46 protein-coding genes and 2 pseudogenes (1 of these 48 only partly in view) are annotated in these 56,492 nt (G+C 58.1%); 33 read left to right on the plus strand and 15 right to left on the minus strand.

The features are described 5' to 3' along the window. The 10 genes from P5540_09000 to P5540_09045 all read right to left on the minus strand — a co-directional run. Window positions 1-374, minus strand: the beginning of a protein-coding gene (locus P5540_09000) for an alpha-glucosidase/alpha-galactosidase (GenBank protein HRT64954.1). Its footprint begins 1,102 nt before the window's first position; the window shows 374 of its 1,476 coding nt (coding positions 1-374); its start codon is at window positions 372-374; its stop codon lies beyond the left edge, outside the window. A gap of 72 nt (window positions 375-446) precedes the next feature. Next, on the minus strand, window positions 447-1,664 hold the full coding sequence (locus tag P5540_09005; protein HRT64955.1) for a DegT/DnrJ/EryC1/StrS family aminotransferase: 1,218 nt from the start codon (window positions 1,662-1,664) through the stop codon (window positions 447-449). 87 nt (window positions 1,665-1,751) lie between these two features. Next, on the minus strand, window positions 1,752-4,547 hold the full coding sequence (locus P5540_09010; protein HRT64956.1) for a PAS domain S-box protein: 2,796 nt from the start codon (window positions 4,545-4,547) through the stop codon (window positions 1,752-1,754). Between the two features lie 9 nt (window positions 4,548-4,556). Continuing rightward, window positions 4,557-5,483, minus strand: coding sequence for a PmoA family protein (locus P5540_09015; protein ID HRT64957.1), 927 nt, complete (start codon window positions 5,481-5,483; stop codon window positions 4,557-4,559). A gap of 59 nt (window positions 5,484-5,542) precedes the next feature. Beyond that, complete coding sequence (locus P5540_09020) at window positions 5,543-6,358, minus strand: M55 family metallopeptidase (GenBank protein ID HRT64958.1); 816 nt, start codon at window positions 6,356-6,358, stop codon at window positions 5,543-5,545. Between the two features lie 95 nt (window positions 6,359-6,453). After that, window positions 6,454-7,761: a hypothetical protein gene (locus P5540_09025; GenBank protein ID HRT64959.1), complete on the minus strand. Its 1,308-nt coding sequence runs from the start codon at window positions 7,759-7,761 to the stop codon at window positions 6,454-6,456. 64 nt (window positions 7,762-7,825) lie between these two features. Next, a complete protein-coding gene (locus P5540_09030; protein HRT64960.1) occupies window positions 7,826-8,941 on the minus strand; it encodes a hypothetical protein in 1,116 nt (371 codons plus the stop codon). Between the two features lie 128 nt (window positions 8,942-9,069). Then, window positions 9,070-10,494, minus strand: a complete 1,425-nt coding sequence (gene proS, locus P5540_09035; protein ID HRT64961.1) for a proline--tRNA ligase — start codon at window positions 10,492-10,494, stop codon at window positions 9,070-9,072. Window positions 10,495-10,634: 140 nt separating this feature from the next. Then, on the minus strand, window positions 10,635-11,825 hold the full coding sequence (locus tag P5540_09040; protein ID HRT64962.1) for a DegT/DnrJ/EryC1/StrS family aminotransferase: 1,191 nt from the start codon (window positions 11,823-11,825) through the stop codon (window positions 10,635-10,637). A gap of 70 nt (window positions 11,826-11,895) precedes the next feature. Next, entirely contained in the window at window positions 11,896-15,984 is a 4,089-nt protein-coding gene (locus tag P5540_09045; protein HRT64963.1) for a sulfatase-like hydrolase/transferase, read from the minus strand. Between the two features lie 385 nt (window positions 15,985-16,369). Between P5540_09045 and P5540_09050 the strand changes: the two genes are divergently transcribed. The 12 genes and pseudogenes from P5540_09050 to P5540_09105 all read left to right on the plus strand — a co-directional run bounded on the left by P5540_09050 (window position 16,370) and on the right by P5540_09105 (window position 30,175). Further along, window positions 16,370-17,548, plus strand: a complete 1,179-nt coding sequence (locus tag P5540_09050; GenBank protein HRT64964.1) for an SGNH/GDSL hydrolase family protein — start codon at window positions 16,370-16,372, stop codon at window positions 17,546-17,548. Between the two features lie 50 nt (window positions 17,549-17,598). Continuing rightward, window positions 17,599-19,455 carry a LamG domain-containing protein gene (locus P5540_09055; GenBank protein ID HRT64965.1) on the plus strand — a complete coding sequence of 619 codons (1,857 nt, stop codon included), beginning with the start codon at window positions 17,599-17,601 and terminating at the stop codon, window positions 19,453-19,455. 505 nt (window positions 19,456-19,960) lie between these two features. After that, window positions 19,961-20,341: a response regulator gene (locus P5540_09060; protein ID HRT64966.1), complete on the plus strand. Its 381-nt coding sequence runs from the start codon at window positions 19,961-19,963 to the stop codon at window positions 20,339-20,341. Window positions 20,342-20,345: 4 nt separating this feature from the next. Further along, entirely contained in the window at window positions 20,346-20,864 is a 519-nt protein-coding gene (locus tag P5540_09065) for an NAD(P)H-dependent oxidoreductase subunit E (protein ID HRT64967.1), read from the plus strand. Further along, a complete protein-coding gene (locus tag P5540_09070) occupies window positions 20,861-22,081 on the plus strand; it encodes an NADH-ubiquinone oxidoreductase-F iron-sulfur binding region domain-containing protein (GenBank protein HRT64968.1) in 1,221 nt (406 codons plus the stop codon). Before P5540_09065 ends, P5540_09070 begins: the two co-directional genes overlap by 4 nt. Next, a complete protein-coding gene (locus P5540_09075; protein ID HRT64969.1) occupies window positions 22,078-24,021 on the plus strand; it encodes an NADH-dependent [FeFe] hydrogenase, group A6 in 1,944 nt (647 codons plus the stop codon). The genes P5540_09070 and P5540_09075 overlap by 4 nt, the downstream gene beginning before the upstream one ends. 162 nt (window positions 24,022-24,183) lie before the next feature. Further along, window positions 24,184-24,531, plus strand: a complete 348-nt coding sequence (locus P5540_09080; protein HRT64970.1) for a hypothetical protein — start codon at window positions 24,184-24,186, stop codon at window positions 24,529-24,531. Beyond that, window positions 24,528-24,956 (plus strand): annotated as a pseudogene (locus P5540_09085) (ATP-binding protein). Before P5540_09080 ends, P5540_09085 begins: the two are co-directional and overlap by 4 nt. Before the next feature lie 9 nt (window positions 24,957-24,965). Further along, window positions 24,966-26,108, plus strand: a complete 1,143-nt coding sequence (locus P5540_09090) for a (Fe-S)-binding protein (GenBank protein ID HRT64971.1) — start codon at window positions 24,966-24,968, stop codon at window positions 26,106-26,108. Between the two features lie 48 nt (window positions 26,109-26,156). Beyond that, a complete protein-coding gene (locus P5540_09095; GenBank protein ID HRT64972.1) occupies window positions 26,157-28,208 on the plus strand; it encodes a [Fe-Fe] hydrogenase large subunit C-terminal domain-containing protein in 2,052 nt (683 codons plus the stop codon). Beyond that, window positions 28,195-28,614, plus strand: coding sequence for a response regulator (locus tag P5540_09100; GenBank protein HRT64973.1), 420 nt, complete (start codon window positions 28,195-28,197; stop codon window positions 28,612-28,614). Before P5540_09095 ends, P5540_09100 begins: the two co-directional genes overlap by 14 nt. Window positions 28,615-28,681: 67 nt before the next feature. Further along, a complete protein-coding gene (locus P5540_09105) occupies window positions 28,682-30,175 on the plus strand; it encodes an ATP-binding protein (GenBank protein HRT64974.1) in 1,494 nt (497 codons plus the stop codon). A gap of 59 nt (window positions 30,176-30,234) precedes the next feature. Here P5540_09105 and P5540_09110 read toward each other — a convergent pair whose 3' ends face one another. Further along, window positions 30,235-31,749: a twin-arginine translocation signal domain-containing protein gene (locus P5540_09110; GenBank protein ID HRT64975.1), complete on the minus strand. Its 1,515-nt coding sequence runs from the start codon at window positions 31,747-31,749 to the stop codon at window positions 30,235-30,237. A 142-nt stretch (window positions 31,750-31,891) separates the two neighbouring features. Between P5540_09110 and P5540_09115 the strand changes: the two genes are divergently transcribed. Next, entirely contained in the window at window positions 31,892-33,346 is a 1,455-nt protein-coding gene (locus P5540_09115; protein HRT64976.1) for an oligosaccharide flippase family protein, read from the plus strand. A gap of 27 nt (window positions 33,347-33,373) precedes the next feature. Here the strand turns inward: P5540_09115 and P5540_09120 are convergent, their stop codons facing one another. Continuing rightward, window positions 33,374-34,660, minus strand: coding sequence for a hypothetical protein (locus P5540_09120; GenBank protein ID HRT64977.1), 1,287 nt, complete (start codon window positions 34,658-34,660; stop codon window positions 33,374-33,376). Window positions 34,661-34,765: 105 nt separating this feature from the next. Here P5540_09120 and P5540_09125 point away from each other — a divergent pair, with 105 nt between their 5' ends. Together P5540_09125 and P5540_09130 are read left to right on the plus strand one after the other, a co-directional pair. Next, window positions 34,766-35,875 (plus strand): glycosyltransferase family 1 protein, encoded by a 1,110-nt coding sequence (locus tag P5540_09125; protein HRT64978.1) that lies wholly within the window; start codon window positions 34,766-34,768, stop codon window positions 35,873-35,875. Next, the gene (locus tag P5540_09130; protein HRT64979.1) at window positions 35,872-37,212 is read left to right on the plus strand and encodes an FAD-dependent oxidoreductase; all 1,341 of its coding nucleotides are present in this window, start codon (window positions 35,872-35,874) and stop codon (window positions 37,210-37,212) included. Before P5540_09125 ends, P5540_09130 begins: the two co-directional genes overlap by 4 nt. A 123-nt stretch (window positions 37,213-37,335) precedes the next feature. Here the strand turns inward: P5540_09130 and P5540_09135 are convergent, their stop codons facing one another. Further along, a complete protein-coding gene (locus tag P5540_09135; protein HRT64980.1) occupies window positions 37,336-38,382 on the minus strand; it encodes a glycoside hydrolase family 99-like domain-containing protein in 1,047 nt (348 codons plus the stop codon). A gap of 100 nt (window positions 38,383-38,482) precedes the next feature. Between P5540_09135 and P5540_09140 the strand changes: the two genes are divergently transcribed. The 16 genes and pseudogenes from P5540_09140 (at window position 38,483) to P5540_09215 (ending at window position 51,774) form a co-directional block, all read left to right on the plus strand. Further along, on the plus strand, window positions 38,483-39,775 hold the full coding sequence (locus P5540_09140; GenBank protein HRT64981.1) for a Gfo/Idh/MocA family oxidoreductase: 1,293 nt from the start codon (window positions 38,483-38,485) through the stop codon (window positions 39,773-39,775). Window positions 39,776-39,859: 84 nt separating this feature from the next. After that, entirely contained in the window at window positions 39,860-40,855 is a 996-nt protein-coding gene (gene gmd, locus P5540_09145; protein HRT64982.1) for a GDP-mannose 4,6-dehydratase, read from the plus strand. Further along, a complete protein-coding gene (locus P5540_09150) occupies window positions 40,852-41,790 on the plus strand; it encodes a GDP-mannose 4,6-dehydratase (protein ID HRT64983.1) in 939 nt (312 codons plus the stop codon). Before gmd ends, P5540_09150 begins: the two co-directional genes overlap by 4 nt. 106 nt (window positions 41,791-41,896) lie before the next feature. After that, window positions 41,897-43,021, plus strand: a complete 1,125-nt coding sequence (locus P5540_09155; protein HRT64984.1) for a glycosyltransferase family 9 protein — start codon at window positions 41,897-41,899, stop codon at window positions 43,019-43,021. A 71-nt stretch (window positions 43,022-43,092) separates the two neighbouring features. Beyond that, window positions 43,093-43,284: a hypothetical protein gene (locus P5540_09160; GenBank protein ID HRT64985.1), complete on the plus strand. Its 192-nt coding sequence runs from the start codon at window positions 43,093-43,095 to the stop codon at window positions 43,282-43,284. Then, window positions 43,281-43,658, plus strand: a complete 378-nt coding sequence (locus tag P5540_09165; GenBank protein HRT64986.1) for a LysR family transcriptional regulator — start codon at window positions 43,281-43,283, stop codon at window positions 43,656-43,658. The genes P5540_09160 and P5540_09165 overlap by 4 nt, the downstream gene beginning before the upstream one ends. Next, window positions 43,655-44,605 carry a tungstate ABC transporter substrate-binding protein WtpA gene (wtpA, locus tag P5540_09170; protein ID HRT64987.1) on the plus strand — a complete coding sequence of 317 codons (951 nt, stop codon included), beginning with the start codon at window positions 43,655-43,657 and terminating at the stop codon, window positions 44,603-44,605. Before P5540_09165 ends, wtpA begins: the two co-directional genes overlap by 4 nt. Beyond that, the gene (locus P5540_09175; GenBank protein HRT64988.1) at window positions 44,602-45,411 is read left to right on the plus strand and encodes an ABC transporter permease; all 810 of its coding nucleotides are present in this window, start codon (window positions 44,602-44,604) and stop codon (window positions 45,409-45,411) included. The genes wtpA and P5540_09175 overlap by 4 nt, the downstream gene beginning before the upstream one ends. Further along, a complete protein-coding gene (locus tag P5540_09180; protein ID HRT64989.1) occupies window positions 45,398-46,453 on the plus strand; it encodes an ABC transporter ATP-binding protein in 1,056 nt (351 codons plus the stop codon). The genes P5540_09175 and P5540_09180 overlap by 14 nt, the downstream gene beginning before the upstream one ends. A gap of 1 nt (window position 46,454) precedes the next feature. Beyond that, entirely contained in the window at window positions 46,455-47,057 is a 603-nt protein-coding gene (locus P5540_09185) for a hypothetical protein (protein ID HRT64990.1), read from the plus strand. Continuing rightward, a complete protein-coding gene (locus P5540_09190) occupies window positions 47,054-48,229 on the plus strand; it encodes a molybdopterin molybdotransferase MoeA (protein ID HRT64991.1) in 1,176 nt (391 codons plus the stop codon). The genes P5540_09185 and P5540_09190 overlap by 4 nt, the downstream gene beginning before the upstream one ends. Next, window positions 48,213-49,010, plus strand: a complete 798-nt coding sequence (locus tag P5540_09195) for a radical SAM protein (GenBank protein ID HRT64992.1) — start codon at window positions 48,213-48,215, stop codon at window positions 49,008-49,010. Before P5540_09190 ends, P5540_09195 begins: the two co-directional genes overlap by 17 nt. Window positions 49,011-49,015: 5 nt before the next feature. Beyond that, on the plus strand, window positions 49,016-49,474 hold the full coding sequence (gene moaC / locus P5540_09200; GenBank protein HRT64993.1) for a cyclic pyranopterin monophosphate synthase MoaC: 459 nt from the start codon (window positions 49,016-49,018) through the stop codon (window positions 49,472-49,474). 305 nt (window positions 49,475-49,779) lie between these two features. Then, window positions 49,780-49,908 (plus strand): annotated as a pseudogene (locus tag P5540_09205) (DUF1559 domain-containing protein). 273 nt (window positions 49,909-50,181) lie between these two features. Beyond that, window positions 50,182-50,607: a hypothetical protein gene (locus P5540_09210; protein ID HRT64994.1), complete on the plus strand. Its 426-nt coding sequence runs from the start codon at window positions 50,182-50,184 to the stop codon at window positions 50,605-50,607. A gap of 309 nt (window positions 50,608-50,916) precedes the next feature. Further along, complete coding sequence (locus P5540_09215; protein ID HRT64995.1) at window positions 50,917-51,774, plus strand: response regulator; 858 nt, start codon at window positions 50,917-50,919, stop codon at window positions 51,772-51,774. 23 nt (window positions 51,775-51,797) lie between these two features. On the opposite strand, the gene P5540_09220 is transcribed toward P5540_09215, so the two are convergent. Then, window positions 51,798-53,270 (minus strand): pectate lyase, encoded by a 1,473-nt coding sequence (locus tag P5540_09220; protein ID HRT64996.1) that lies wholly within the window; start codon window positions 53,268-53,270, stop codon window positions 51,798-51,800. 262 nt (window positions 53,271-53,532) lie between these two features. On the opposite strand from P5540_09220, the gene P5540_09225 reads away from it, so the two are divergent. Both P5540_09225 and P5540_09230 read left to right on the plus strand, forming a co-directional pair. After that, a complete protein-coding gene (locus P5540_09225; protein ID HRT64997.1) occupies window positions 53,533-53,706 on the plus strand; it encodes a hypothetical protein in 174 nt (57 codons plus the stop codon). A 258-nt stretch (window positions 53,707-53,964) separates the two neighbouring features. Beyond that, the gene (locus tag P5540_09230; protein HRT64998.1) at window positions 53,965-55,527 is read left to right on the plus strand and encodes a metallophosphoesterase; all 1,563 of its coding nucleotides are present in this window, start codon (window positions 53,965-53,967) and stop codon (window positions 55,525-55,527) included. A gap of 2 nt (window positions 55,528-55,529) precedes the next feature. Here P5540_09230 and P5540_09235 read toward each other — a convergent pair. After that, window positions 55,530-56,492, minus strand: a 963-nt coding sequence (locus P5540_09235) for a hypothetical protein (protein ID HRT64999.1), incomplete at its 5' end; no start/stop codon positions are given.

Genomic DNA, 56,492 nt, shown 5'->3' on the forward strand with positions numbered 1-56,492 from the left:
GGTATGCCGCGTTGGGCGTACATGATGCCGCCCGCGCAAAGCGTGTCGCCCACGCATTGGTCTATGCCGTATTTCAGCGGAATTTCGATATCGCGCTTGAATGCATCGAGACCGCCGACCCGCACCACGGAAAAAACGTAGTCCGCGCCTTCAAGGGCCTTGCGACGGTTGGTGGTGGCAATGAGTTTCGCCGGACTTTTATTGGCGGCGATGTCGCGCCGCACCAGTTGCGCCACCATGTCAAGATTGCGTTTGTTGATGTCCGTGAACGCAAATGCCGTATCGGCAAGATCGGGCACACTCAAAATATCCTGTACCAGTTTGCGGGTGAAACCGATGCTGCCGGCTCCGATCATCGTGACTTTGATGGACATGTAGAAATGTTCCTATGCAAGGTTATGTTTGGGACAGTGGACGATATGGACTTTATAGACAGCGCGTCGCCTTCATCCTTCCTCCTTCAATTCCTTTGCATGCGCCTTGATCTTCTTGAAGATAGCGACGATATCTTGCATGTCGTCTTCGGCGCCGAGAAGTAATTGGTGGACGAACCACATGCCGCTGCGGTAACAGAGATCCTCCGCAACGGGGCAATAATCCCGGCTGTAATCGTGCAGATGCGCATAACGGGCCATGACCGGCTGTTTGTACAGCGGCATCCCGTATCCCGCGCCAATAGGCAATCCCTCTGCCTCCGCAGCGGCCACGAATTTCTCCCGGGTACAGCCGAACGCGTCCGGATCGATTCGTACACAATAAAGGTGGTAACCGCGCCGCGTAATGCGCGGATCGCCCGGCTGCACCGTAATGCCCTCGATGTCACGCAGCCCCTCGTCCAAAATTGCGGCGTTTTGCTCGCGGAGAAGCGTCTGTTTCTCAAGCCGGGTGAGTTGGGCGCTTAGAATGGCCGCGGCGAATTCCGTCATCCGCGCATTGGTGCCAAGCAACGAATGGGCGTACCATTGCGCCCCCTTGAGGCGCCCGCAGTTCGTGATGGCCCTGCAACGTTCGGCAAGATCTTCGCCGTCTGTGAGGATGGCGCCGCCTTCGGCTGCGGTTATGTTTTTCGAATTTTGAAAACTGAACACGCCGGCGTTGCCAAGCGCGCCGGTTCCCTTTCCCTTCCACTTGGAACCCCACGAATGGCAGGCGTCCTCCATGACAATCAGGCCATGCCGGGCGGCGATTTCGTTGAGGCGGTCCATGTCGGCGATGCGTCCGGCGAAATGGACCGGCACGACAGCCTTCGTGCGCGGTGTGATGGCCGCTTCGACCGCATCCGGCGAAAGGCACCAGGACTCGTCAACATCCGCGAAGATGGGCGTCGCGCCGACGCGCAGCACCGAACTGGCGGTGGCCACAAAGGTATAGGGCGGCACAATGACTTCGTCGCCCGGTCCGATGCCCATGGCTTGAAAACAAATTTCGGCGGCGGCGGTGCCGCTCGAACATGTAACGCAATATGCGGCGTCCTGAAAGGCGGCATAGTCCGTCTCAAATTGTTTCACGCGTTCCCCAAACCACCATTTGCCGCTTTCCAACACCTCGTTGACGGCCCGGCGTTCGGTATCATCGAAAATAGGCCAAGTCGGCCATGCGCGCCCCGGATCCCGTACAGGCCGCCCCCCCAGCAATGCCAATTTGCCACTCGTGTTCGTAGACATTCCAATACACTCCTTGCCACTTGTTTCGACCGCGGAATTTATGCCCGCGAATTCGTTTTCCGTAATCTTCACACCGCCGCGGCCGCCTCACACCGATACAACACGGGCGACGGCGTCCAACAGATCCTCGACGCGGTACGGTTTATGCAAAAAACCCGCCAAACCTTTGCCCGCAAAGCGCTCCGTGGCGTCCTGTTCATTATATCCGCTCGACAGAATGACCGGCACGGAGGCATTGATGCGCCGCATTTCCGAAAAGGCTTCAAGCCCATCCATGTTGGGCATGGTCAAGTCGAGCACGACCGCCCGTAAATCCTTTTCACGATTCCTGAACAGGGCAACCCCTTCGACGCCGTCGCATGCCGTAATGACCTCGAACCCCTTGCCGCCAAGCGCATCCGCGGCCAAATCGCGGACAATCGCCTCGTCGTCAACCACCAGAATAAGCCCTTCGCCCTTCCATGCCCGATTGGAAACAATCGGCGCCGCCCAACATTCTTCAGGAGCCTCCGCGGCGGGAAACAGGACTTTGAATGAACTGCCTTTTCCAGGCTCGGAATAGACTTTCACGGCGCCCCGGTGCCCGCGCACAATCCCCAGCAACGCGGCCAATCCAAGCCCACGGCCGGCGAATTTGGTCGTAAAAAACGGGTCAAAAAGCCGCGCACGGATCTCCGGCGTCATGCCGCAGCCGGTATCGGACACTTCCAGAAAGGCATACCGGCCTTCGGGAAGCGCCTCGTCAAGGTAGGTTTCGGCCAAATAGGCACGGTCGCATTCAATGCAGCCCGTGGCGATCGTGATCGTACCCTGTCGATCGCCGATCGCCTCCGACGCGTTGATTATCAGGTTCATGACGATCTGGCGAATTTGTGTGGCATCGGCCTCGATGCAGGGTGTGTCGGCGGCAAAATGGCAACGCAGGGAACATTTCTTTGAGACGGACACTTCGAGCAGGTGCATCATTTCCTCGACCAGTTCCGAAAGATGGATTCGCTCGACGACAAAGCGTCCCTTGCCGCTGTAGGCGAGGAGTTGCCTGGTTAGATCCGCCGCCCGACGCGCGGCTATCTCGACCTGCTGGATGTTGGCCCGGGCGGGGGAAACCGGAGAAAGGGTCATCAACGCCAAACTGGCATGTCCCAGGATGCCGGTCAGCAGGTTGTTGAAGTCGTGGGCAATTCCCCCCGCCAGCACGCCAAGGCTTTCCAGTTTCTGCGTCTGCTGAATTTGCAGGTTGAGGCGCTCGCGTTCCTCGCGAATGCGTTTGATCTCGGTAATATCGCGCACGGAAACGAGCACAAGCATCTGTTCGCCAAGTTTTATCGTGCGACTGTTTACTTCCGTTGGGAAAATTTCGCCGTTTTTTCGCTTGCCTTGGGCTTCGATGAAGAATCCGCCCTTCAGGAGGTTTTCATCCTCAAAAGCCGGCAGGCGTTGGGCAAGATCCGCGGGCACCAGATCGGCGACCGACAGTCGTAGCATTTCCTCACGCGACCAGCCGTACATTTCACAGGCGGCCGTGTTACAGTCGAGAACGCGCCCATCCAGTTCCTCGAGGAAAATGGCCGTGGGAAACACATCGAACAGGGTGCGGTATTTCCACTCGCTTTGAAAAAGGGCCTCGTCGGATTGCCGCTGCCGAACCAGCCGCCACATTCCGTCCATCAGCAGCGACAATTGCCGCACGTCCGATTCGTCGTAATCCGTCGCCTTGTTGCCCACTCCCGCCACCAGCACAATCCGGTTTCCCTCGAAGACGGGAACGTTCATGTGGCGGTTGAGGTGAACATGTCCTTCCGGAAGCCCCTTTTTCCACGGGTTCGGCGCGGCATAATCGTTGGTGATGATGGGTTTCCGCTGACGGACCGCCTCGCCCCACAATCCCGTTTGTTCCACCGGGTATATCAGCGGTTTATCCGATATGAGGCATTCCTCCATAGCTTCGCGCGACCATGCGTACATGGTAAGAACGGATTCATCCTCATTGAGAAACGCCAGATAACCGACCGTGCTGCCGGCAAGGCGGATGGCCTCTTCCAGCGCAAAACTCGACAATTCCTGGAGTGATGCTCCGGCCATCTGGCCAAGTCGGTAAAGTGCTTCAAGTCGTTGCTCGTCAAGACGCAGGGCATCCTCGACACGCCGATGTTCGGTGATGTCGCGCCCAATGCCGACGATCCCCACGACACGCCCCTGTTCGTCTCGAATGGGCGCCTTGGTCGTGGAAAACCAGCGCGGATTGCCCACACTATCGAGTACCGGCTCCTCGATGGCTGTAATCGGCTCGCCCGTCAACATGACGTGATTTTCGTCCGCGAAATAACGAGCCGCCAATTCGGGCGGGTGGAAATCGAAATCGGTCTTGCCCAGAAGTTGCGAGACGTCCTCGTGCCCAAGCATGAGACGGGCCAACGCCTTGTTGCCCGCGATAAAACGACTCTTTTCATCCTTGAAAAAAATAAGATCGGGCATCGCGTCCATGAGCACCTGAAGAAGCCCGCTTTGGCGCGACAATGCATCCTTCGCGCACTGGGCGTCCGTGACGTCCCTCAGCATGCCTTCGACCACCCTCGTCCGCATCGCCGCATCCTCGACGACAAAGACGTCATGCACTACCCGGCGCCGGTTGCCCTTGCAGGTCGTAAATTCATATTCCCTGCCGCGAATCTCGCCGATGGAAGCCAGATCCCCGTGCAAAGCGGCCGCTTCCGGTCCCATCAGGTCCTGAATATTTTTCCCCGTAATTTCCTTCGGATCAAGGTCGAGATCCAGAATACGCGCCAAGGCGGGGTTTGCCAGCAGCACCACCCCATCGTCGTACCGGTAGCGATAAACGCCCTCGCCGGTAAATTCCAAAACACGGTGCAAGAGGTCCTGCATGGGCTTCCCCTATCGTTCCACAGTGGCCGTGTAATCCCGAAAAGACCGCTCGACTTCGCCCTTTTCGGCGTCGCCCGCGTGAATGTATAAACGGTACCGAAGTTGAAACGATTCGCCCGGTTTCAGCACATGTTCCTGCTCGTGCGGCCACGACGCGCCAAGGAACGCGTAATGGCGAAAAATCCAGCCGGGAAATGGATAACCGGGATTGGACGGATGCTCGAAGATGGCCACCCCGGCGCCGCCCTCTTTGGCCCACGACACATCCGCCCACGGCGTGTCGAATTGCAGCGCGTCTTCCGGGCAGACACCCTTGGCCGTGGTAAAAACAAAGGGCTTGTTCTTGGCGTCGGGGCGGAAACAGAATCCGCCATACCCTTTGTTTTTCGCGCCCAGAAACGTGACCGAATCCCCCGAAACGTTCGTGAGGCGAATATCGAAATCGAGCGGGCGGCCGGTTTCGCCGGACGGAAACGCCGTGATGCGCACCTCTTCCCGGACGACGGCCTTTTCGGGATCGGCATCGAACGCCCATCGGTTGCGGACCGCCATGACGGCCCTATCCGTGCCGGTTTCACGCGCGAGCCATTCCTCGTGGCGCTGCCGCACATTGCCCAGCGCCCATACGTCCATCGGACGTTCACCCGCCTTGCATTCCGGCCACGCCCAGAACACGCCTCGGTGATGAAAATGATCGATGGGGAAATCCTGGGTGATGACGTTGCCGTTCAGATCGTACAACGGATGGATGTAGCACGACCGGCTGAAATGCGCCGGCACGCCCTGCGGCGGGGCAACCATTTCGTAACGATAGGAATAGACCGGCTTGCCGTTTTCCAACAATGTGAGCGATCCATCCCGATCCTCGAACGTGAACTCGGCCATTGCCGCAACCGAAAACAACAATCCGACCATCACTCCCAGACGAATAGCCATGCCGCAATCCTTTCCAACAATTTCCTTCAATGTTCCGTTTACCCGGTCCAAGGCCATGCTTATTTCCAATTCACCGGCATGGACATCAATTCAATCACCGATGTTGGATGAGTTTCACGGGCCGTTCGCCTCGGTTCACCGGTTTTTTCCGGTCGAAGCACAGCCACCCGTTCGAAGGGCGCTTTGCATGCCACGGGCGGCGGCGGATTCTTCTTGAGTTTCCACAAGGCCGCCTCGGCTGCCTTGCGAATCATGGCGCGCGCCCGCACCGGCGTCGTGTGAACCGCGCCCGCATTTCGCTTGCGGTATTCGTCCACGGTGCATTCCTCGCCGGTTCCCGGCATCACGCCCCGTTTCACGGCGCACGTGACAATCCCCGGCGCCAGCGCCTCGGCCTCCTTCGTGAAGGCCAGATCGCCCGAGCCGAAAAAAGCCGGAACGCCCAGTTCCGCCGCGCACATTCCCAGTTGGCCGAATTCACCTATGGATAGGCCATTGATGGAAAGATCGATATAGGCGAAACTTTGGGTGTGCGCGAGATGCGCATATTCGGTAGAGGCCTTGGCGTGCTGGCCGACCCACGCCACGCCCGAAAAACTTTCATCCAAACCGAATGGCCACGCCTTCGCGCCCCAGCCGCGCGCATACTCGACGCGCGGATCGAGCATCTCGATGTCTATTCCGCCCCATCCGTGGCCGTCCGCCACCTGCACATAGGTTGCGCCCCCCGCGAAGAAACCCTCCACCGCCGCATTGACTTCGAGCGTCAGCAAACGGCAACCAACCGAATAGAACCGGGAATCCGGCATGCACCAATCTTCCGAATTCTTGACCCCCGCCACCCCTTCCATGTCGGTCATCAACAGCACTTTCATCGCTCGCCATTCCTCCTGCCGCATTATTGCAAGAATACCGGCGGCAGGCAATATTCATCAAATTTGGATAAGGGCAAGCGATCCGCGCCCTTTGCTCATGGCAGCGGCTGCACCGATTCACGACAGCGCTCTTTTTCGCGTTCAATACGCTTGAAAGCGGCATAGGTACAGGTGACGCCGGCCATGTACACGGGATTTTGGCGATGGTTGCCGTCCGGGTGCATGCATTCCCACGGCGAGCCGAATTCGGATCCTTTGCGGTAGTCGCCTTCTCGAAGTTCGGCGATGTATTCGTTGGCGAGTTTGCGGGCGAGATCGAAATCGGTTTGGGCCATGGCATAGCAGACCCAGCCGGTGGGCGTGCCCCAATATGCGCCGTTCTGATAGCGGTTCTTTGGACATAGAGCCTTCTCCCATGCGGTCGTGGAGCTGTAATCGTCCGTTGTGATCACATGCCGGATGTTGCCGCGCCAGGCCAGCGATCCATCGCGATACGCTTGGGCAAGCGCCTTGCAGACGGCTCCTGCTTGGGCCTCGTCAACCGCACCGATATAAACGGCGTAGGCCGAACCCCAGACATCGGGTTGCCCGCTGGTTACCGTGGAGGCGCGAAGGAGTCCCTTGCCCGTGGCGAACGTGGCCGGAATGGCCATGCGGATCATGGCCGCGACGTCATGATATTCGCTGGCCTTGTCCGGTTTTTCGATGCGTTCATAAAATCGGGCCATTTCGTCGGCGGCTTGGTATTTAAGGAGCGAGGCGAACAGGACGTCGCCGGTATGGGTAATCGTGTCCACGAATCCAAAGGTCACGCCACGGTTGTCCGCTTCGCAGTGGACAAGGCCATTGTCGGCGCGCGAAGGTGGTACATGAAACGCGCGGTCGAGCCGGTCAATGAGCGGAATACCGTCTATTTCCCGGGTAAGAATGTCTGTGTCACCGGCAAGTTCGGCATAGGCCGCGGCCATTTGGATGAAATAGAAGTGGTCGTCGAACGCCGGGAGATAACCCCATGCGTCCCCGCCCTGTCCTTCGAAATCGTCCAGCGTACCGGGAAAGAAAATGGGCTTGCCGTCGAGCGTGATATGATCGGGAATCGCGCCGGGTGGCACGAAACTCCCGCTGCGCAGGCGCCACGGTTTGTCCTGTTGGCATCGCGCCGTGAGCAACAGAGCATGGCGCTGTTCTTCAGGTGTAATGAATCCCGATTCGAGCGACATGGCGTAGTCGCGGATCCAGAACGCGGGATAGCAGTCGCGGCCGCCGGGCCGGATCAATGTGCCACCGGTCGTGTTCGGTCCGATCTTCCCCACTCCCCCACCCGGCGCAACCCGCGATGCCTCGACGACCGATGCCGCGATCGTTTCAAGAAATTCCCAATCGTCGGATTCAAGAAGATTCATGGCGGTCTCCGAAGGCGCGAAATTGGACCCACATGCGGCCAGGACTATCAAGACAGGCCGAAGATTACAACCGTATATGGATATTGTTCTTTTCAAGGTAACGCACAAAGAGATAGGTAACACCGAAAAAAACCGCAAACGCCAAGAAAGCATACCACATCGGCGAGTCGCCCGGTGTCAGCGGCGCAACGGCGTTCTGCACCGTTGAATGGATAAGATAGGCCGCAAGCGCATTCGTGCCGAAGGTGCGGAAGACACCCAAACGCAACGGGGACATATCGCACGCGACGACAAACAGTGCATAAAGCAGTAGTGAAATGCCTGCGCCGTAAGTTGTGTACGACACGCTGCATGCCGTCTGGCTCATCGTCCACATGTCCTGCGGGAGCGCCGGTGGCGTAAAGGGCAACGCGGCAAGCCAGCGCCATGCACCCTGCAAGGGATTGTTTCCGATAAGCGCATGATGGACGTTATTCAGGCACGAGAGGCCGTATCCCAGCAGCGACAATAGCACGCCCCAGCCGATCAACGGCGCCAGTGCCCGGCGCGGCCCCCGGTCGCGCATCCAATCGCATGCGATGGCGCCGGCCAATGTCGGAATGGCCCAACTCATGAAACCCAGTTGGCCGCCGTCAATCATGCCGTGGCGCATGCCCCAATCATAATAGAAAAGATGCGATAGGCCGACATGCAACGATCCGGTGAAGAACATGAATGCCCAGAGTCCGCGCGTAGTGGTCAGAATGACCGGCAGCAACCACAAGCCCGTAAGGCCGATATGCGTCAGCGCTTCGAACATGGCGCTGCGAAACGTGGATTGCAGGAAACCCCACACGCCCAAGGACTGGATCTGGCTCCACGAGCCGTAAGAGCCGTCCAGGCCGTAATAAATCGCCCCCAACAGGATCAGGCCGAGGTTGCGCTTGATCGCCTTTCGATACGCCGGCCATGCGCCCAATTTTTCAATGGATCGCGGAAATGTATACCGGAAGGAAAAGCCTACCGCAAAGAAAAAATGCGGCATGACAAGGTCCGCGAAACTGCAATAGTTGCCGTGATGCGTGAACACCGGGTGCATGCACGCATAACCGCCCAGAAAATTGACAAAGAACATGGCGGCGACGGTATATCCACGAAACTGATCAAGCGAGACGATACGGGACGACATAATCAAATTCAATGTCTTTCCATTGATGCATACGCATTTCATGCCTGAAGCCAGGAAAAAAGTTTCACGGAAGGCCTTTTCGGAAAGACACGGCCAAACGAGATCGCCTATCGTGTCCGCCCTGTTGTGAATGGCGCAGGTCAGTAACTTTGCGAGGCAACCACGCGCCGATTAGATGGTTTTCCACAAATCATGCAGACGCCGTTTTCCTCTTCGGCATCGAAAGGGATGCAGCGAATGGTGGACTTGGTCTCTTCGGACATGAGCGCCTCGCATTCGGCGCCGCCGCACCAGTGCACGCGGAAGAATCCACCGTCGCCGACGTTGTTCTTGTAGTCGGAGTAGGAATCGCATGTATAGGTGCGTTCATCCATGCGCCGCTTGGCGGCATTGAACAGGTTGGCTTGGATTTCATCGAGCAGCGCGCAGACCTTCTCCTGAAGTCCGTCCATCGGCAGCGGAATCTTTGCGCCGGTATCGCGCCGAACCGCGACGACCTGATTGTTGTCGCAATCGCGTGGTCCGATTTCGATGCGGATCGGCACGCCCCGCACTTCCCATTCGGCGAATTTGAAGCCGGGTTTGTACTGGTCGCGATCGTCAATCTTGTAGAAGAGCGGATCCCAGTCCCGCGTAAGTTCGCGGGCGCGGCCAAGCACGCGCGCCATTTCCTCTTCGCTTCGCCAGATGGGCACAAAGACGACGGGAAGCGGCGCTAATTTGGGCGGAATGACAAGGCCGTTGTCGTCGCTGTGGGTCATGACCATGCCGCCGATAAGCCGCGTGGACACGCCCCAACTCGTCGCGAAGACATATTGAAGCTGCTTGTTCGCGTCCTGGAATTGCACGTCGAACGCCTTCGCGAAATTCTGGCCAAGATGGTGTGAGGTTCCGGCCTGCAACGCCTTACCGTCCTGCATCATTGCCTCGATGCAATATGTGTGCAGCGCGCCGGCGAATTTCTCGCTGTCGGTCTTGCGTCCCGCAATGACCGGCATCGCCATGTATTCCTCGGCAAAACGCTTGTAAACATGCACCATTTTGTAGGCCTCTTCCTCGGCCTCCTCGTGCGTGGCGTGCGCGGTGTGGCCTTCCTGCCAGAGGAACTCCGTAGTGCGCAGGAACAGGCGCGTGCGCATTTCCCACCGGCACACGTTCGCCCATTGATTGATGAGCAGCGGCAGGTCGCGGTACGATGAAATCCAGTTGCGGTACATGGACCAGATGATCGTTTCCGAGGTGGGCCGGATCACCAGCGGCTCTTCCAGGGGCTTGCCGCCCGCGTGCGTGACCACGGCGCATTCCGGCGCGAACCCCTCGACGTGCTCGGCCTCCTTCTTCAGGAAACTCTCGGGGATAAAAACGGGAAAATAGGCGTTGACGTGGCCGGTTTCTTTGAACATCCGATCGAGATTCTTTTGGATGTTCTCCCACACCGCGTAGCCGTTCGGCTTGATGACCATGCAACCCTTGACCGGCGCATAATCCGCCAGTTCACCCTGCAATACCACATCAATATACCATTGCGAATAGTCGTCGCCGCGTTTCGTAATGTTCTTCGCCATACCGCCTCCGTTCTGAAACCGCCGCCCATGTCGTTCAGGCACGCGAAAACGGAATCCTATCACATGCGCGGCGCCATGGGAAAATAGCCCCGAATCGCCGATCCGAACGTCCCCTGTGCAACATGCCGGAATGCAGGGAATCAGACGGCCATTTTGTTGATAATTCGGGCAACCTTCTGTATTTGCTCAGGCGTTATCGAGTCGAACATGGGCAGGGCGACGGCCGTCCGATACATTTGAGCGGCATTGGGACAACCGGCGTCGTCGAGTATCGCGGCGCAGTCATCGGCGATTTCGTGTTCGATGCCGGCATCAATGCCGTTCAGTAGAAGCCCGATACGGGGAATTTGGGCAGACCGGGGAAGGCGAACCACGAAAAAATACCATGTCGAGGTTGCGCCGGGCAGGAGTCGCTGGGGCCGTATGTCGGGATGAAGCAGATCGCAATAGGCCTTTGCCGCGGTTTCCCGCGCAGCGAGGCGTTCGGGAAGCGTGGACAACTTGGCGATGCCGATTTCCGCCTGAACCGGAAGATAGCGCAACCGGGGCGGCGGGGTGCGTTGCATGCGGCGGTAGGCGCGCGCCATGACGCCGCGCACGCCCGGCAGGGCAAACAACAAGAGGGGAACGAAGGCCGCGCCCGTTTGGAACATGCGCTGTTCCGTTTGCATTCCCTTGATTTTGGTCTTCAGGAAGGCGGGATCGGACATGCCGCCGCGCTGTCGTTCGCGCAGGCTTTCGGCCAGGGCCGCGTCGCGCGTCACTACCATGCCTCCCCCCCAAGTGTTGACGGGTTTGTTGTATTCAAAACTGAAAAAGCCCGCATGCCCAAACGTTCCGGTCTGTTTTCCCGCCAATGTCGCGCCGAGCGAATGGGCGCAATCCTCGATGACGGGAATGCGGCGTTTGTCGGCAGCATCGAGAATGGCCGGCATGTCCGCGGGAGCGCCAAAGGCATGCAATGCCAGTATGGCGCGCGTGCGGGATGTGATCCGCGGCGTGATGGTCTCTGCGGTGACATTGAACGTGTCGAGGTTAATGTCGGCGGGAACAGGACGAGCGCCGAGTCCTTGTATGAGTGGAAGCAAATCGCCCAGCGTGTAAGCGGGAACAATGACCTCGTGATTCGGGCCGACACCAAGCTGATTCAGGATGGTCAGCATGCCTTGCCGCCCCGAACTCGCCACGGCCGCATGAGGCAACCCCGTAAAACGGGCCACGGCCCTTTCCCACTCGGCGATGACTGCTTCATTGCCGGAAGAACCGGCCGCGAGATTTTCAAGGCAGTCCCTTTCGCCAGGCGCCATTTCCACCCATCGGCGCGGAATCATCCGTTTTCCTTTGTTGGACAGACAACGCCGTGTCTGCGGTTTCGATGCGCGCATGAAATCAATGAAGCGTTCATCTTCCCGGATTTCCCAACTCTTTCAACATTTCATCCCATTGCGTATCCATGATCTGCACGGCCGTCGTGCGCAAGGGCTCGTATTTTTTCCGCAGGTCCATCAACGGCGGCCAGTGGGCCGTGAGATGCGCTTCGAGATTCGCCGCCAATCCCGCATTTTCCGGTGTGCAATCGGTCATTTCCAGCGGATCGCTTGCCAAATCGAACAATATCTTGGACGTATCCGGAAAGCGCCCAAATAATTTCCAGCGGTCTTTTACGATGGCCACCGTGCTGGTTTCCGGCGCCAGATTTTGACCTTCATAGGCATATAAAACACGCTCGGCCAGGCCGTCCGGGCGTTCCCCTTGCAGAAGCGGCCGAAGACTCAATCCCTGAAACGGACTGTTCGGCGGCAAGCCGAGGATATCGAGAAAGGTCGGCGCTAAATCGATCGACTGGACTATATTTTCGATCGCTTGTCCGGAAGGAATCCGACCCGGCCAACACATGACCAGCGGAACGCCCACCAGTTCATCATACGGCTCGTAACCGTGAATGATGCGATTCGGGTGTTGTCCAAACCCCTCGCCGTGATCCGATGTGAAGACAACAAGGGTATTGGCTTCGAGACCCTCATCGCGCAACAAGCCAAGAACTCGCGCAAAATTATCGTCCGCGAAACGGATGGTTTCGTCGTAACAGCCTTCATGGTCCTTACGACCGGCCGCCCATAACCCTTGATACGATGGCGGCGATTCATAACCGTACTCTTCCGGTGAATTGAAATGAACGTGACATTCCATCGTGTGGATATAGACAAAGAAGGGGCGGTTTTTGTGTTCCTGGAAAAAGGTTTGCACGGCGCCGAACGTTGATCCGTCCCGGGAGGCGGTCAACTCATCGAAATCGTCCACGGAACAAAAGGCTCGGCGCTGCGGCACGGCAAGCGGCGTACAGGGATTCTCCGTGAACGCGGCCGTTGTATATCCCACGCTTCTCAGCGCTTCCGGGAACGTGGCAAGCACGACGGGTTCCGCCATATCCCAACAGCCGAGCCCGTGCGCAATCGCTTCGATACCCGCGAAGATGGAAACCATGGACGATCGAGTGCAGGTTGACGGGGCGATACATTTCCGGAACCACGCCCCGCCCCGCGCGAATTCCGTCAGGGCAGGAGCGGTATTCCGATGGTAGCCATAAAGGTCGAGATGATCGGCCCGCAGGGAATCCACCACATAGAAGAGGATATTGGGTTTCTCCGGAAGCGCGGCGGATTCCTGAAACACGATCGGGTTGGCCCACAACGCAACCTGCCCCGGCGCGTCGCATTCGGCACGCAAAATCAATTCCGTTTCCATATGGGCGTACCGGCCGAGAGGAGCATCCACATTCAACCACGGGGTCTGAGGATCCACGCGCCGGCTCAAACACGGTTCGCTTCCATCGGGGGTCGCAATTTCTAGGGTGAAATCCACCGGATGTCCGCCGGATACGACGCCCAGCGAAGCCGTGAAACGGGCATGATCGGGAATCTTCATGGGATAGGAGAGCCGGACAGGGGGCTTCATGTAAACGCAGGGCCGCAGTGAATTTCCCAGACGATACGCGGCCGTGCCGGCCTTCCCGCCGAACAATCCCGCGCGCATCACAATGTCCACATTGCGGATGGCAATTTCCCCGGCGGTTGGCGCAATGATGCGCAGCCCGTCAATCTCGCGGCCTTGCCACAAGGGAAGCCCACCGACCTTGAGCAGGTATTCCTTTTCCTCCCGTTGACGAAGAACAAGTATGGGGATGAGTGCGTGGCCATCGTCATCGCTCCATTCCCACATGGACCCCTTGGAATGCCATGAAACAAGGATTTTTTCCGGACCCGAAACCGTCATCACGAGACGAATCGCATCCACTTCCGGCCCATAGCAGCGAAAGGAATCGGGCGTCTGGATATAATCCCGTTCTTGGGCAGAAAATAAAAGAACGCCGTTTTCAAATTGGCAACGGGAAGACTCTTTGCCGGTGCTCCATTGCTGATCGGAGCCAATCAGGCCCATCACGGACGGTTTGGAGTCGCTATCCGGGGGAACGGACGCAAGGGAGGCTTCCGGGAAATGATCGTCCAAGCGATAGAGAAAAGAACGATCCGTGCGGGGCGAATGCGGCGCAAGCGCCTTTTCACCGGTGAAAAGCCGTTCCATATACGGGTTGCCGGGAAAACGGGCGCGCATGTCCCGGGCAAATGCTTCCGCTTCCTGTTCCTGATGATTATTGCGCAAAACACGGGCCACATCGTCGGCGGCTTCATACAGGAAATAGGCGGAAAAATCGGGGCCGCCCCAGTCGTCATATCCCGTCATCATCAATTCATTGGACAGATCGCTGAATTTCCCGGCGTAATCCAGCCCATAGCGAAGGATTGCACGATATTCTTCAGCGGCTTCATGGTAACGGCCACGGGTTTCAAAAGCCGCTGCGGCGTGCCGCCGGAGCGAAAGATCGTCCACGGAGTCTCCCAGTTGCGCGTGAAACCGGTCCAAGGCGCTTTCATCGGCCCACGGTAAATACTCGGCGCCTTTCGTGCATTGAAAAACCACCACGTCACAACGTCCCAGAAAAACGGTTTTTTCGTATCGTATCCCACGAAACGCACAATATCGCGCGAAAATTCTGCTCCGTGCCTTTGAAAATGCGTCGGATACAAAATCGAAAACAACCCATAGGCCCGAATGCCCGGCCAACCGGTCTTCGGCTGCTTCCAAGAGTTCGTGCATGCGGTCGAAGGCCTGGAGGGGCAACCGCGACGGTTTCAGTGCGATTGGAAGCCCGGAGACATCCTGTCCGGGAATCAACAACACCGGATCCATACCGGAACGATGCTCCATGATGTGGCGCGCGGCGCGTTCATAATCCGCATTCATTGGTAGGCGAATGGCGAGAAAACTCATCACGCACAACGTCGCCGTGAAAGCGGAGAGGGTTATCATGCGCGTATGCCTTTCCGGCAGCGACAGCACGGCATCAGCCACAATCAGATACGTCGCGGGAAGCACATAAACGATATACCGCTGTTGAAAGAGCGGGACTCCCAGAAGCGTAATCAGGATCATCGTAACGGAAGGAACGGCAACCCAGAGCAACAGAAAGGCGAACAGGCGAACTTGGCCGGAATCTCCCCCATGCCCGGCCCCTGTACGCGATCGAATACCCGCGCGGATCATGCGCACGACCGACGAAAGATAACTTCCAGCGGTAAAGACGAAAAGCGCGGCAAGAAGGGCAGGGAACAAGCGTAGTAAAAATTGAAGATACGACGGCCATGGACCCGCGTGATAATCCGCGTCAAAATGACCGGCCACTTCGGCGATGCGAAACGCGTCCATGTAGAAAACGCTGGACAGCCAGTCGGAAACCGTCGAATAAAGCGGCGGGTCCACCAGACTGTACCGGCCGGCCATCAAAACGGCAAGGGGAATTAAAAACAGGAAATGACCGGCGGTCCACATGATAATCCGCACAAAGGGCTTGCGGTAAAAGATCAGTAGAACCAACCCCTCCGCCAGCAACAGCCAGCACCCCAAGGCGTGCGTATAGACCAGTAGAACATTGGCGACGATGCTCGCCAACCACCAACGAACCTTCTTGTCGTCCTCCATGATTCGAATAAAGGCATAGGCCGACAACAACCCCAGCAGCAACACCAGCGGATAGGGACGAATGTCGCGGCACTTGATGATGTGATAGGGCGACAAGGCCAGCCATAAAGCCGCCAGCATGCCGGCCTTACGACCCAAAAGACGACGTCCGCACGCATAAAGAAGCGGGATTGAAAGCACCCCGAAAAAGATACCGACAGATCTCAATATCCAAAGGGAGTCGCCGGAAAAACGATGAACGAAATACAGCAGAATGAAATAAAGCGGTGTGCTTTCACGATTGACCGTGCGGTCGAACAAAATATCGCGGATACCCGTGGCGCGTTTGAGCAGATCGAGTCCGCAAATTTCCGCCTGCCAAACGGAAGATTGGAGATGAATGCAATAAAACCGCAACCCGGCCGCCAGCAGGATCAAGAAAAAAATGAAGACTCCAATCCGTCGAATCTGCACCTATCACACCTTCCAAACGGCATTGACCCGTGGAAAACAGCCAAGAACAGCAAGCAGTTCCGTTCCCAAGAACGAAGAAACCCGCGAACCGCGCCACATGCTCTTTGTGGATTTTAGTGCATTGATTCATGCGGTTGCCATCTTCTCGAGGCATATCGCTCCGGTTCCTTCGCGGCGGAGTTCCGCAACGGCCGGGATGGACACGTTTTTCATCTTGCCGAAAAACGCTTCCCCCTGTCTCGCACGATCTCGACCATCCATGCATAGCCTCATTTTTGAATCACCACAACGGCTTGCGCTAACCTCCATCGGGAGATCCGCGGCTATGTCGGGGATTTTTTTATCGTGAATAGTAAACTTTTTTATGGGCTGAACACTTGGAAAAATGGACGTCCAAACAAAACGACACCCACAAGATTTCTTGTGGCAGGGTGTATGTGCGTATCCATTTGCCAGACAAAGGCCTGTGGGAAGAGGTGATTCGAGCATGACGGTCTCCGTTGCGGATTGTTCCGCCAGGACATCCCGAATCAAATGGGCTCGCAACGCTTTTATCATCTTTTTACTGACATTGATTCTCCTGGCCGCGGGAACGGAGATTGTGTTTAGGTACATTATTCTTGAAAGCAGGCGATCCATTATCGAGAGCCCCGGGATCCCCGACATCGAGCAGATCCAATCGAATACTTTTTCCACATGGCGTCTTCTCCCCAACCTGAAAAATGTGGCGCTCAAGAAGTACATCGTAGATGGGGAGACCCGGGAACTGCCCCGGGAATTTGTGGTTTCAACGAATGAGTACGGCTATCGGGGAGCGTCGCTGAAGCCGGTTGGGTCACGAGTTCGCATTTTGACTTTGGGCGATTCCACGACGTTCGGACTTTGCGTCAATGATTCTGAAACGTGGCCTTTTCAACTGGAAAAACTCTTGAACGAAAAGGCGGGCTTTGACCTGTACGAGGTCGTGAACGCGGGAACGACGGGTTATACCGCCTATCAGGCGCTGCGCCGGATTGATGAATGGATCGCGCTCAAGCCTCATGTGGTGGTCCTCAGTTTTGGCAATAATGACCGTGTTTGCTGGGATGGAATATCCGACATCGAACGACACCGTTTGACTGCCGCCCTCGAGCCCGAGGCGCACGGGTTGCGGCTCTTCGCGTTCCTCCGGTTGAAGCTGTTTTTTATGGCGCGCAAGGCCGACGCACGCCCGCGTTTGACCAGTGCGGAGTATTTGGATTGTCTCGAGAAGATGCGAAGCGCGTTCTCAAAAAGCGGGACACGCACAATCTGTATATGCTGGCCCCAGGCTTCCCAAATCGAAACGCCCGAACAGTCTCCTCTTTACTACCAGGAAGCGCTCCGGAAGTATTGCGAGGAACACGCGGTTCCATTGGTCAACCCGATCCCTCTCTTCCGCGAGGCGGGTATACCTCTCTTTTATGATTCTGTCCACACCAACCCGGCGGGGTGTGTGCTTATTGCGAAATTAGTGGCGCACAGCATACTTCAATTGGAGATTTCGGGCTTACAGGAAGCCTTGGCTCCCTCTGTGCCAAGATGAGTATTCCCCGGTCATGCCGGGGGGAATATTTTCCCTGGGAGAAAACATCCATGACAAAAAAGTCCTTGTTGGGAACAGTGGTTTGCGGATGTCCGCTTGTCCTTGCTGTACTGATGCTCGCGGGCCATTCCATGGCGTTGAACAGCGACGACGTGGTTCCGAACCATGCAAGCGGCGGATCTGGCCGCGGGGAGGCGCGGATGAACCATCGGCAATCCAATCTTCGCAACGATATCGCGGCGCAAATCGCCGAACCCGTCGCCTATTGGCCCCTTGAGGAAGATGCGCGGGACCATTCCGGAAACAGCCGGCATGCGGATAACCACGGTGTCGTGTTCGATGTGCCGGCGCCGGACAAATGCCGCGCCGCCCGTTTCGACGGGAAATCGGCCTATCTTGAAGTGCCCGCGGCCATGGTCCCCTCCCTCGGAACAAGCGACTTTACAATATGTGTCACTATTTTTGTTGAAGATCCGCTGGACGACGCCCCAGGCGATCTTCTGAGTTGCTTCGACCCGGACACGCGAACGGGACTGAATCTTGGCATGGCAACCTATTCCGGCGTTTCCAATTCGCAACCCAACTACCGCAACATCTTTTTCGGCATTGACAGCGGACGCTTGGATCCCCAATGGACCGATTGCGGCCGTCCGGGAAACGCCGTGCTGGTCTTCGGATTTGCCGTATACGAGGATGCCTTGTACGCCGGGACGTGCGAGCCGCACGAGGGCGGCTCCGGCCATGTTTACCGGTACGAGGGCCATGGTCAATGGACGGACTGCGGAAGCCCCGATACAAGCAACGCCGTTGGCGCCCTTGCCGTGTGCAACGGCCGATTATATGCCGGCACTTCGCGGTACGACACGACGGGATCGGCCATGCCCCCCTCGCCGAATACCACGCCCGGCGGGAAAATCTTTCGCTATGAAGGGGGCAGAAAATGGACATTCTGCGGCGCGTTATCCAATCCGGAAACGGGATCGGCCGCCACCTTGGGCGGATTGGTTGTCTATCGGGGCGCCCTGCACGCCACAACACTCAAGAGGGAGGGTTTTGGGCTTTACCGGCACGAAGGGGGCGACCGATGGATCTATTGCGGCCATCCGGGCCGGCGAGTGCTCAATCCGTGCGTGTTCAACGGCGCCCTGTACATGGTTTCCTACGATGCGCCGGGTGGTCCGTTCCGTTATGACGGGGAAACATTTGACTATGTCGGCGCAACACTTCAACCGCCCATCCATCAGGATTACAGTTTCGCGATACACAAGGGTCTGTTGCACCTTTCGACTTGGCCCAACGCGCATGTCTACCGTATAAAAACCGATGGATCATGGGACGTGTTGGGAAAGCCCGGCGACGAGTTGGAAACCATGGGAATGATGGTTTACAACGGAAAATTGTATACGGGTTCCCTGCCATCCGCGTGCGTCTACCGCCTAGACGGCCACAATTCATGGACACCCATCGGGCAACCGCTGGACGTGTCCGACAACAAGTATCGCCGCGCATGGTCTATGGCGCTTTACAAAGGGAAACTCTTTTGCGGCACGTTGCCTTCCGGACGAGTTTTCAGCATCGAGGCCGGCCGTAACGTTACCCTGGATCGCGCGCTCCCCTCCGGCTGGCGGCATATTGCCGCTGTGCGCCGGGGCGATCGCCTTTATCTTTATGTGGATGGAAATCTCGTGGGCTCCAGCACATCCTTCGAACCCGCGGCCTATGATTTGCGCAATGGGCAACCCCTCCGTATCGGATGGGGTTCCGGGGATTATTTCAACGGTTGGATGCGCGATCTGCGCATATACCGTCACGCGATCCCCGAATCCATGCTACGACGCTTTCCGACCGCGACGAAACACCACGAAAACACACCCAGAAATGTTGCATCTCAATCCCATAAAAAATAAATTTTGAGAACAAACATTTACGAAACGCCAGTTCCCCTCACTCCCGCCAACTGGAACGATCTAACTTGAGAGTACCGTGTTCTCGGACTCGTGAAGGTCTCGGAATGTAACGCCGATTTCCAAATCGGTTTGCTGAAACACGACATGCCGATTGGGAAATCGGCGCTACAAAGCGGCCATTTTCAATTTCCCAACAAGATCTTGTTGCTTGATTCGACATGAAATTACCCGAAAATGCCAATCTTTGTGGAAATTCTCATCCTATTATCTCAAGAACTCGGTACTTACAGGAATATTTAAAAATTATATTTCTTATATTCGCATTATTCTTATTATATTTCTAAAAAATTTCTTGCAATTGGTCATTTCTTCTGATATTATAAGGTAATATATGTGAATATTTTCACAGAGAAAAAAACATTATTCAATAAAAATTGCACGAAAAAGGAACATGAAGCGACCTTTGAGTTGAAACCAGGGCATGCACAATGGAGGAGATGTGAACATGAGCAAAATTCTGGTGGTGGATGACGACACGGATGTGGTGGAAAGCGTCCGTTTCGTCTTGGAAAAGGACGGCCACGAGGTCTTCGAGGCCAACAACCGTCCGGACGGCATGGCGCAGGTTGCGGCCGTGTCGCCGGACCTGATCATCCTGGACGTGATGATGGAGTTTCAGGATGATGGCATTGCAATGGCGCAGGATCTTCGGCGCCAGGGTTTCACGAAGCCGATATTGATGCTGACGAGTGTCGGCAAGGCGACGGGCCTGACCTTCGGCAAGGACGACGATGTGGTGCCGGTGGACGATTTTCAGGAAAAGCCGGTATTGCCGGCGACCTTGCGCGACAAGGTCCGGGCGCTGCTGGCCCGGTCGGAGGGCTGATGCCATGTTCAATCCCGAATACGAGCGTCTCGCCCATGACGTGCGGACATGGGCCGCGCAACACGGCGGGGATCGCAGCGGTCTTCTGCCTGTTCTTCAGGAGGTTCTCAAGAAGTATAACCGGATTTCGGATTATGCGATGCAACTTATCGCGAACGAACTCGACATCCATCCCGTCGAAGTCTATGGGGTTGTGTCATTCTATAGTTTCCTGCACAAGAGTTATCACAGCAAGTTCGTGATTCGTCTGTGCCGGACGATTTCCTGCGACATGGCCGGCAAGGACCGGGTGGCGCGCCAGTTGGAAAACGACCTGGGCATCACATTCGGCGAAACGACGCCCGACGGCAAGTTCACGCTTGAATGGGCCAATTGCCTGGGCATGTGCGATCAGGGCCCCGCGCTGCTGGTCAACGACCGTGTATACACGCGGGTCACGCCGGAAATGGTGCATGACATTGTCGAATCATGCCGCAAGACGTTCAGCGTGTACGCCGTGACACCCGAGGAGGTCCACGCATGACAACCAAGACGAATACCCTGACATTCGGATCCGTCGAGCCCGGACTGGGACTCAAAAAGGCGGTGGCCATGAGTCGCGCAGACGTCATCGGCGAAGTGGGCGCATCCGGTCTCAAGGGACGCGGCGGCGCGGGATTTCCGACCAGCGTGAAGTGGAATCTCGCGGCCGCGGCCGTAAGCGATCGGAAATATGTTGTCTGCAATGCGGACGAAGGCGAGCCGGGCACATTCAAGGATCGGGTCATCCTGTCCGATTACATTGATCTTGTGCTTGAGGGGATGACCATCGCGGCCTACGCAATTGGCGCGAGCCACGGGATCATCTACTTGCGCGGCGAGTACGCCTATCTGCTCGACGGCATCCTGCAAGCCCTTGCGGATCGCCGGGAAAAAGGACTGCTGGGCGCCTCGATTCTCGGCAAAGACGGGTTTGACCTCGATATCGAGGTGCGCCTGGGTTGCGGCGCGTATGTGTGCGGCGAGGAAACAGCGCTGATCGAATCGCTCGAAGGCCAGCGCGGCGAACCGCGCAATCGCCCGCCGTTCCCGGTGGATACGGGCTACATGGGCCTTCCGACGATTGTCAACAACGTGGAAACGCTGGCGTGGGTGGCGTGCATCATGGCCAAGGGCGCGGCGTGGTTCAAGGGCATCGGCACGGAGAAATCCGCCGGATTGAAGATTTTCAGCGTATCCGGCGACTGTGCGCGGCCGGGCGTGTACGAATTTCCGCTCGGCATTACCGTGGCGCAATTGCTGGCCGAGGTCGGTGGTGAAGGCGCGAAAGCGGTCCAGGTCGGCGGCGCGTCGGGGCGTTGCATTCCCGCGGTCGAATTCGGACGGGCGCTGGCCTTTGAAGACGTGCCCACCGGTGGATCGATCATCGTCTTTTCAGAAAAACGCGACATGCTCGAAGTCGCGAAAAATTTCCTCGAATTCTTCGTGGAAGAGTCCTGCGGCCAGTGCACGCCGTGCCGCGAAGGCAATGCGAAACTACTCGAGGGGGTGGCCTTGCTCGAAAAGGGACGCTGCTCGATGAAGTACCTGAAGGAGTTATGCGCCCTTGGCGAGACGATGCAGTTGGCCTCCAAGTGCGGTCTCGGCCAATCGAGCCCGAACGCCTTCCTATCCATTGTCGCCCACTTCAAGAATGAAATCGTAGGCCGGACGGTGCGCTCGAACGGCCACAACGGTCATGGGGAAAGGAGCCAGTCATGACACAGAAAGCAGCATCCACCAAGAGCGCTTCGCGCGCGCCCGCCAGCCAGCGCGCGCTTGCCATTGACGCCTCATCCGACAGCCAGACGATCGGCGGACTCGTATCCGTCACGATTGACGGACGGGAATTGAAAGTGCCGATGGGAACGAGCATTCTCGAAGCGGCGCGGCAACTTGGCATCCACATTCCGACGCTCTGCCATCACGAGGATTTGTGCGTGGCGGGGGTATGCCGGGTATGTGTCGTGGAAGTGGAAGGTCAACGGACCCTGCAGGCGTCTTGCGCCTATCCCATCACATCACCCATCCGGGTCAACACGCACACCCGCGCCGTACGCCAGGCGCGTCGCCATGTCATTGATCTATTGCTTTCCACCCATTACGGCGACTGTTATGCCTGCGTGCGCAACAACAACTGCGAATTGCAGTCATTGGCCAAGGAATATGGCGTGGACTTTTTCCGGTTCGGTCATCCCAAGGAACCGCGCTACTCGACCGATCAATCCAGTCATAGCGTCATCCGCGACATGAACAAGTGCGTGCTGTGCCGGCGGTGCGTGCGCACCTGTATTGACTTACAGGAAGTCGGCGTCCTTGAAGCCACGGGCCGCAGCGCCGAGACGAAGATCTCGACTTTCATGGACCGCCCGCTCGGCGAGGTGATCTGCATCAATTGCGGCCAGTGCATCAATCGCTGTCCAACGGGCGCCCTGCGCGCCAACGACCCAACCGACGAGGTCTGGGCCGCCATAGACGATCCGACCAAGCACGTTGTCATTCAGACCGCGCCGAGTCCGCGCGCGGGCATCGCGGAGTGCTTCGGAATGGAGCCGGGAACACCGTTGACGCTGGAGATGAACACGGCGCTTCGCCGCTGCGGGTTCGACAAGGTGTTCGACACGAATTTCACGGCGGATTTGACGATCATCGAGGAAGGAACGGAGTTGATCCTGCGGCTTTACAAGGCGCTTGTGAAAAAAGAGGCAACGGCGCTTCCGCAGTTCACGAGTTGCTCGCCGGGCTGGATCAAATACATCGAGCATTTCTACCCGGAGATGCTTCCGCATGTTTCGTCCGCGAAAAGCCCTCAGCAGATGTTCGGGGCGATCATCAAGACGTATTACGCCCAGATCAACAATCTGAATCCGGAAAACATCGTAACGGTGGCCTTGATGCCGTGTTCGGCCAAAAAATTCGAGTGCAACCGTCCGGAAATGTGCGACAGCGGCTACAAGGACGTGGATTACGGCCTGACCACGCGCGAACTGGCCAAGATGATCAGCGAGGCGGGTATCGATCTGCCGAAGATGCCGAAGTCGGATTTCGACGATCCGTTCGGCAAGGAAACGGGATCGGGCGTCATTTTCGGCGCGACAGGCGGCGTGATGGAGGCGGCCATACGCACCGTCGTTGAACTGGTTTGCGGAATCAAGATCGAAAACCTGTTCGACCATGCGGACGTGATCCCCGTGCGTGGCTTCGACGGCGTCAAATATGCCGAACTGCCGATAGCCAAAGTCGGGCCGGTTCCGGCCATCTTGGCGCATCTCGTGCCGGACTGGAAGTGGCTCGAGGGCGCGACGCTGAAGGTCGGCATTTGTCATGGCACGGCGAATGCGAAAAAGGTTCTCGAAGACATCAAAGCCGGTGGAAAGTTTAGTGAATGCCACTTTATCGAGTTCATGGCCTGCCCGGGCGGATGCCTCGGCGGCGGTGGACAGCCGATTCCCACCAGCCCGTCCATTCGTGCGGCCCGCGCCAAGGCCATATACAGCGAAGACAGTCGGTCCGAAGTGCGCAAATCGCATGAAAATCCGGCTGTCCTGGAAATTTACAGCAACTTCCTCAAGGATGGTCCTTGCGGGCATTTGAGCCACAAATTGTTGCATACGCACTATACCCCGCGCGGGAAGTACATTGGATCGGCCGGCGGGATCTAAACGCAGAACTTCATTGGACAGTCGGCGCGGCGTTTTTCAAACACGGCGCAAAGGTGCGGAAAGTCCCGCGGGTTCGGTACACTGGATCCGCGGGATTTCCGCGCCGCTCTGGATAGACAAGGGCAGGCGGGAGAGTATTACCGACTATCGGAGTTCTAAAAAATGGGTTTGACAATTGATGTCCTGGCGAAGAAAACGGGCGCCCGGGTTCTTGTGCGCGGGCGGGCGCGAAGCACCGAGATAAACGATTTTCATGCCAGCGACCGGATGAGCGACTTGCTGGGCCGGGTTTCGGACACCACGATGTTGATTACACCCCTGCTAACGGTTTCGGTGGTCCGGCTGATTGAACTGATGGACGTTCCGGGGGTGTGTCTTGTCAACAACGCGGAACCCGGCCAGGTTCTTCTGGATACGGCACAGGAACATCGGACAACCCTGCTCGTTTCGCCGTTCGACATGGAAGAAACCTGTCGGCGATTTCGCGCCGCCTTGGGACTGGACACATGAGGACGAAAAAGGCCGTCAAGACATTCTCGTACCCCATCACAGGCGGGGACTATGAAAATGGCGGAAACGCGTCCAAGAACATCAAGGAACTGTTGAAAAAAATCGGTGTTGATCCTCATATTGTCCGGCGGACCATGATTGCCGCCTACGAGGCGGAGATGAACGTCGTAATCCACGCGTACCGTGGCGCCATAGACGTGGCGGCGAGCGCGGAACTGCTTGACGTGATTGTGTCGGATGAGGGTCCGGGCATTCCGGACATCGAATTGGCCATGCGGGACGGTTATTCGACCGCGCCGCAGGCCGCGCGGGAATTGGGTTTCGGGGCGGGCATGGGACTGGCCCACATCAAGAAGAACAGCGACCGGTTTTCGCTTCAATCCAAGGTGGGCGAAGGCACCCGGCTTCGATTCAGCATTTTCCTGACGCCGGAAGTGTCCGATGCGGCGGCGGCCAATTCAGTCGGGATAAACGAGTCCCTGTGTAGGAAATGTCTTCGTTGTCTGCATGCCTGCCCCACCGGCGCGATGCGGGTTCGCCAAGGACAGCCGGAAATCCTTCCGCACCTCTGCGTGGATTGCACGGCCTGCGCGGAAGCCTGCGAGTCCAACGCCCTGTTTGCCGATGGATTGCGGGAAATCCCCGTTCCCCAGAAAAAGACTGTGCTGGTCCTGCCTGGCTCTTTTCTCGAACAATTCGGCGCCAGCACCAGTCCCGGACAGGTGCTGGGCATACTGGCCGACATGGGCTTTCGCCAAATTCGGTTGATTGACGAATGGGAAAATGGATTGCGATCGGCCGTATTGCGATACGCGCGGGAGGAAGCCTCCATCCGGCCTGTTCTTTCGCCGATGTGTCCGGCCGTGGTCAATCTGATTCGTATGCGATTTCCCTCGCTGTTGCCAAATGTGGCGCCGTTCCTGACCCCCATTGAAATGGCGCGCGAGGACTTGACGGCCCCCCACGCGGTATTTCTCGCGATATGCCCGGCCCATCTGACGGTGCTTCACCGTAAAAACGCCATGACCAAAATCGAAATCGTCCACCCGGCGACATTGCGCGAGGCCGTGCTTCGCCGAATAGTGGCCCCAGCGCGCGAAGTGCGTCGAAACGTCGCCGCGCACCCCTTTCAGGATGTGGTCGAGGTTGGAGGCATGCGCCATGTGATGAAAGTGCTGGATGCGGTCGAAAACGGGTTGGCCGGCAACTTTTCCGTTATCGAAATGGCGGCGTGTTACCAAGGTTGCTTCGGGGCGCCCGTGTGGACGGAAGATCCGTCCATCAGCCGTCCCCGCTACGAGTGGGAACGCGAATCGCATCTGTTGCTTCTCAAAAAAGAGGCTGAAGTCGTCCGCCGGGTGGACGATTTGGAGCCGCGAACGGGACTTCGCCTTGATCCCGATATTGGAAGAGCCATCGAGAAATTGAGCGAAATTGACGCATTGACCAAACAACTGCCCGGCAGGGATTGCGGCGTATGCGGTTCACCGACATGCACGGCCCTTGCGGAAGATGTCGTGTTGGGTCGGGCAAAGATCGAGGCGTGCGTGTATCGGAATGATGAAAAGTTCAAGTAAACGAGAAGAAAAAAGGCGCGTCGTGCGGATATCGGAACAAGAGGCTGGATGATGGGAATCGTGTCGTGCATTCCGGAACGATGCAAGCGTTGCTACGCCTGCATTCGCGAATGTCCGGCCAAGGCCATCAAGGTCGAAAAGGGCCAGGCATGGGTCATCGAGGAACGGTGCATCGCATGCGGTAATTGCGTCAAGGTCTGCGCCCAAGATGCAAAACGCATCGAGGACAGTTCGCAGGAAGTAATCGGCATGTTGTCGGAAGGTTCTCGTGTAATTGCCTGCCTGGCGCCTTCCTATCCCGCCGCCTTCAGCCACGTTGCCCCCCGGAAGATTGTAACGGCGTTGCGCCGTCTGGGCTTTGAAGAAGTCTGGAGCGTGGCGTTCGGTGCGGAATTGGTCAGCCGCGAATACAGCAAGTTGTTCAAGGCGTCGTGCCAGCATGGAAACGCCGTGATTACTTCCCCGTGTCCCGCGGTGGTTTCGTATGTCGAAAAATACATGCCGGAACTGCGCCACATGCTCGCCCCCATTGTTTCACCGATGATTGCGGTGGCGCGCGCCATTCGGGCCCGGTATCCCAACGACCTGCTTCGCATCGTGTTTATCGGGCCTTGCATTGCAAAAAAGAATGAGATTCGCGATCCCTTCGTGGCGGGTGCGGTGGACAGCGTGCTCACGTTCATGGAACTCGAAATGCTCCTCAAGGAACATGGCATCAATCCCGAAATGCTCGAGGAGAGCGACTTTGACAGTCCCCAGGCCGTGGTGGGCTGGTCTTTTCCGTTGTCGAGCGGCATATTGCGGACCTCCGGAATCTGCTGGGATGTGCTGAACGCAAACGTCTTGTCCACGGAAGGCAAGGAGCGCGTATTGGGCGTGTTGGACGAAGTCGCCAAGGGAGATTGTCGGGCCCAGTTCGTGGATCTGCTCTTTTGTGAAGGATGTATCAGCGGGCCCAAAATGCTGAACGAACTGGGCGTTCATGCCCGTAAGGGCATCCTGACGGAATTCATCCAGCAACAGGCCCGCCATGCCGCCTCCGATTATGCCGGGTCTGCGCAGAACGAATTCAAGGCGCTGGCTCTGGGTCGCCAATTTTCCGACGAAAACTTGATATTGCCACAGCCCACCGAAGAAGAGATTACGCACGTATTACAGACGATGCGGAAATTTTCGCCCGAGGATCACTTGAACTGCGGGGCGTGCGGATATCCGACCTGTCGCGAAAAGGCAATAGCCGTATGCCAGGGACTGGCGGAAGCGACCATGTGCCTGCCTTATCTCGTTGATCAACTGGAAACCACTTGTGAACAGCTTCACCAATCCAACCGGGAACTGGCCGCGACGCAACAACGGCTGGTTCAGACGGAGCGGCTTGCCTCGATGGGTCAACTGTCCGCGGGCGTGGCCCATGAAATCAACAATCCGCTGGGCACGGTGCTGATTTATTCGCACATGTTGCTGCGATCCATTTCGGAAGGCGATCCGATGCGGGGAGATCTGGAAATGATCGTGCGCGAGGCGACCCGCTGCAAGGGCATTGTGCGAAGCCTTCTGGATTTTGCGCGGCAATCCCGCGTATCGAAGGCGCCCACCGATCTTGTGCATTTGTTCAGGGAAATCGAGGCCATCATGGGACCCCGCGCCCAATCCGCGGGCGTGGAGTTGTCCTTTGAAATCGCTCCGGATCTTCCGGTCGTGATGATTGACGCCGAACAGATCAAACAGGTACTCGTCAATCTCATGCGCAACGGCATTGAGGCCATAACGCACGACGGGGGCCGGGTTACCGTATCCGCCGCCCGTGCACAATCCGGCCATGAAGTCGAAATCCGGGTGGACGACAATGGCGACGGCATCCCGGAAGAGCATCTTTCCCGTCTGTTTACCCCCTTCTTCACGACCAAGGAAATGGGCAAGGGCACGGGATTGGGCCTTGCCATCGCCTATGGGATCATCAAAATGCATTCCGGGGACATTAGTGTCGAAAGCAATCCGGGCAAAGGCACCACGTTTACCATTCTCTTGCCCTTTGGATCGGACACCGGTGATGCCCTGGCGCCTACCAGAGAGGAGGCAGAAATCCGTGGTGGAACATGACGTCCCCGTCATCATGCTGGTGGATGACGACATTGATATCGTGGACGTAATATCGCGTCTGTTGACCGACAATGGCTATAAGGTGTTATCTTTTACAAGCACCGCAGAAGCCATGGCTTGCCTTGAAACGGAAAAACCGGATCTCGTCATAACCGACTTGATGATGGAATCGCTCGATTCCGGGTTCGTTTTTTCGCGTTGTCTCAAGGAAAACCCGTCGTTGCGGCACATTCCCGTCATCATTATCACGGCGGCCGGAAGCCAGCGCGGTTTTGATTTTCGCCCGACGGGCCCGGAGGATCTCGAAGCGATGCACGTTTCGGCCTTTCTGGAAAAGCCCGTGAATCCACGACAGTTGCTGGCTAAGATCGCCGAAATTCTTGGGAAGATTCCCGGAGGGAATTGATACGATGCGACATCGGCATACCCATGGCCCCGCACGCCTGTAGGCCGCATGCCGGCGAGGAATACAGATGGGAAACGAAACGACCCGAATTCTGGTAGTGGATGATGAGCCGGGCATGCGCGAGGGGTGCAGCAAGATCCTTGGCGCGGAAGGCTACGTCGTGGACACCGCGCCGGATGGATTTGCGGCCCTTGAACTATTCGAGAAGCGCGGCGACGTGGCGGTTGCCCTGGTGGATTTGAAGATGCCGCGGATGGGTGGTCTCGAACTTATCGAGCGGCTCAAGGCGCTGGACGAAGAGGTTGTGATTTTTGTCATCACCGCGTATGCGGCGATCGATACCGCCGTCGAGGCCACGCGTCGGGGCGCTTACGGCTATATTCCCAAACCATTCACGCCCGACGAACTGCTGCTGCCCGTTCGCAACGGCCTCGAGCGGCGCGCATTGAATATCGAGACAAAAAGGCTGCGGGAAGAACGCGAGCGACGCCTGCTCGAAGTGGCTGTCGAACGATCGAAATGCAGCACCATCATCAGTTGCATGACGGACGGCGTAATTGTCGCAAACCGCGACCGGCAAATCGTATTGCGAAACGGCGCCGCCGCGCGTATGCTCCCCGCTCTCGCCGAACCGAATTTTTCAATCCCGCTGGACCAGCTCGGCTGCGAGGAGTTGCAGGCGCTCATGAACGAGGCGATCGACCCACAAGACGCTCCCGGCATTGCCTCGCGCGAGGTAAACATCGAAAAGGGAGTCTATATGGTCAATGTCAGCCCGGTCCTCGAACCCAACGGTGAAACCTCCGGCGCCGTGGCCGTCATGCGCGACATTTCAGCGCTGAAAAAACTTGAAACGGCCAAGTCCATGTTCATCTCAATGGTGGCGCACGAGGTAAAAAGCCCGTTGGCCGCCATCGAGGGCCAACTCAACGCCGTGCTGGGCGGGGTATCGAAAAACGATCCCGAATATGAGCGGTCCGTGCTCGAACGGGCGCTGCTGCGGGCGCGGACACTCCGCAACATGATCAACGACCTGCTCAATTTGACGGCCCTTGAAACAGGCCATTTCACGATCCGGCGATCTCGAATCCCCCTGAAACACGTCATCGAACAAGCCGTCGAAAACTTTCGGGAAAAAGCCGGGGAAAAAGACATCCGGCTATCCATGGAATTCCTCGACGGTTCAGATTCCTCCGTTCTGGCCGATGCGGATTCCATGGGAATCGTAATCTCGAATCTCATTGACAACGCCATCAAATACACGCCCGCACAGGGCAATGTTTACGTGACACTCGCCGGCAATCCGATGTATCTAACCATTTCCGTGCAGGACGATGGAATCGGAATGAGCCCGGAGGAAAAAGAGCACATATTCGACGAGTTTTACCGGGCCAAGAACAAATTTTCGATTCACGTACCGGGAACGGGCCTCGGCCTAACATTGGTAAAGCGGCTCGTCGAACTCCATGAAGGGCGAATCGTTGTTGAAAGCGCTCCGGGCAAAGGAAGCATTTTCACGGTTTCCTTGCCCGTTGTCGGCGGCACAAACGGGATCCACTGAAGGGGATCCCCCGATCACGATACAGCGAATTACGAAATCCGGCAACGCGACAAAGGGGGTTATGTGCTCCATTCGGCGAAATGACGGATGAAGCGATCCGTGTTGGCGCGCGGTCGCGGATCCACGTGGTCAGGCAAACAGTCGTAGATTCTGTACACATGGTTCCAATAGGTCTTTTTCAGCAAGTCGTAATCGGGAGCAGGCGCCGTCAGATCGGCAAAGAGCCTGGCAAAAAACGCCAGTTCCGCACGGTAGGTTTCCGGATCGGGATGCAAAACCACTGCGTGGTTGATCGAGCCTTTTGCGTCTTCAAGACGGTCGGCAAAGGCGGCCATGCGCCGGTGATATTCCGCGCGCGGCATTTTTACCACATCGTAACAGCCCCAATCGGGTATGATTTCGAACAATCGGTAGTCCGGAACAAAAGACCGTCCCGCTTCCCCAAAAATGTCCGCCATAAAATCGCCGGCCAACCGATGCGGGTCGCCATCGCAATTCCTGAAAGACTGCGCCGCCTCATACAGCGACAACTGGTTCAGCAGCGGTGTCATCGTGAAACAGATGCCGCCGGAATAGGGCGCGGCAGCCCGTTCCTCCTTCCGTCGTTGGAATAGCCGCGTGAAACGATAATGCGGATACACGGCGTTTTCCCCTTCCGTCAGGCTGAAATCCCAGGTCAGGATGCGGCGCGTTTTGGCGATGGCGTTCGCCCACGGGCGCGCATCCTGATCCCCCGTTGGATTGCCATCGCTGTTGAAACCCATATTGATCGAAATCGCCGTGTGTTCGGGAAATTCTCCGAGCCGTTTCAGCAGGTGATTCATTGAACGATCCGCGCGATCCTTCGAGAAGGTCCATGCCGACGCCTGATCTTCCGGGATAAACTCGCCGCGACTGCCGGGCGGCATGTGGATGTTTCCCCAACCGAAAAACGGCGGCCCCCATGTGTTGAATTCGATGCCGATGCCGGGCCGGATCGTGTCGAGCATGACCGCAATCTCGATGGATTTGTCTATGTAGGTTTCCGCGGTGCATCCGTTGCGGGAACACGCGCCCGGATCGCCGGGAAAGATCCCCGCAATGTCGAGAGCGGGAAAACGCCGCACCCATGCGTCCCATAGAAAACGAATTTCAGCCCACTCGTTGGGCAGGTTCGGGCAAAGCGTCCGCCACTGTTCTCCGACGGTCGCAATGGCCACGATCATCTCGGCCTGCATGCCGCGCGCGTGGGCGTGTTCGATGACCGCGTTCATCTGCCGGGCAAATTCGGTTCCAACCGGCGAGGCCAGTGCTTCCCGGCAGAACAACCGGGGTTCAAGCCAGAACTCGAAGACGTTGAAGCCGAAACGGGCGATCATGTCTATCAGGCGCCGCCAGTCGTCGTCGGACCAGCGATGGGGAAGATCGGGATAATACATGTTTGGATTGAACGCGCACAGCAGATGCGAAGCGAAATTGTTGTAATAAATGATTCGTGGCGGCTTCATGTCCTGCCCCTCCGCTTGTGCCCATACCGGCGCCGCCGCGCAAGCCGCCGCGGCGCTGCCCAAAAAACTACGGCGTGATAGTCGCATCGGACAATCTCCTCCTTCTTGCATGACGGCAATCCTACCCGAAAGCCTGCCGGATTGGGAATTCAAGCGCCGTTTCGATTACGATGGCGACCACAGTCACGCACCCCAACGGTTGCGGGTGCGACAATCGCGCGGGAGAGCCATGTACGCGAAGCGTGTGATTTTACAGGGAGCGGTGTTGTCCGCGTCGGGCATGTTGATCTCGATGGCATGCCAACTCGGCGGCGCCATGATTTTCACGCGCGTGTTGCAGGGCGGCGTTGCCGTGGGCGTGTTTACGCTCCTGATCCTTGCAGCCGACTTCCTGACCCTGGTGAACAATGGCGGACTCTGGTCGGCGCTCCCGAAACTGGTTGCGGCGGCGCCGGTCAAGGACAGGGACCGCTTGATTGCCTCCGCGCTGGGCTTCCAGTGCGCCACGTCGCTGGGATTGGCGGCTTTGATCTATATCGCATGGGGGCTGCTGCGGGATCCCCGGTTGATTTCCGCAAACGAGAATTGGGTAGGACTCTATCCGTTCCTCTGGATACTACCGATTATCGTGTTTTTTGAAAACTTTCGCGAGAACGTGCTGGCCATCCAGGCGGGATTGAACCGGTACGGCCTGCGGGCGTCAGGGTTGATTGCGGGTGCGTTGGCCAACTTCGTCCTTGTGGCCGTTGCAGTCGGGTATCTGAAGGCGGGGTTGCCCGGCCTAATGCTGGCGGCCTTGGCGGGATATGCGGCATCGGCCCTGATTTCCTACCTCCTGTTGACGGAGGGAAGGCGGCTTCGGCTCGACTGGGAGGCCTACCGCGAGTCGTTGTCGTTCAGCGCGCCGCTCTATGTCAACAACCTGTTGACGTTTGCTTTTGTCCGATTCGACAGCGTGCTGGTGGCTGCCATGCTGGGTCCGGCGGCCGTGGCGTATTACGAACTGGGCGCCAAGCGTCTTGCGGGATACGGGTCGCGGATTTTGCAGGCCGCGCTGGTGCCGTATCTGCCGAATGCATCGTATCTGATTGCACAAGGCGAATGGGAACGAGCCGCGCATCTGTTGGATCGCGTATCAAACATAACTGTTTTTGTTTGTTATCTCGGCATTCTTGCCGCCTTGGCCATCCAGGAAAGGCTGATTGCCATTCTGTTCACGGCGGAGTATCTGAATGCCTTGCCGGCTTTTGCGCCCGTGCTGGTGTCGGTTTGTCTTGGGCTTCAGGCCGGCATCATGGGACAAAGTCTCATCGCGCTGGGCAAACCGCGTGTCGTCACGATGATCAACGCCGCCACGGCGCTGGTGGCCGTTGCCGCGAATCTGATTTTGATACCCCGGCTGGGTCTCGCCGGCGCCGGATGGGCGGCTGTGACCGCCATGGCGTTCAGCAATGCCGCGCAGACGTGGGCCGTTCGTTGCAACGGATTGCCGATTGACTTGCGGCGCCACGTCCTGGCGCATATCTTCATGCTGTTTTCACTGGGAATCCTGGCGTGGAGCCAAGCCGTCCCCGGGCGTGTGGCGGCATGGTTTGCCTTCCTCGCGCTGGGCATCGTGGGCGGTGTCGTTCCCCTGCATGAAATCAAAGCGCTGCTGCCCGAACGTTTTCGGGTCAAAGGGTAAAACAAACCGAGGCGTCTCCCGCGTTCCTCATCGTTCTTGGCGTAGAGCGCCAAGCACGAAGAAGTGGGCCGCAACGGCGGCCATCGCGAGCAGCGCCGCCGCCGCCACCATCAGCGAACGCTGCGGACCCGACTTGCGGTCCGGCACATTCGCTTCGGACATCAACTTGATTTCAGGCGTCTTTTGGGCGTCCGCGATTTTAGCCGCGCCAACGCTCAACGACAATTGCTGCTGCTGCTGAGTCAACGCGTCCGCCTTGCGCTGCGCGGCCGTGCGCCGATGGACGGTCGCGGCCAACTTTTTCTGGAGATCGGCCAGTTGGGGTTCAAGCACGGCCAATTGCTGCTCAACAGCCGTCTTGCGCTCCAGCATGCCCTGCAATTCGCTTTGCACCAGCGTTTCAGATGTGGCCACCTGCGTGTAGACGGGATTGGTCTCTTCGGTGATAAGCACGTTCGAACTGTCGAGTTTTTCCCTCCCTTCGATCATCCAATACGCGGCATCGGGAGGCGCCTTGCGCAGTGTGTTCACGGGGGGCGTGGATTCGCGCTGCTTGCTCAACTTGGCCAACTGACCCTGCGCGTCGGCGATATCCGCATTCAATTTCGCGAGTTCTATCTGAAATTTGGAGATTTGCCCGCTCAGATCCTGTACGCGCGTCGTCCAAATATCAACGGGCATTTCACTGTCCAAACGCTCGATTTCACTGTCCACCGCTTCCAGTTCCGCCAGTTTGGAGTCGAGGCTGTTCTGGAGAAAATCAATCATGCCTTCCCGGCCTTTCGAGGCGAGTTTACCGGCCATTTCGATGGCAAGCCGTGCCCATTCGTTCGCCATGGTCGCGGCCAACTCCGGCGAAGAAGAGACGTAGCTCAATTCGATGACAGGTTGATATTCGACTTCGATGCTCGATTGCTTGAGGATGCGTGTTGTCACTTCCATGGCCGCGCGAATCGCATTCGTTGAAACCGATTTTTTCTGTTTCGGATCCGAGAGAAGCGAGATCATCTTGTCACGAAGTCCGCGGAGAATTTCATCGCTGGTAAACATCAATTTATAGTCGGGAACGGACAAGGGCCTGACAAGCAACTGGCCGACCTGGGCCGCGGGAGAAGAAGGCGCAAAGGCCCGGCCCGGAGTGTCCGACGGCGTGATCGGCAACGGCGCCAGCAGCAAAACCGATGTCGCGCGGTACCGATTGGGCATGGTAAGACTAAGCCCTCCGGCCACAACACCCGCCAAGAGGCCGAATACGACCATCCGCCATGCCAACCGCGCCACCCGTTGTTCCAGGGTCGTTTTTTCATTCGACATACGACATCCTTTCGCGCCGTTTCGATACGGCAGGACCTTCCCGCTATAATGTCCCCGTCATCTTAGCGCACTTGGCACGCGCATGTATAGTCCCTGGAACAAACCATGATTGTCGGCCTTGATGGACGCGCCGCGAACGAACCGAAGCGCGCCGGCATCGGAAACTATTGCCTTGAACTTCTGCGCGCCATGCAGACCCTTGGCGGCGCACGGTTCCGTGTGTATCTCGACCGGGCGGCGCGCGCCGGTTTTCCCGTGGACGAAACCAACACGGAAATCCGAATACTGCCCCCCGGGCGTTTCTGGACACAGCGCATCCTGGCCGCAGAACTCCGGCATCATCCGCCGGACGTATTTCTTTCCCCGGGACTTCAATTGCCGATTGCCTGCCGATGTCCGCGCGTCGCGACGGTACTGGATCTAGCCTATTTCGATTATGGTGGCTATTTTACGTGGCGTGCGCGTACGCGTGCGCGGATTTATACACGCACCGCGGCCTGTGTCGCCACGCACTGGCTTGCCATAAGCCAAGCCACCGCCGACGACATGACCGCCCAATTAGGCATTCCGGCCTCGCGCATCACGGTGACGCCGCTGGGCGTCTCGGCCACGTTCCGGCCCGGCGCCGACACGGCCCAATGCCGTTTTATCCGTGAAAAATATCGTCTCGTCGCGCCGTACCTGCTTTATCTTGGCCGCATCCAACCGCGCAAAAATCTTGTGCGTCTGATGGAGGCCTTTGCCGCCTTGCGCGCCGGACGATCCGATTTGCCCCACGAACTGATTATTGCCGGTGACGAAGGCTGGCTGACCAGCGGCATTTATGAGGCTGCCCGGTGTTCACCGGCACACGACGCCATTCGTTTCCTGGGATTTGTCCCGGAAGAAGATCTGCCGGGACTGATATCCTGCGCCGACGCGCTTGCGCTTGTCTCGTTGTGGGAAGGATTTGGCCTTCCCGTCCTCGAGGCGATGGCGTGCGGCACACCGGTCATTGCGTCGAACTGTTCTTCGCTGCCCGAAGTCGCAGGGGAAGCCGCCGTGCTCGTGGATCCGTTCGACATTTCCTCAATTCGCAACGGACTGGAACGTCTTCTGGCCGATGCGTCGCTGCGCGCGGATCTTTCCGCCAAGGGCATCGCCCGCAGCCGGTTGTTCTCATGGGAAAACACGGCCCGCCTCACCTTGCAAGCCCTGGGAAAGGTGGTCGAATGAGCGCCATGCACGTCGCCATTGTCGGCGCGGGACCCTCGGGATTCTATGCGGCGCAGGCTCTTTTGGCCCATGATCAACACGCCCGCGTGGATTTGTTCGAGAAATTGCCCGCGCCGTTTGGACTCGTGCGTTACGGCGTGGCGCCCGACCATCCAAAAATCCGATCCGTCATCCGTATTTTCAACCGCATCGCTTCGAGCGACCGTTTCGTCTACCGGGGAAACGTCGCCATCGGCCGGGACGTGTCGGTGGACGAACTTCGGACGCATTACAGCGCCGTTATCCTAGCCTGCGGTCTGGAAGAACCCGCCCCGCTCGATATTCCCGGCGCGGCATTGCCCGGCTGCGTGCCCGCCGCGGACTTTGCCCGGTGGTACAACGGCCATCCGGACTTCGCACATCGAACGTTCGCGCTCGATTCGTCCACGGCCGTCATCATCGGCCACGGCAATGTCGCGGTGGATGCGGCGCGCATCCTCGCGCAATCCGACCATACTCTTCGGAAAACCGACATGCCGGACTATGCCTTGAATGCCTTGCAGGCCAGCCGGATTCGCGACATTTTTCTCATCGGACGCCGCGGCCCGGCGCAGGCGCGATTCGCCTCGCAGGAAATCGCCGAATTGGGAAACCTCCCCGACGCCCGCCTCCTGATCCGGCCGGAAGATCTTATCCTGGACGAAGCCAGCCAGGCCGAACTCGACGCCCCGGACAATCATGCCGCAAGAAGAACAATGGATGTGTTGCAGGCATTGTCCGGATTTTCTTCCGCAAGGCCCAAAAATATCCATCTCCGATTTCTGTTGAGTCCGGCCGCACTGTACGGAAACGATCGCGTTGAATCCATCCGCTTTGAACGTAATCGTTTGACGGGAGCCCCCGGCCATCTGATCGCAACCGGCACAGGGGAATTCGTGGATCTGGACTGCGGACTTGTTTTCACAAGCATTGGCCACCGCGGGAAACCCCTTCCCGGCGTGCCGTTTGAACCGGCGCGAGGGATCGTCCCCAACGACAAAGGCCGTGTGATCGACAACGGCGAAGCCGTGCCCGGACTCTACGTGAGCGGATGGATGAAGCGCGGACCCACCGGTCTCATCGGCAACGATAAGGCCGACAGTTTCGAAACCGTGACATGTCTCATGGAAGATGCTCCCTCGTTACCCAAGCGAAATCCGCGCGGAATGGCCGAGCTGCTGCACAGCCGGCATGTCGAACCGGTTTCCTATTCTGACTGGCGGCGCATTGACGAGGAAGAAATTCGGCGCGGGGAAATGCACGGAAAGCCGCGCGAAAAATTTCTATCGTTCGACGCGATCCGCCCGTTCATGCAATAGGACACGGGGTGCGCACCCTAATCGAAAGCGGATCTTGCGTCCAATCTGTGGGCGAGGAGGGCGTTCTGGGGCCGACGAATTTGGCCGTAGGATCTGGTTGATTGTGCCCGTTGTTTCACCCAATCAGGGTTTGTAGGCGTCGCGCATGGCGCGTATGGCCTCGAGCCGGGCGGCGCCTTCTTCAAGCGTCGGGCAAAGCCAGCCGCCTTCGTCGTGTTCGTTCCACGCATAGACGAGGACGGTTCGCGCGGGCGAAACGGCCTCATTTGCGCGAATCCAATCGAATGCGCCTTTGACGGCTGCGGCGATTTCCCGCGGGGTTCCCTGTTCATACCACGGCCCGTCGTAGTTGCGAGGCCGTCCATCCCACCCCGCATTGACGGTCGGCGCCACTTCGCGTCCCGAAGCCTTGTATCGCTCCCAGTAGGAGCGGTTGGATTCGATCAAATCGGCATACGACTGCTTCCCGCCTTTCCCGCCTTGCGCGCTGTAGGCGCCCAAGGCGTCGAAGCGAATCGCGTCGAGAAAATCGGCTTGAATCTGATGCGTCCAGATTTGCGCCACGATGTAGGGATCGCCCGTTCCGGCCTTCCGGCTTTCTTCCCGGAGAAGCGCAAACGCTTTTCCGGCGGCTTCCGGCGATCCAAAATGGGGAATGAGATGTTCACAGGCAAACACGTAAAGCAGCGGGCGATCGCCACAGACGCGCTGGTAGGTGGGTTCCTTGAACAGGCCGACGAATTCGCCGGCGGTCGCCGCCCACTCGGCGGCAGGTCCCAAGTGAGAACCGCCCTGAAGCAGCAGGCAGAAGTTCACGTCTTTTTTGCGTTCGCTCTTGAGATAACGCCGCCAGCCATAATTGTACGCATCGGCCTGCGGCCACGATTTGGGATGGTAGTAACAAAATGCCCAATACGCAATACCGCCGGCCTTAGCATGGGCGATTTCGCGATCCATCGTCTCCTGCGAGTCCGAACAGACTTGGCACGATCCGTCTTCCGCGATCTTGCCGTAGAACGGCAGGCGGTAACGCCATTCTTTTGGAGCGAGGTTCTTCTCCCACGGATTGCCCGGAAACCAACCATCCCATCGAATCGCGCCGATGATGGGACATTCAGCCGGTCGTTCCGTACCGGCGCTTATCAGGAACAGCAGCAACGCAATGGACAAAACACGCCTCCTGGCCGTCAAAAACTTGCAGGCGGACCCGCGATAGGCCGATGATAACCGAAAAGAACGGATAGGCCAACCGGATAACGGAGGAAGAGCCATGGAATTCACGCGGAGACAGTTCTTGGGCGCAACGGCGTCGGCGGCATTAGTGGCGGGAACAATGGGACGCGGGACGGTATTCGGCGCGAACGAACGCATTCGCGTGGCCTGCGTCGGCATTCACGGGCGCGGCGGCAGTCATATAGACGGATTTTCAGACCTCCCGGATTCGGAAGTCGTCGCGTTATGCGATGTGGACGCGCACGTGCTCGAGGAGCGCGCCGCCGAACTCGAAAAGAAAACCGGCAAAAAGCCCAAGCGTTTTCGCGACATGCGCGATCTCATGGCCGACAAGGACATTGACGCCGTCAGTTTCGCGACACCGAACCATTGGCATTCACTCGGCTCGGTGTGGGCGTGTCAAGCCGGCAAGGATGTATACGTGGAGAAGCCGCTCTCGCATGAAGTCTGGGAAGGTCGCCAATTAGTGGCCGCCGCCGAAAAATTCAACCGCGTCGTCATGCACGGCACGCAGCGCCGTTCGGAACGCGATTGGGCCCGCGCAATACAGCGTTTGCAGGAAGGCGTGATCGGGGACATCTATATGGCGCGCGCGTTGTGCTTCAAAAACCGCGACTCCATCGGCACGGGCGAACCCAAGGAACCGCCCGCGCATCTGGATTGGCCGCTTTGGCAGGGACCGGCCAAGGAAGAGCCGTACTGCGACCTGTACGTCCATTACAACTGGCACTGGTTCTGGAACTATGGCAACGGCGACCTGGGAAACCAGGGCGTACATCAGATGGACGTTGCGATATGGGGCATGAACAAGGGCCTCCCCGTGCGCATCGCGAGCATGGGCGGCCGTTTCGGCTACACGGATCAAGGCGAAACCGCGAACACGCAAATCTGCACGTTCGCCTATGCGGACGGCACGATGCTCGTGTTCGAGGTGCGCGGACGCGCCACGAACGACGAGGCTGGCGCGCGCATCGGCAATCTCTTCTATGGATCGAACGGTTACATGGTTGATGGAAAGTTTTTCGACAAGAACAACAAGGAAATTCCGGACGAGAAGGGCCCCGGCGAGGACATCACGGTCGGCGGCAACCATTACGCCAGTTTTATCCGCGCCGTGCGTTCCCGTAAACCGGAAGACAACCCCGCGCCTGCGCGGGTGGGCCACATCGCTTCCGCGCATTGCCATCTCGGCAATATCGCCTACCGCCTCGGCGCAACACTAACCTTCGATCCGGCCTCGGAACAGTTCACCGGCCCGGATGCCGCACAGGCCAACCCGTTGCTCAAGCGCGAATATCGCGAAGGATTCGAAGTTCCTCAATTGGCCTGAAAATCATCTTAACCCACAATAAATTGACTGTCCATCGCGGACGTTCCGGGAAAGTATTCAATCATCACAGGAGGAGACGATAATATGCCGGAAGCAACACCACGAAGGGCCCTGATCACGGGTATTACCGGACAAGACGGGTCATATCTTGCCGAATTGCTCCTGGAGAAAGGGTACGAAGTCTACGGCATCGTGCGCCGCGCGAGCACGGAAACGTTTGAGCGGATTACGCACATCAAGGACAAGATCAGGCTCCTTCAGGCAGACCTGACCGACCAGGTTTCGCTGATCGAAATCCTGCACGACATCCGCCCGCGCGAGATTTACAACCTCGCGGCAATGTCGTTCGTGCCGACCTCGTGGAAACAGCCGATACTCACGGGCGACGTGACGGCGCTTGGCGTGACGCGCGTTCTCGAAGCCATCCGGGTCGTGGACAAGTCCATCCGTTTTTATCAGGCTTCATCGAGCGAAATGTTCGGCCACGTTCAGGAAACGCCGCAAACGGAAAAAACGCCTTTCTATCCGCGCAGTCCCTATGGCGTCGCCAAACTCTATGGACACTGGATCACCGTCAATTATCGTGAAAGTTACAACATCTTCGCCGTGTCCGGCATCCTGTTCAATCATGAATCCCCCCGGCGCGGCCTCGAATTCGTGACGCGCAAGGTGACCCACGGCGTCGCGCGGATCAAGCATGGCCTGCAGAATGAATTGCGTCTCGGAAATCTCGAAGCCAAGCGCGACTGGGGTTTCGCGAAGGATTATGTCCGCGCGATGTGGCTTATGCTCCAGCAGGACGCACCGGACGATTACGTCGTATCGAGCGACCGCACGCACACCGTCCGCGACATGTGCGAGGTCGCCTTCGGCCGCGTTGGATTGGACTGGAAGAAATATGTAATCGAGGATCCCGAATTCTACCGGCCCGCTGAAGTTCACCTGTTGCTGGGAAATTCGGCCAAGGCCCGCGCCAAACTCGGCTGGACACCGGAAACCTCTTTTGAACAGTTGATCGAACTCATGGTGGACGCCGACATGGAGCGCATCGCCCGCCAAATCAAGAACGAGCGCGCATGAACCGGGAAGCCCTGATAACCGGCGCGGGCGGATTCGTGGGCCGATTCCTCCGCCGGCGCTTGGCCGAACGGGGCTGGACCGTTCGCTGTTGCGACGTTCGCGTGCCGGAAGGCGAACCCGGTTGGTTTGCCTGCGACGTGTCGGATTCAAGCAACGTTGACGCATTGACGGCATGGTGTGGGGAAAAAATCTCCCATGTCTTCCATTTGGCCGCCATGACGTTTGTGCCGGAAACGGGACGCAATCCCCACCGGGCCTTCGACGTGAACCTGCAAGGCACGGTTCTGTTGACGGACGCCGTGCGCCGTCGCTTTCCGTCGGCGCGATTCGTCTTCATCGGCAGCGCTGAAGTCTACGGTCCGCCCCAATCGCTTCCGATGGACGAACGGCATCCGATCAATCCGGCCAATCCGTATGCGATTTCCAAGGCGGCGGCGGATTTATACTGCGGTTATCTGCATGCGGCGGGACTGCTCGATGTGGTGCGCGTGCGCCCGTTCAATCATTCCGGCCCCGGACAGTCCGATTCGTTCGTCTTGTCGAGTTTTGCTCGCCAGATCGCGCGGATTGAGGCCGGCAAGGAAGAGCCGGTGCTCCGTGTGGGCAATCTCGCGGCGCGCCGCGATTTCTCGCACGTATTGGATGTCGTCCGGGCGTATGAGGCCGTGGCTCTCGAGGGCGCGGGCGGCGAAGTCTACAATGTGTGCAGCGGCGTGTCGGTATCCATCCGCGAAGCGCTGGAAGCATTGCTGGGCATGGCCGCGGTTCCCATCCGCGTCGAGCAGGACGCCGGACGCATGCGGCCGGTGGATGTTCCCGAACTGTGGGGGACGCACGCGAAATTGACCGAACGAACCGGCTGGTCGCCTGAAATATCGTTCGCCGATCTGCTGGGCGATCTGCTGGAATACTGGCGGCGTGGCGAGCGTGCTTGAGCGGGCATCGTCAAACCTGATAGCCTTGTGCCAATGCCGCGCGATGCGTGAGGCTTGATTTTCGATGCGGCCTGCGGCCTGCAATTTTATGGGTTGATTGCTGCGAGTGAACAAGGTGGTGGTTCCGTCCAATAGAATCCGCAACCGATTGCTGTCGTTGGGGGCAATGTTGTTGTCAATGTTGCCCGGCGGACGACGTTCATCCACGCCGCGCAATATTCTTGTGTTGCGCTTGGGCAATCTTGGCGACATGATAGTCGCCATGCCGGCATTTCGGGCGTTGCGCCGCCGTTTTCCGGACGCCCGGTTCACGCTGCTGACCTCCCCCACGCGGCGGGGAATGCCCGGCGCCGCGGAACTCTTGGAACACGATCCCCTATTCGACGAAATCATCGTTTACTACATTGACGAATCGAGCCGGTTGCGGTTTCTGCACGGTCTCAGCCGGCGCATTGCCGGCATCAAGATTGACATGGCCGTCGCCGTGCCCAATCACCTCACGCGTTTTTCCCATCTCGCCAAATACGAACTCCTTCTGGCATGGAGCGGCGTGCGCCGGTTCGCCGGATTCCAGATGGTCGAACCCGCTGAGTACGAACTGCGCCAAGTGGACCGGCTGCTGAACCTTTTGAGTCCCCTTGGCATCGATCGCGCAGCGGCCATTCCCTTCCCGTGGCTGACGCCAGGTCCGGAGGACGATCGCAGCGCGGAACTTCTTCTGGCGCCCGGTCAAGGGCGCGCCTTTGTGGCCATGCACTGCGGCGCCAAACGCCCGGCCAACCGGTGGGCGCCCGAATCGTTCATCGAAGTCGGACGGCGGCTCATCGCCGAAGACAATGCGTGCATTGTCCTGACCGGCAGTTCCGACGAGCGGGAGATGACGGCGCGTGTCGCGGCGGAATTGGGCGAACACGCCATCAATCTCGGCGGACAAACCCCCATTGGAATTCTCGAAGCCGTTCTGCGGCGATGCAGGGTCGCCCTATCAAACGACACCGGCGTCATGCACGTCGCCTATGCCATGGGCACGCCGACAGTTGCCATTTTCAGCGCGCGTTTCCATCCGAATATTTGGTATCCCTACGGCGATCGCCAGATTGTGCTGAGAAAGCGCATCGAATGCGAACTCTGCAACAAGGACATCTGCCCCAAGTACGCCTATCCGAAATGCCTTGAACTCATCTCGCCGGACGAAGTGCTCGAAGCCGTCCGGAGATTTCTGCGCAAATAACGTGGAATCTTGCTGCCGGACATGCTACAATCTCCCCGATATGCATTCGCAGACATAACGGGAGACGGTTCATGGAACTATCCGAAATATTACGCAAAACCGTTCGGGAGGCCGCCGTTGACCGCGACGGACGGCGGATCCTGCCGTGCGCGCAAGCCTTCCAGATAGCCGAACGACTCGGCGAACCGTTGGGCGCCGTCGGCCAGGCATGCAACGAGGAAAACATCCGCATTGCCCACTGCCAGCTCGGCTGTTTCAAATGAGCCGCGGTCATGGGCCCAAAACGCCGGCTTTCTGTCCGGGGTTCAAGTTGTGGCTGCGCGGCGACGATCCCAAGGAGGTCTTCGGCAGCGGCAAGTGGCGATTGCTCGAAGCCATTGAACGCGAAGGATCGTTGCGCGCGGCGGCGGAGGTTCTCGGCATCAGCTACCGGAAAGCGTGGGGCGATCTCCGCAAGGCCGAAAAGGCGCTGGGCGTCATGTTTCTCGAACGGCGGCGCGGCGGCAGCGACGGCGGGGAGACACGGCTGACTGTCGAGGGGCGCAAATGGCTCAAAGAATACAGGCGATTTCACGAACGAGTTGCGAAGTCGGTGGACAAGGCGTTTGCCACATGGTCAAACAGGATTGAAAAATGAAATCGGGCGGTTTTTTGGGGGTTTTCTGCCTAATCGCCGGGCTGGCATGGTCGGCGGACGGACCTTCCGGCGACTTGATTGTCTTTCATGCGGGCAGTCTCAGCGTGCCGATGAAGGAAATGGCGGCGGCATTTGCGGCCGAGTATCCGGCTGTGCGCGTACTGGCCGAAGCGTCAGGTAGCCGCGAATGCGCGCGAAAGATTTCCGATCTCGGCAAACCCTGCGATGTAATGGCTTCATCGGATTACGCCGTGATTGACACCCTCTTGATTCCAAAATTCGCGGACTGGAACATCAAATTCGCCGGCAACGAAATGGCCATCGTTTTTACCGGCGCCAGCAAGTATGCCGATGAAATCAACGGAAACAACTGGCATGAGATTTTACGGAAGACCGACGTGGCATTCGGGCGCGCCGACCCGAATTCGGATCCGTGCGGCTATCGCACCGTCCTTACGATGAAACTCGCCGAAGATTTTTACAGGCGGCCGGGCTTGGCGGACGCGCTTGCAGGGAAGGATCTCCGTTACATGCGCCCGAAGGAAACGGATCTGCTGGCGCTGCTTGAAACGAGGACGATCGACTACCTCTTTTTGTATCGCTCCGTGGCCGTCCAGCATGGACTCAAATGGTTGACGCTTCCCAATGAAATCAATCTGAAGGACGCCGCGCTGGCGGATCACTACAAGACGGTTTCGGTGGAAATTACAGGCGAGAAACCGGGGACAACGATAATCCAGCATGGCGAGCCCATGGTCTACGGTATTACGATCCCGAAAAACGCGCCCAACCCAAAAGCGGCGATGGCATTCACCGCATTCCTCCTTGATAAAGGCAAGGGATTGACGATTATGGAAAAGAACGGCCAGCCACCGCTTGTTCCCGCCATCTCGGAGACCTATGAAAAAATTCCCGAAAGCCTGCGGAAATACGTATTGAAACCATGAACAACAAGCTCACATCCTTCACCCGATACGAGCCGCTTTACCTCCTCTTTGCATTTCTGGGCGGCATGGCGCTGCTGTTCATTGTCGCGCCGCTGGCGGGGATGGCATTGAAAACATCGGGCGCGGAACTTGTGCATACCGCCCGCGACACCGAGGTGCAGCGCAGCATTTTTCTGACGGTTTGGACTTCGATGGCCGCCACGGCCATCATGGCGGTCGGGGCGATACCGCTGGCCTACCTGCTGGCGCGGAAAGAATTCCCGTTGAAGCGCCTCGTAACAGCCATCATCGATCTGCCCATCGTTATCCCCCACTCCGCCGCCGGCATCGCGATCCTCGGATTCGTGGCGGGCGACAGTCTTATCGGCGCGGCGGGCAAGCGCATGGGCATCCATTTCGTGGGCGGCGCGGCGGGCATCATGGCCGCGATGGCGTTTGTCAGCCTGCCGTTTTTGATCAACGCCGCCCGCGACGGATTCCACGCCGTTCCCGAACGGCTGGAAAAGGCCGCGCTTGGCCTCGGCGCCTCGCCCGCGCGCGTTTTTTTCACGATTTCCGTGCCCTTGGCGTGGCGGGCAATCCTGTCCGGCCTGATCCTGATGTGGGCGCGGGGATTGAGCGAATTCGGGGCCGTCGCCGTCGTCGCCTACCATCCGATTGTCGCGCCGGTGCTCATTTACGAGCGTTTTAGCGCATTCGGACTCAAGTATGCCCGGCCGATCTCCGTGCTCTTCATCGGCGTGTGCCTAATCCTGTTTATCGCGGCAAGACTGCTGGCAAGGCGTCCACTCGATGCTTCACGTTGAAAACATCTCCAAAGGCTTAGGCCGTTTCGAACTGCACGATGTAAATTTCGAGGTGGGCGATGGCGACTATTTCGTGCTGCTCGGCGCTTCGGGCGCCGGCAAGACGGTCCTGCTCGAAATACTGTCCGGCATCGAATCGTGCGATGAAGGCCGCATCCGCTGGAACAACGAGGATGTCACGCAGGCCCGGATTCAGCACCGGGGCTTTGGCCTCGTCTACCAGGATCAGGCGCTTTTCCCCCATCTTTCCGTTCGCGACAACATCGCCTATGGTCTTCGCGCAAGAGGGATGCGAGGATCCGATCGCCACGGACGCATCCTTGCCCTTGCGCGCGAAACAGGCGTCGAAACGCTGCTTGACCGGATGCCGGGAACCCTGTCCGGCGGCGAGGCACAACGCGTGGCGCTGGCGCGCGCGCTCGCCATTGAACCACGTTGTCTGCTGCTCGACGAGCCTATCGCCGCACTCGACACGCAAGCCCGCGGCCACATGCGTGCGCTGCTGCGAAGACTGAACCGGCGCGGGCACACGATCATTCATGTCACGCATGATTACGAGGAGGCCATTTCGCTGGCCTCGCATGTGGGCGTTATGGAACGGGGAACCGTGGTGCAAACCGGCGCGCCGGAAACGATTTTTCATCATCCAGCGTCCGAATTCGTCGCGCACTTTATCGGCATCCGCAACGTGTACAAGGGCCGCCTTCTCGCCGCGGAACCGGGCGGCACTCCAAAATTCACCACGGGCGATCGAATGTTTGCCGTGCTGACCGATGCTTCCCCCGGTCCGGGAAGCCTGATTGTGCGTAGCGAAGACATCACCGTGTCGTTGTCGCGGAACGATACAAGCGCGCAAAACACGTTTCGCGGTATGATCAAGGACATTGCGCCCGCCCGTCTGGGCGTCGAGATCACGGTGGATATCGGCGTCGAAGCCACCGCGTGGATCACCAATGAATCCTTCCATCGCCTGCAACTGCAGATCGGAAGCGAAGTCTGGGCCAGTTTCAAGGCCTCCGCCGCGCGCTTTATTGGAGAATGACATGATTCATGCGCCCAACATGCTGATGATCGGTTCCTGCGGACGAAACTCCGGAAAGACCACATTTGCGTGCGAATTACTGAAGCGCCTCACCGTCCATCACGAAATTGTCGCGGCGAAAGTCACGACCATTCAGGAGCGAAACGGAACCTGCCCGCGGGGCGGCGAAGGGTGCGGCGTATGCGCCACGCTCGACGGACGATTCTGCATCACCGAGGAGACCCTGCGTGGCGGGACAAAGGACACCCAGCGCCTGCTCGCCGCCGGCGCCGCGCGGGTCTTCTGGCTGCGCGTCATGAGCGAGCATCTCGAAGAAGGCGCGCAGGCGTTCATCGAAACCATCGGCGCCCGTTGTCCCATCGTCTGCGAGTCGAACAGCCTGCGCACCAAGGTTGAGCCGGCTTTTTTTCTGCTTTTTTGTGGAAGCGGGGACAAAACGATCAAAGCCTCCGCCGGGGCGGTTCAACAATACGCCGATCGTCTCGTTGTTTTCGACGGAACGCGTTTTGACCTGGATCCCGCCCATGTGGCTATCATGGGAAACAGATGGACAATCGGCGGCGAAGCAATCACCTGCAAGCCGTCCACGACAGGAGAAATATGATTCCATTCGACCAAGCCTTCAATCTTGTCATGTCGCATGCCCGGATGTTGGATTCGGAAACGGTCGCGATCTCCGAATCGCTGGGCCGCATTCTGGCGGAAGATGTCCGTTCGGACATGGACATGCCGCCGTTCGACAAGTCGGCCATGGACGGTTACGCCTGCCGACGCGCCGATCTCGGCCACGAACTTGAGATTGTGGAGGTCATTCAGGCGGGCAAGCCCCCCCTGAAAGCCGTCGGCGAACGCCAGTGCGCGAAAATCATGACCGGCGCCATGCTGCCGGAAGGCGCGGACTGTGTTTTCATGATTGAATACGCCCAAGAGATACGCAGGGGCGTCGTCCGATTTACCGGTTCAACGACACACGACAATATCTGCCGTAAAAGCGAGGACATCCGCGCGGGCGACATCGCACTGCGGCGTGGCGCTCGCATCGCCCCGCAGCACGTCGCCGTCCTCGCGACAGTCGGCTGCATACACCCTCGCGTTTATCGCAAAGTACGGGTCGGCATCATCGCCACCGGCGACGAACTGGTCGAACCGGACCAGCGCCCCGGCCCTTCACAAATCCGAACAAGCAACAGCCACCAATTGCGCGCGCAGGCGCTCGCCGCGGATACGGCGCCGGCCTATTACGGCATCGCGCGCGACACACGGGACGCCATTGACGGCGCGATGAAACGCGCCATGGCCGAAAACGACGTGATCCTGCTTTCCGGGGGCGTGTCGAAGGGCGACTATGATCTGGTTCCGGACATCATGACGGCAAACGGCATCGAGATCCTTTTCGATTCGATCGCGATGAAACCAGGCAAACCGACAACCTTCGGCGTGGGGCCCGGCGTCTATTGCTTCGGACTGCCCGGAAACCCCGTCTCGACGTTTATCCAATTCGAGATTCTTGTCAAGCCGTTTCTCTACAGGCTCATGGGCCATGACTATCGCCCCCCCTATTCTCTCCGGCCGCTGGCATCGCCCATCAAGGCAAAAGGAACGGATCGCGAAACATGGCTGCCGGTTAAATTCGCGGCGGACGGGCGTGTGGAGGCCGGCGCATATCACGGATCGGCCCATATCAATGCGTTGTGTGACGCCGATGGGCTTATCGTGCTGCCGGCCGGCGCGGGCGTTTTAGAGGAAGGGACGTTGGTTCGTGTTCGACCGCTTTAACAGGAAAATAAACTATCTTCGGATTTCCGTGACGGACAAGTGCAACCTGCGCTGCTCCTATTGCATGCCGCCAGAAGGCGTTCCACTGCTCTGCCACGAGGACATGCTCCGCTTCGAGGAAATCGCCGAAATTGCCCGGACCGCCGTGGAACTGGGCATCACCAAAATCCGCGTGACGGGCGGCGAACCGCTAGTCCGGCGCGGTATCGTCACGCTGATTGGAATGCTGAGCCGCATGGACGGCATTACGGATTTCGCCATGACCACCAACGGCGCCTATCTGGCCGAATTTGCGCGACCGCTTGCCGCGGCCGGTCTTCACCGCGTGAACGTCAGTCTCGACGCGGTGGATCCGGCACGGTATGCGACCATTACGCGCGGGGGCGACGTTCATAAGGTTTTTGAAGGCATTCACGCGGCACGGGAGGCGGGTCTGGCGCCCATCAAACTCAACTGTGTCGTTCAAGATTCGCCCGATGAGCCCGACGCGCGCGGCGTCGCCGCCTACGCAGCCCGCGAAGGATTGGAGGTGCGCTATATCCGGCGGATGAATCTCGAAATTGGGGATTTCTCGGTCGTGATCGGCGGAAGCGGCGGGGATTGCGCACGCTGCAATCGCCTGCGGCTGTCATGCGACGGCATGATTCGCCCGTGTCTTTTCTGCGACACCCAATTCAGCGTTCGCGAATTGGGCGCGCGCAAGGCCATTCTGCAGGCCGTGGAAGCAAAGCCTTTGTGCGGCCAGACGAGCCGGGGCCGGTTCAACAGCATAGGAGGATAAACACGATGCCATTGTCCCATCTCGACGGCGAAGGCCGCGCGCGTATGGTGGACGTCGGCGCGAAACCCATGCAGCGGCGCATCGCACGGGCACGCGGCCGCATATGCCTGTCGCCCGACACCATCGCCCTTGTCCGTGAAAACGCCATCAAGAAAGGCGACGTGCTGGCCATCGCCGAGATCGCCGGCATCCAGGCCGCGAAACGCACATGCGACCTTATCCCGCTCTGCCACACGGTAATGATCACAAGCGTCCAAGTGCGCGCGACCATCGAAGCCGACGGCGTCGTCGTCGAAAGCGAAGCCGCCGCAACGGACAAGACCGGCGTCGAGATGGAGGCCTTGACGGCTGTAAGCGTCGCCCTTTTGACCGTTTACGACATGTGCAAGGCCGTGGACAAACAGATGATCATCGGGGACATCGCCTTGATCGAAAAGCGGAAAGAGCCCGTCATGATTGCTTAACACGGCGGCTTTGTTTTTAGAAAGGGTTGTATATACTTCCGATATGCACGGCTGTGCATATTGAGTATGTTGATGCCAACGCAGTGAACAACCGGTGATGAGAAGGATTGTTCATGTTGGCACGAAGACTTGGTTTTACACGAACGTGGGCAGCGCCCACAACCCAGTTTCTCTTCGTGCTCGTAATCGTTATCGCGCTCGAAATCCCGCGGTTTTCGCACTCGCTAAATCATAGAACTTCTATGGGTTGCGCAAGTTGCCCGAGAATTTCTTGTTGTTTTTTGTAGAAGCCAGATTTTAGGGTACTGATCGAACTGCTCGTCGTTATTGCGATCATCGGCATCCTGGCCGCGATCCTGTTGCCAGCGCTCGCGCGCGAGAGAGAGTCGGCGCGGCGTTCATCGTGCCAGAACAACCTGAAACAGATCGGCCTGGTATTCAAGATGTATGCAAACGAAGCCGGCGCACCGTCCTACCCTCCCCAGTTTCCCAACTATTATCCCGCCGACGGCGCGACTCCCGTGCCCCACCCACACTTTCTTCTGGGGACCTGGCGTCTACCCGGAAGACATGCCGGACTATAACATCTTTTTCTGTCCATCCGATCCCCAAGCAGGTCGGATCAGAACCATCATTGAACAACTGAAAGACCTCCGCGTCAGGAAATTGCCGCTACAATTCCACGACTACTCGTACATGTATCTCGGATGGGCGACGCGTTCGGACGACGACTGGGGCATACAAAAAACGCGGTAAAGGCCGCGCGCGACAGCAACCAAGTGCTTCCCGAATCCTTCGCGACCACGGACATCGCGTACACCGACACTCAGACCCAGACTACAACGCGGCTCTACCGGCTGTGCGAAGGCGTCGAACGTTTATTCGTCACGGACATCAACAATCCCGCGGCCACCTCCATGGCGCAAAGCACGATCCCGGTCATTTGGGACATGGTGTGCCAAAATCCAAGCGGTACGGGCAACCACTTCTACCACGTCCCGGGCGGCATGAATTGCCTTTATCTCGATGCGCATGCCGAGTGGATTCGCTATATCCCCCACAATCCCAATTCAACGGCGCCGGATCCGAATGTCTATCCCTGCATAAGCAATCTGGCCGGCAAACTTGGCTAGGGCGGTCCTACGGAACCGACCGATCCCGCTACCGTGACCGTCGTCCCTTGAATCCCCCCAACTGCGCGGATTGACAGCAAGCCGAATTCTTGTTTTTAATCGCTTTTTGATGTATAATGTAGTTGTTGTAAATCTCCCGACGGGCGGAAGGTGCAAGGGGAGAAATACGATGACCCGGTTGGTGCGTGCAAGGGAAGACAAAAGGTAAACAACAGCAAGCCCACATGACATCCGCGCGGTCTTGACCAGACGTGTTGCGGTCCGCTTGGGCAGGGACGGTCGGCGGTTGATGCGGGCGGGAGGGGCGCCATGAAAAAGATTTTCGCCATTGACGACGATCCGGAAATGCTGGAAATGATGACCGGCATGCTTTCGCCGCTGGGCTGTTCGATGCAGTTTGCCACGCGCTGCAAAGGGGCCGTTGAGAAGATGCGGCAATTTATTCCAGACGCGATCCTCCTGGATGTATTGCTTCCCGACGGTTCCGGATTCGAGATTTCGCGATCCGTCCGCGCGGATTCGTCGCTCTACAAGACGCCAATCCTTTTTATTTCCTCGATCATGGACGGCCCCGAGGTGGAATATGCGCTGACCCAGGGCTGTGACGCCTACCTAGGCAAGCCGTTTTCGGCAAAGGATCTGACCACGCGCCTGAACGATTTGCATGCGCTCGCGGGAAGGATCAATCAGCCGAGCACCGGGACGAACTTCTTGACCCTGGAAGCCATAACCCGCGAAATCGATCACCGCGTCTTTCAACAGCGCGCCTTTGCCCTCTGCTACCTGTCCATAGAGGACTTCGACGCGTACCAGGTCATTCACGGCCACGAGGAAGCGATGGGGCTGATCGATCATGTCTGCAATGCCATTCGCCGCACCCTTGTGGAAAACGACCTTCGGGGCACGGCCATCGCCCATCTCGGGCGGGAATATTTCCTGGCGCTGCTACCACCCGCGTCGTACGACATTTTTTGCAGACAAGTCGAACTGAATTTCAGCGCATCCGCGCCGCACGGGATCTCGCTTCGTATTGACGTGTCGCTTCGCAACGAATCACACGCGGTAGGCACGCATATCTTGTTGCATGAATTGAAAAATGCGCACAAGAAACTCAATGGCAGCCAGCAACCGACACTTTTCCGCTGGGATCGGCATCGAAACTGGTGAAAAAAGGCAAAAAGAAGCCGGTTTTATCGGGCTTTGCCATCCGTTTCGTGGCGTAAGCCTGCTATGTAGGCGCCGAGCGTGCGCATGTTCTGGATGAACGTCTGGACATCTATCACTTCCCGTGTCTCATCCGCCGAACCGTGATAGCGCAACCCTCCCCGTTCCACCCACGCCCCGCGTCCGTCCATGGCGGCCATTACCGCCCGGGCCTCATCCGGAGACACGGAATGCGGTTTCGGCGCAAGGCACGATTGCCTTGTGATCTTTTGCGCCGATGCGGACCCCGGACCCTTTTCGAGGGCGGCTCGGTAGTCCGCCTCGATGGCCTCCAGCCGCGACGCAGAGACAAAAGCGTAATGGGTGGGCAGGTCATCATCGCTGTACGTCAACTTGTATGCCTTGGTGAAATAGATCGGCTTGTTGGTCCGCAATTCATAAAACCGGGCAAGTTTTCCATCGGGCAAGCGTGATCGTTTGAGGTAGTCCAAGGCGCGGCCGACACTTTCGAGATACCGGCGATCGCCGGTTTTTTCATGCAGATCCAGCAGGATGCGCAATACCCCTTGCGATTCGCCTCCGGTGACGGCCGGCGGTTCAAATTTGCGCGCCCACGCGGGATACATGTCAAAATCGTATTGCTGCGCCCATGCCGGTTGCGGATCGGGCATTTGCGCCAGAAGGATGAAATCGCCGCCCCGAAGGGCCGCCTGCCGAAAACGATCGTCTCCGTAGATTTCCGCGGCGAGGAACATCGTGGCGATTGTGTCGGCCAGCGTGTTGTCGTTCAAGGTATAAAAGCCCTTGTAATCAAGGCCCGGATAGGTGCGCGCCCAGGTCTCGGGATAACCGGCCGGCTTGACAGGATGCTTCGCCGGGTCGGGAAATGCGCTGTAACGCTGTGGCCATGCGCCGTTTGGATATTGCGCCTTGATCAGGGCGTCCAGGCCGTAAAGCGCCGCCTCGTGAATGGCGGCATCCTTGAAATCGAGCACATGATCGACGCAAATAATCAGCCGCAACGCCGCCTGCGTGGTATTGTCATCCAGCGTCGTCGTGTTGCGCCCGGTGGTCAGTCCGTCGCTGCGATATGCATACTGTTTTCGTTTCTCCGGATCGAACTCGACATGGTATTCCCATCCGCCCGACTGCAACTGCCCCTTTACGAGCGCATGGGCGGCCTCGACGGCGGCGTCAAGATAGCGCCTCTCCCCTGTCCACTTGTACACATCGAGAAAAGCCATGCCCACCGCCGGCGTCCCCGGCGGTTGAACCCAAATCATCGTGTTTGTGGCTTTCCCTTCCCCCTCGCGCCGGGACAAGTCCGCGGAATACCGCCAAAGGTAGCCGCCGCATGTTGAAACCTGTTCACGGAAAAACGCCGTCGCTCGTCGCAGGGTTTTCCGGGCCTCATCCGGCGACACATCGTCGCCTTGCGCGGTGGCAATCCCGCCGACCACGGCCGCCGCCACAATCATAACTGCACCTAATCGCCGCACATCGCACCTCCCGGCTTGAAAGGCCAGAGTACTCGTCCCGGAGCCATCTCTGCAAGCTAGGGTTTACAGCGGCTCTGCATAAGTGTCTGCCAGTAATCTTCCTGAAGGTTTTTAAACACCTTTTCAAGGGGAATCAAATTCGCATTCACAGAATGAACGGGGGGTTGCGTTTTGCAAAAAGGTGCGGTATACTCTTTTTGTAAAGTAGTTGAATTTTGTTAAATTCCGAACGCAGGGGTAGTTGGACGAAAAGGGAGACAGCATGCATATTCGTAGCGTGACAAAAGGCAAGCCGGCAATGGCGGATAACGATCTGCTTGGATCGTTGGACGTGCTTTCGTATTTGTTGACCAATATTCAGCAAATGCTCAATATTCTGACCAGCCTGTATAATCTTTTCCGCACGATTGGAAAAGATATCAGCACCTTGGTTTAGAACGGTCTTCGGATCGCCGGACGGCCGTTCGGGAGGAGGATGGCGCTTCCTGCGTGAAGTGCCTCGGAAGCGGGTTTTCCCATGCCGGGATGGGCATGGGAAAACCCGTTTTTTGCGTTGGAAAGGGCGTCGGTTCATGCCGCCGCCGAATTGTTTTACATGGAATGATGCGGCGGACCGTGTTGTTGAAATAAAGGGCATATCTGGAAACTCCTTGATCGCCCTTGGCGCTGATAAGATGTTGAGGAGGAGGTCCACATGCGCTATTGCCGATATGGTTTGCATGGCCTTGCTGTACTCGTATGTTTTTTAGGGGCGGGTTGCCCCGAAGCGCCGCAAATGCCCGTGGAGCCTGGGGTACTTTGGTTGCAGTTCGCGCATATCACCGACACGCACGTGCTCGACGACGAAAGTCCGGCGCGCACCGTTCGCCTCGCGGATCTTTTTTACGAGTCGTGGCGTCCGCAGGAAGCCTACACGACGCAGGTTCTGGATGCGACGCTGCAAGTGCTGAACGCGTATCACACGGGCGCGCTCCAGCCGCAACGTCGTCTCGATTTCGTGATGCACACCGGCGATGCGGTTGATAATGCGCAATACAATGAACTGCGCTGGTTTATGAATACAATGGACGGCGGCATTGTCCGGCCGGATTCGGGACTGTTGGACGGGCCGTTGCGTCCGGTTGCGCCGGAGGACAATCCCAAGTTGCCCTTCTTGGCGGAGGGGTTATTACCGGAAATCCCCTGGTACATCGCGCGGGGAAACCATGACGCGCAATGTTCCGGCACGTTTCGGATTGCAACCGAAGCGGAAAACCCGGTGGACTGGATGGCCCCGCTGCTCTGTCCGGTGGCGGCCGTGCTCGGCCTGCACGCATTCGGGATGCATGGGCTTTCGCCAACCGTTGACAAAAGCCCGGCCATTATCCTTGGAAGCATGGACGTGGCCGATCCGGACAGTATGCGGCTTCGATGGGATCGGCTCGACTGCGGAACGATTCCCCCGGACCCTCGAAGGCAGTTTGTTGACGCCGCCCGGTTTGCGGCGGAACATTTCAACAGCACGGCCCTTCCGCCGGGACACGGTCTCGCCTACAAGCCCCCGCTGTATTATTCCGTGCGTCCCAAGGCGGACGTGCCTATCCGGCTTGTCGTGCTCGATACAACGGCGCCGGAACCGCCGGATGGAGTGCCCATCGCACACGGCGTCATGACCCGCAAGCAGTTCGAGCAGTTTCTGAAACCCCAGTTTGCCGAGGCGGAAGCCGCCGGCGAATATGTCTTGGTTGCCTCGCATCATCCCAGCGCGGATTTCAATCTTTTTTACGGGCCGGGCACGGTGGGAACGCGCGAATTCCGGGCCTATCTCGCCTCGCAACCCCGCATGATCGCGCATATTTGCGGGCACAATCACCGGAACCATCTTGAAATGGTGTCAGGCCGCTATCCCTACCCGGAGATTGAGACCTGTTCGCTGATTGACTATCCGCAGGAAGTGCGGATTATCGGGTTGTATTACATCGAAGAAACAGGCGATTGGCGGATCGAAAGCACGATGGTGAGTCACATGGACAATCCCACCCGTCTGTCCGCCGAATCGTTTCGCCGCGTAAGCCTCAGCGTCGGGTTCGAGCCCAGCCGAGAGTCGTTCGAGAAACGGTACGGCATGGCGCCCGAGGATGTGTTTCCGCCGGACAGCGCGGTTCTCAAACGTATCGGTGAAGATCGCGCGTGGACCAAGGAAGAAACGGGCGGAAACAGCGGCGACCGCAATTTCTCGTTAGTGCTGCCGCGACAAATCGCACGGAAATCGCCTTGAACCTATGGTTCGAGCAGTTCCGTAATTGCCTCCATGAGAACCCCTTCGACCTCTGGTGCGACATTCGATGCGCGATCGCTGGTTTCGTAACCGCCCTGTTCATAGGCCACGGCCGTTCCGATATAACCGGTTCCGTAGTCGCCGTAAGCGGCCATGGCCACGAACAAGCCGGGATTTTTGGCCTTTGCGGCCAGTTGATATTCGACGAATAATTCGCCCGGCATATGCAGAATGCGCGCACGCCCGATGGACAGGCACGATACATCAATGGCATGTCCGGCCTCGCAACGGCGCAACCAGGCCAGTTTCGAGGCCAAATGCTCGATTTCTCCGCTGTCCTTGGCCTCTTTCAATGACGATTCCAGCGTAGCGGCGTTCAGGTGTTTCGCGACCGGCAGCGTCACGGATTTCACTTTCCACCGGATCATGCCGGCATCGATCGGTTCCTTGATCGTGTTATCCCACGCTTCGCGCAGGCCTTCGGCCAGACGCCCGGCCAGAATGCCCCGGTTTTCCATGGCCCCATCGTTGTATTTGCCGGCGCCGATGTTGCCGCCCGCACCGTTGAAATGAATGTGCAACGCAGACGGTTCGGCCAGTTGACGCATGAATCGGGCCACGCCCGGAAAATCCGGGTTGGGAATGCCCGTCCGGTAATAACTTTGAGGGTGTGTCGCATAGTAACTCAAGGCCGCGACCGGTTTCCCGTCGTTCCAAAAGCTGACGAGCGACACGACGGGATCGATTGTGCCTTCCGGTTCGGCGCGCAGATCCGGATCCTTGCAGGTGGTGAAACGCGTGGCCTTGACCTTGCCGTCGGGACCGAGAATTCTCCGGTTCGAGGCCACCTCCTTGACGCGGCCTTCTCCCAGTCCGAAATGGGTGACGGGCTGGGCGCGGGGGATGGCATCCCGAACCGCCGAGGCGAGCCGTTCAAGCGTTTCGCGTGCAAAGGTTCCATCGTT

This window comes from Candidatus Hydrogenedentota bacterium (assembly GCA_035450225.1).
Classification (GTDB): domain Bacteria; phylum Hydrogenedentota; class Hydrogenedentia; order Hydrogenedentales; family SLHB01; genus DSVR01.

Bases quoted from the DNA above. Each gene is read 5' to 3' on its own strand.
- P5540_09005 (HRT64955.1), bottom strand. From the start codon at position 1,664: ATGTCTACGAACACGAGTGGCAAATTGGCATTGCTGGGGGGGCGGCCT.
- P5540_09010 (HRT64956.1), bottom strand. From the start codon at position 4,547: ATGCAGGACCTCTTGCACCGTGTTTTGGAATTTACCGGCGAGGGCGTT.
- P5540_09015 (HRT64957.1), bottom strand. From the start codon at position 5,483: ATGGCTATTCGTCTGGGAGTGATGGTCGGATTGTTGTTTTCGGTTGCG.
- P5540_09020 (HRT64958.1), bottom strand. From the start codon at position 6,358: ATGAAAGTGCTGTTGATGACCGACATGGAAGGGGTGGCGGGGGTCAAG.
- P5540_09025 (HRT64959.1), bottom strand. From the start codon at position 7,761: ATGAATCTTCTTGAATCCGACGATTGGGAATTTCTTGAAACGATCGCG.
- proS (HRT64961.1), bottom strand. From the start codon at position 10,494: ATGGCGAAGAACATTACGAAACGCGGCGACGACTATTCGCAATGGTAT.
- P5540_09040 (HRT64962.1), bottom strand. From the start codon at position 11,825: ATGATTCCGCGCCGATGGGTGGAAATGGCGCCTGGCGAAAGGGACTGC.
- P5540_09050 (HRT64964.1), top strand. From the start codon at position 16,370: ATGGACGTCCAAACAAAACGACACCCACAAGATTTCTTGTGGCAGGGT.
- P5540_09055 (HRT64965.1), top strand. From the start codon at position 17,599: ATGACAAAAAAGTCCTTGTTGGGAACAGTGGTTTGCGGATGTCCGCTT.
- P5540_09060 (HRT64966.1), top strand. From the start codon at position 19,961: ATGAGCAAAATTCTGGTGGTGGATGACGACACGGATGTGGTGGAAAGC.
- P5540_09065 (HRT64967.1), top strand. From the start codon at position 20,346: ATGTTCAATCCCGAATACGAGCGTCTCGCCCATGACGTGCGGACATGG.
- P5540_09070 (HRT64968.1), top strand. From the start codon at position 20,861: ATGACAACCAAGACGAATACCCTGACATTCGGATCCGTCGAGCCCGGA.
- P5540_09075 (HRT64969.1), top strand. From the start codon at position 22,078: ATGACACAGAAAGCAGCATCCACCAAGAGCGCTTCGCGCGCGCCCGCC.
- P5540_09080 (HRT64970.1), top strand. From the start codon at position 24,184: ATGGGTTTGACAATTGATGTCCTGGCGAAGAAAACGGGCGCCCGGGTT.
- P5540_09095 (HRT64972.1), top strand. From the start codon at position 26,157: ATGATGGGAATCGTGTCGTGCATTCCGGAACGATGCAAGCGTTGCTAC.
- P5540_09105 (HRT64974.1), top strand. From the start codon at position 28,682: ATGGGAAACGAAACGACCCGAATTCTGGTAGTGGATGATGAGCCGGGC.
- P5540_09110 (HRT64975.1), bottom strand. From the start codon at position 31,749: ATGCGACTATCACGCCGTAGTTTTTTGGGCAGCGCCGCGGCGGCTTGC.
- P5540_09115 (HRT64976.1), top strand. From the start codon at position 31,892: ATGTACGCGAAGCGTGTGATTTTACAGGGAGCGGTGTTGTCCGCGTCG.
- P5540_09120 (HRT64977.1), bottom strand. From the start codon at position 34,660: ATGTCGAATGAAAAAACGACCCTGGAACAACGGGTGGCGCGGTTGGCA.
- P5540_09125 (HRT64978.1), top strand. From the start codon at position 34,766: ATGATTGTCGGCCTTGATGGACGCGCCGCGAACGAACCGAAGCGCGCC.
- P5540_09130 (HRT64979.1), top strand. From the start codon at position 35,872: ATGAGCGCCATGCACGTCGCCATTGTCGGCGCGGGACCCTCGGGATTC.
- P5540_09140 (HRT64981.1), top strand. From the start codon at position 38,483: ATGGAATTCACGCGGAGACAGTTCTTGGGCGCAACGGCGTCGGCGGCA.
- gmd (HRT64982.1), top strand. From the start codon at position 39,860: ATGCCGGAAGCAACACCACGAAGGGCCCTGATCACGGGTATTACCGGA.
- P5540_09150 (HRT64983.1), top strand. From the start codon at position 40,852: ATGAACCGGGAAGCCCTGATAACCGGCGCGGGCGGATTCGTGGGCCGA.
- P5540_09160 (HRT64985.1), top strand. From the start codon at position 43,093: ATGGAACTATCCGAAATATTACGCAAAACCGTTCGGGAGGCCGCCGTT.
- P5540_09165 (HRT64986.1), top strand. From the start codon at position 43,281: ATGAGCCGCGGTCATGGGCCCAAAACGCCGGCTTTCTGTCCGGGGTTC.
- wtpA (HRT64987.1), top strand. From the start codon at position 43,655: ATGAAATCGGGCGGTTTTTTGGGGGTTTTCTGCCTAATCGCCGGGCTG.
- P5540_09175 (HRT64988.1), top strand. From the start codon at position 44,602: ATGAACAACAAGCTCACATCCTTCACCCGATACGAGCCGCTTTACCTC.
- P5540_09180 (HRT64989.1), top strand. From the start codon at position 45,398: ATGCTTCACGTTGAAAACATCTCCAAAGGCTTAGGCCGTTTCGAACTG.
- P5540_09185 (HRT64990.1), top strand. From the start codon at position 46,455: ATGATTCATGCGCCCAACATGCTGATGATCGGTTCCTGCGGACGAAAC.
- P5540_09190 (HRT64991.1), top strand. From the start codon at position 47,054: ATGATTCCATTCGACCAAGCCTTCAATCTTGTCATGTCGCATGCCCGG.
- moaC (HRT64993.1), top strand. From the start codon at position 49,016: ATGCCATTGTCCCATCTCGACGGCGAAGGCCGCGCGCGTATGGTGGAC.
- P5540_09210 (HRT64994.1), top strand. From the start codon at position 50,182: ATGGGCGACGCGTTCGGACGACGACTGGGGCATACAAAAAACGCGGTA.
- P5540_09215 (HRT64995.1), top strand. From the start codon at position 50,917: ATGAAAAAGATTTTCGCCATTGACGACGATCCGGAAATGCTGGAAATG.
- P5540_09225 (HRT64997.1), top strand. From the start codon at position 53,533: ATGCATATTCGTAGCGTGACAAAAGGCAAGCCGGCAATGGCGGATAAC.
- P5540_09230 (HRT64998.1), top strand. From the start codon at position 53,965: ATGCGCTATTGCCGATATGGTTTGCATGGCCTTGCTGTACTCGTATGT.